The sequence below is a fragment of the Streptomyces sp. NPDC047315 genome (genome assembly GCF_040643215.1).
Lineage (GTDB): Bacteria > Actinomycetota > Actinomycetes > Streptomycetales > Streptomycetaceae > Streptomyces.
In genome coordinates, this window is the sequence record NZ_JBEYTZ010000010.1 from 1 (window position 1) to 55,609 (window position 55,609).

A 55,609-nucleotide genomic window follows, 5' to 3' on the forward strand; every position below is an offset into this window, starting at 1 on the left:
TGCAGGGGGGACCCTGTGGGAGAGTAGGACGCCGCCGAACAATTTTTGAGGAGAGGGCTCCACACTGAGGTGTGGGGCCCTTTCCGCATTTCCGGGCCCTTTCCGGGGCCTTTCTCAGGCCGGGCGGACCAGTTTGGTGTCGTACGCCAGAATGACGGCCTGGACCCGGTCGCGGGCACCCGTCTTCGCCAGGATCCTCGAAACGTGGGTCTTCACGGTGGACTCGGCGAGGTGGAGGCGGGTGGCGATCTCCGTGTTCGTCCAGCCCTGGCCGATGACCGTCAGGATCTCCTTCTCCCGCTCCGTGAGAGTGGCGATGCGCTGGTCGGCGACGGGGGTCTCCGTGGGGTCCCCGGTCGGCAGGTGGTGGGCGAAGGCGTCCAGCAGACGGCGGGTCAGGCTCGGGGCGACCACCGCGTCACCCGTGGCGACCGCGCGGATGCCCGCCAGCAGCTCCTCGGGGTAGGCGTCCTTGACGAGGAAGCCCGAAGCGCCCGCGCGCAGGCCGTCGTAGGCGTACTCGTCCAGGTCGAACGTCGTCAGGATGAGGACCCGGGTGCGGTCGCCGGCCGCGACGATGCGGCGGGTGGCCTCGATCCCGTCCAGGCCGGGCATCCGGATGTCCATCAGCACGACGTCGGGGTGGAGCTGGGAGACGAGGCGTACCGCCTCGGCGCCGTTCGACGCCTCGCCGACGACCGTCATGTCGTCCTGGCTCTCCACGAGCATGCGGAAGCCGAAGCGCTGCATGGGTTGATCGTCGGTGATGAGCACGGTCGTCACGGGGTGGTGTCCTCGGGGATGGGGAGGTGGAGGTGGACGCGCCAGCCGCCCCGGGGGTCCGGGGCGGCTTCGAGGGTGCCTTCGTAGAGTGCGGTGCGTTCGCGCATGCCGGTGATGCCGCGGCCGTCCGCCCGCGGCGGTTCCGTCGGGGGCGGGCCGGTGTTCGTGACCGTGGCGGTGAGCGATCCGGCGGCGTGGGTGAGCTGGACGGTGGCGCTGGCGTCCGGGCCGGCGTGCTTGAGGGTGTTGGTCAGGGCTTCCTGGATGACTCGGTAGACGGTGAGCTGCTGACCGGGCGGCAGCGGCTTCGGGCGGCCGTGGACGACCACCCGGATGGGGAGGCCGGCGGCGCGCACGCCGTCGACGAGTTGGTCGAGGTCGCTCAGCGCGGGCTGCGGCGCGCGGGGCTTGGGCGGCGTGGACTGCGGCTCCCAGGGACCCGTGCCCGTCGTGGGTGCGGCGTCCTCGCGGAGGACGCCCAGCAGTCGACGCAGTTCGTTCAGCGCGGTGCGGCTGGTGGTGGATATCGCGTCCAGGGCTTCCACGGCGCGCTCGGGCGACTTCGTCGCCGCGTAGCGTCCGCCGTCCGCGAGACCGGTGATGACCGAGAGGTTGTGGCCGATGATGTCGTGCATCTCCCGGGCGATCCGGGTGCGTTCGGCCGCCGCGGCGAGCTGGGCCTGCTGGTCGCGTTCGACTTCCAGACGCTTGGCCCGCTCCACCAGGGAGGCGGTGTACTCCTGGCGGGAACGCACGGCGATGCCGAAGAGCGCGACGATCGTGAAGGCGTACAGCATGGGGACGAACTCCATGTCCCAGCTGCCCACGGGGTAGCGGAAGGTGCCGACCACGAGCGGGACGGCTATCGCGCCGAGGACGAGGGCGAGGATCCTCAGCCGGAGCCGGAGGGCGATGCTGAAGACGAAGACCATCTGCAGCAGCGCCGCTTGCAGGTTGGCCCCGGTCCAGGCGCTCAGGAACGCGAACGGGAGGACCATCAGCAAGGCCGCGAGCGGCCGGCGGCGACGCAGGTAGAGCGGGAGGGAGAGACCGAAGGTCATCGCCCACACCAGCCACAGGGGCACTTCGTCGTTGTTGTGCGGGATGCGCTGCCAGCCGCCGCTGGTGACGTCGATCAGGGCGGCCATCAGCCAGAAGCCGGTGACGACGGTGTCCCACATCCAGGGGCGGCGGACGTCGAGGGCCCGGACGCGGCGGGTGAGGACGTTGAGCCGATGGGTGAGCGGGTGGGCATGGGCGGCCCGGGTGCCGGCCGCCGCGGCGGCGGCGAGCCGCGGCTTCGGCCGGGACGTGGCCGCCCGTACCCCCTTCTCGTCGTCCATGCCGTCCCCCCGGGTTCCGTCCGCCTCCTGCTCGCCGCCGTCCATCCTCGTACGCAGGGAGGTCACACGTCACGTCGCTTCAGCAGCAGCGCCGCAAGGGCCAGGGACACAGCCGACCACAGGACGAGGGAGAGCAGGGCCGCGCCGGGGGAAGCCGCGTCCGCGAGGGGCTGGGCGGTGTTGAGCGAGGCGAAGGCTTGCGCGGGGAAGTAGTCGACGACGTCGTCCATGGTGTCGAACGGCAGCATCATCAGGACCTCGGGGAGGATCAGCAGGAGGCCGATGAAGGCGCCTATGGCCCCGGGGACGGAGCGCACGAGGGCGCCGAGGCCGAGGGCGATCACGCCCAGCAGGGTCAGCCCGGCGGCGCTGCCGAGGATGCCGCGCAGGATCCCGGCGTCACCGAGGGCCGCCTCCTGGTCGGTGCCCGAGAAGAAGATCTGGGCGGTGAGGAAGGTGACGAAGGTGGTCGCGAGGGTGATGGCGAAGGTCGCGGCGCCGTAGACCGCCGCTTTGGACCACAACACGGGGGTCCGGCGGGGGACCGCGGTCATGGAGGCGCGGACCATGCCGTTCGCGTACTCCCCGGCGGTGACCAGGACGCCGAGGACGGCGATGGCGATCTGGGCGAACTGGAAGCCGACGAGGGTGAGCGTGAGGACGTCCATGTCGGAGTCGCCGCCGCCGTCCTCATAGGTGGCGCCCATCGTGATGCCGATGCCGAGCGTGAAGGCGACGGCGACCAGCAGGGTGATCCAGGTGGACCGCACGGTCCACAGCTTGTGCCACTCGGAGCGCAGCAGGCCCGTCGTGCTGAGGCGGTACGCGGTGCTCATCCGGCAGCTCCTTGCGGGGATTGCGGGACGGGGGTGGACGCCTGGTACTCGACGGAGCTGTGGGTGAGGTCCATGAACGCCTGTTCCAGGGAGGCGGTCTGGGGCGTGAGCTCGAACAGGGGCAGGGCGTGGGAGGCGGCGATGCGGCCTATGTGCCGGCTGTCGGCGCCCTGGACGTCCAGGGCGCCGGAGGCGTCGGAGGTGATCCGGACGCCGGGGCCGGCCAGCGCCTGCGCGAGCCGGGTGGCCTCGGGGGTGACGACGCGGACGGAGGCGGCGCCGGCGGAGCGGACGAACTCGTCGACCGTGGTGTCCGCCAGGAGCCGGCCGCGGCCGATGATGACGAGGTGGTCCGCGGTCAGCGCCATCTCGCTCATCAGATGGGAGGAGACGAGGACCGTGCGGCCTTCGGCGGCCAGGGACTTCAGAAGGGTGCGGATCCAGAGCACGCCTTCCGGATCGAGGCCGTTCACCGGCTCGTCGAGGATGACGGCGGCGGGGTCGCCGAGGAGGGCGGCGGCGATGCCCAGGCGCTGGCCCATGCCGAGGCTGAAGCCTTTGACACGGCGGTGCGCGACCTCGGTCAGACCGGTGAGGTCGAGGACGTGGGACACCCGGCTGCGCGGGATGCGATGGGTGTGGGCGATGGCCGTCAGGTGCTGATGGGCGGTGCGGCCGGGGTGGACCGAGCGGGCCTCCAGGAGGGCGCCGACCTCGTGCAGCGGGGCGCTGTGCGCGGCGTACGACCGGCCGCCGACCGTGGAATGGCCGCGGGTGGGGGCGTCCAGGCCGAGGATCATGCGCATGGTGGTGGACTTCCCGGCGCCGTTCGGCCCGAGGAAGCCGGTGACGGAGCCGGGCCTGACGGTGAAGCTCAGATCGTCGACGACGGTCTTCCCGCCACTTCTGCGACCTCCTCCGCCACTTCCGTCACCACCACCGCCTCCGCCTCCGCGACGTCCGCTCTTGCGGCCGGGGCCGTACCTCTTCGTGAGTCCGTGTGCTTCGATCATGTACTCGATGGTGGCTCCGGGGCTCCGACCGATCGTCCGCCCACGGATGACACCTGATTCCCCGCGCGTACAACCCGGGTACTACGGGGCGTAATCGCTTTGCTTAAGGGTTCGGGCATCGGACACCATCCGTGGATGGAGCATGTGATTCGGGCCGTGCGGGCCGACGAGTGGGAGAAGGCCAGGGAGCTCAGGTTGGTGGCCCTCCGGGACCCCCTTGCGCACCTGGCCTTCCTGGAGACGTACGACGTGGCGGCGGCGCGGCCGGACTCGCTCTGGCAGGAGCGGACGACGAGGGCGGCGGACGGGGTCGCGGTGCGGCAGTTCGTCGCGGAGGCACCCGACGGGCGGTGGGACGGCACGGTGACCGTGTTGGTGGAACGGCCCGGGCAGGAGCCGATGTTCGGCGAGCCGGCGGAGGTGGACCAGACACAGCTCGTGGGCGTGTTCGTCCGCTCGGAGACCCGGGGCGCCGGCCTCGCGGACGAGTTGTTCCGCGCCGCCCTGGAGTGGTCGTGGGAGCTTGCCGGTCCGCCCGTCCAACGCGTACGACTGCACGTGCACGAGGAGAACGCGCGGGCCGACGCCTTCTACCGGAAGTTCGGCTTCGTGGCGACCGGGCGCCGGGTGGACGACCCGGACCATCCGGGCATACAGGATTTGGAGTACGAGGTGCGGCGCCCCGCGAGCTGACCGGTCGACGCGCCGCCGGCCGCGGCGACATCCGACTGGTCCCTGACCACACCAGGCGGCCGTCGACTCCGTGTCAGGGGCCGCTACTGGGGCAGCGGTTCCTGCCAGCGGGCGCGGGCCTGCTCCATCGAGCGGAGCAGCACGAACGTCGACAGGCCCTGGTCCGGGCCGGTGGTCAGCAACTGGGGCAGACGGGGGAGCGGGGCGACGGCTGCCGCGTCGTCGAGGACGAGCGTCATTGGTGGGTCGAGCCGGCCGGCGGATGACCGTGCGGCCATGCGGCGGCCGTGCTCGACCACGTCTGACGCCAGTGCGGTGAGCAGCGGCATCGCTCCGGGGTGGGCCTTGGGGTCCTCGATGGGCTCGCCCACCAGATAGAGGGTTCCCCCTTCGTTGATGAATGATTCCAGGGCGAGCGCATCATTTCGGTTCGGAGTGCACGCCTCGCGGATGTGGATGGAGGAGAGCGAGGACAGCGCGCGGGCGACCAACTGCTGGGCGATCTCCCGTCGTTCCGGGTGCGCGGTGAGGGCGGCTTCGAGCAGCCCGGCGAGCCCGCTGGTCGCTTTGGTGTGGGTGCGGAGTATCCGTACGGACTCCTGCGCGTTGATGCCCTGGGCCCAGCGGTGCACCTGCTTGAAGGGCCGGCCGGCCACGGCGGCGGCGTGCAGCCAGCAGCGCAGCAGGGTCTCCGCGGTGTCGACCATCGCCGCGTCGATGCGGGCGTGGGGGCGCACCGGGGCGAGGAGGGCGACGGCCCGTTCCTGGGCGCAGGCCACGTCCTCGCAGCGGACCGTCGGATTCCAGTGCAGGCGGGCGGGGGTGTCGCAGAGGTGGCCCGGGTCGTACACCAGCACCGGGCCGAACTTCGCGCGGGCGTCCTTGGTGTCTGCCCACACCGTCGGGTCCGAGGTGACGACGAGGGCGGGGCCGGCGGCGTCCTGGACGGCCTGGAGGGCGGCGGGGCGGCGTGCCGTGGGGTCGCCGAAGAAGACGCGGGGGGTGCGGCGGGGGGACGGCACGGACCAGGCGGAGGAGGCGACATGGGCGTCCACGCCGGCCACGCCGTCCACACTGTCCACGGGGGCGGACAGTGCCTGATCAGCCGTGCTCGGTGCGTCCTGGGGCGGGTACGGGCCCGGGGTGTTCGCGGCGGGTTCGTGGGCGGGCGCGGAGACGGGTTCGTGCGGGTCGCGGGAGGGCTGGATCGGGATGCCGCCGGGGGTGGTCTTGTGGTGCGCCTGCGGTTCCTGCGGTTCCTGCCGTGCCTGAACCTCGTGTTGGTGCTGCGGAACCTCGTGTTCCGGGGAGCCCACCTGCCGCGCCCCCGCCGCCCGCTCCGCCTTCCGCGCCGCGCGCACCGTCTTCCAGCGCGCCAAGGTCCCCACCACGAAGACCGTCAGCACGGCGAGGACCATCAGCAGCCCGATCGCCAGCCCCCAGAAGAGGCCGTACTCCGACAACTGCTCAGCCGGGGTGTTCGGCCAGGCCGCGGCGAGGTCCTGCGGATCGCCCGCGAGCGAGCGCACCGCCTGCGGCGCCCTGCCGAACGTGACGCCGTCGGGCCAGGCCCCCTTGGCGAACAGTCCCGCGAGCCCCGCGGCCGACCAGACCACGAACAGCAGGCAGACGCCGAGCCCGAAGACCCCGACGATCAGCCCGTCCGGTACGCCGCCCGCCCGCCGCGGACCGGGGCGCCCGCCCCCGTCGCCGTGCCCGTACCCCTGCCGCGGCCCGTAACCGTGGTCGTCCCGCACGTCAGGCGACCGTGGACTCGGAGGAGTCGTTGTAGCGCTGTCGCTCGATGAGCGCGGCCCGCTGCTCGGCCTCCCACTCCGCCGCTTCGATCTCCGCCGGGAGCGGATGGGACGATTCCGTCATGGCGCGGTCGGTGAACACCAGGGGCCGCTCGGCCTCCGTGACCAGGTGTTTGACGACCTGTACGTTGCCGTTGACGTCCCAGACGGCGATGCCGGGGGTGAGCGTCGGAATGATCTCCACCGCCCAGCGCGGCAGCCCGAGCACCCGCCCCGTCGCCCGCGCCTCGTCGGCCTTCTGGGCGTAGATCGTGCGGGTGGACGCCATCTTCAGGATCGCCGCGGCCTCCTTCGCCGCCGCCCCGTCCACCACGTCCGACAGGTGGTGGACGACCGCGACGAAGGAGAGGCCCAGCCGTCGGCCGAACTTCAGCAGTCGCTGGAAGAGTTGGGCCACGAACGGGCTGTTGATGATGTGCCACGCCTCTTCGACCAGGAAGATGCGCTTCTTCCGGTCGGGGCGGATCCAGGTGTGCTCCAGCCAGACGCCCACGATCGCCATCAGGATCGGCATGGCGATGGAGTTGCGGTCGATGTGCGAGAGGTCGAAGACGATCAGCGGGGCGTCCAGGTCGATGCCGACGGTCGTCGGCCCGTCGAACATCCCGCGCAGGTCGCCGTCGACGAGCCGGTCGAGCACCAGGGCGACGTCGAGCCCCCAGGCCCGTACGTCGTCTATGTCGACGTTCATCGACTCGGCGGACTCCGCCTCCGGGTGGCGCAGCTGCTCGACGATGTCGGTGAGGACGGGCTGCCGGTCGGTGATGGACTCGTTGACGTACGCGTGGGCGACCTTCAGCGCGAAGCCGGAGCGCTCGTCCAGGCCGTGCCCCATGGCGACTTCGATGATCGTGCGGAGCAGCGCGAGCTGACCGGTGGAGGTGATCGACGGGTCGAGGGGGTTGAGGCGGATTCCGCCGTCGAGCGCGGTCATCGGGTCGAGCCGGATGGGCGTGATGCCCAACTGCTCGGCGACCAGGTTCCACTCGCCGACGCCGTCCTCGCCCTGCGCGTCCAGCACGACGACCTGACGGTCCCGGAACCGGAGCTGGCGCAGGACGTACGTCTTCTCCAGCGCCGACTTGCCGTTGCCGGACTCGCCGAGCACCAGCCAGTGAGGGGCGGGCAGCTGCTGACCGTACAGCTGGAACGGGTCGTAGATGTAGCCCTTCCCGCTGTAGACCTCACGGCCGATGATCACGCCGGAGTCGCCGAGGCCGGGGGCCGCGGTGGGCAGGTAGACGGCCTGCGCCTGGCCCGTGGAGGTGCGCACGGGCAGTCGGGTCGTCTCGACCTTGCCGAAGACGAAGGACGTGAACGCCTCGGTGACGGCGGACAGCGGATCTCGCACGGTGGCCCCTAACGGCGGATGCCGGTCGCGAACGGCAAGGTGTTCACAAAGGCCCGGTGGTGCTCCCGGTCGCACCATTCGAGCTTCAGGTACGACTTGCCGGCCGAGGCCCGGATCGTCCGCTTGTCCCTGGCCAGGGCCTCGGGCGTACGGGACGACACAGTGATGTACCCGACGAGGTTGACGCCGGCCGCACCGCTGGCGAGATCTTCACCCCGCTGGTCGAGGCGGCCGTGGGCGGCGACGTCGCGCGGGTCGACGGTGCGGTTCATCTTGGCGGCGCGGCTGGCGTCGGCCTCGTCGTTGGTCTTCTCGGTCAGCATGCGCTCGATGGCGACCTCGGTGGGTTCGAGGTCCATGGTGACCGCGACGGTGCGGATCACGTCCGGGGTGTGGACGAGGAGCGGGGCGAGGAAGTTGACGCCGACGGGGGTCATCGGCCACTCCTTCACCCAGGCCGTGGCGTGGCACCAGGGCGCGCGGGTGGCGGACTCGCGGGTCTTGGCCTGGAGGTATGTGGGCTCCACGGCGTCGAGCTCCGCGGGCCAGGCGTTGCGCTTGGTCATCGCCTGGATGTGGTCGATGGGGTGGTCCGGGTCGTACATCGAGTGCACGAGGGAGGCGAGCCGCCCCTGGCCCAGCGGCTGGCGGACCCGGATGTCGGCCTCGGCGAGCCGGGCGCAGATGTCGGTGAGTTCGCGGGCCATCACGACGGCGAGCCCGGCGTCCTTGTCGAGGCGGCGGGCCTTGTTGGCCTGCCGGGTGGCGCGGGCCATGGCGTTGGCCTCGGCGGCGAGTTCGCGCGTGTAGTGCATGCAGGCGACGAGGTACGCGCGGTGCTGCTCGCTGGAGGTGGAGACCATGGACTGGAGCTGCTCGTAGGAGTCGCGCAGCCAGACCGGGGAGCGCTCGTCGCCGCGCTGGGCGACGTCCTTGGCGTGCGCGTCGGGGTCCGCGGGCAGGGTGCGGGCGAGCATCTGGATGCGGGTGACGAAGCCGTCGCCGTTGGCGACGTGCTTGAGGAGGGTGCCGAAGCGGTCGACGAGGGCTTCCTGGTCCTCGCTGTCGCGCAGGCCGACGCCGGGGCCCTCGATCTCGATCGCGGCGGTGACGGTGCGCCGGTCGGCGTGGAGCAGCACGGCGATCTCGTCGGGGCCGAAGGGCGCGGCGAGCCAGCTGATCCGGCCGATGCCGGGCGGCGGGCCGATCTCCACCTCGCGCCCGTCGAGCCGGGTGCCGGCCTCGGCGGCGGAGGAGCGGTAGGCGGCGTTGGAGCGCACGGAGCGCTTGAAGCTGCGGTTGATCTCGAACCACCGGTAGAAGGTGCGCTGTTTGTACGGGACGTAGACGGCGGCGAGCGCGAGCATCGGGAAGCCGGCGAGCAGCACGATCCGCGGAACGAGGTAGGGGACCAGGAGTCCGCTCATCATCCCGAAGAACGCGCCGGCGACGATCAGGGCGATCTCGCCGGTCTCGCGGTTCTTGCCGATGATCGCGTTCGGCCGGGCCCGGCCGATGAGGTACGTGCGGCGGGGCGCGATGGGATGGGTCTGGGTGGTCAACGCCCTCCACCTCCTGTGCTCTTGCGGTTGCTGTGCGGGGTGCTGCTGCCGGCCACGCCGGAGGGGCTGCTACGGGGCGGGGGCGCGGCTGCCGGCGCCCCGCCGCCCGTACCGCCGCCGGTGGGGCGGCTGCCGTGGGCGGCGACGCCGGTGCCGACGGGGTTGGCGGGGCGGGGCGTCGAGCTGCCGCCCTCGGCCTGGGCGCCGCCCGCGCCGCCGCGCGCGCTGTGGGTCTTGATGCCCTGGGAGACGAGGGCGGCGGGGGAGCTGATGACCGCGGCGGCGCGGCCTTCGACGGCGCCCTGGATGCGGTTGTTGCGGGAGGCCACGATCTCGTCGCCGAAGCCGGGCACGAAGCGGTAGATCATCGCGGAGGCGACGATCGCCAGGATGATGATGGCGAGTCCGGAGACGACGGCGGAGACGGAGTCGGGCCCGTCCTGGCCCGCGAGCGCGCCGGCGAGTCCGAGCACGATGAGGATGACCGGCTTGACCAGGATGATCGCGATCATCAGGCCGGCCCAGCGGCGTACGTGGCCCCACATGTTCTTGTCGACGAGGCCGGAGTAGACGACGACGCCGAGGAGCGCTCCGACGTACAGCAGCACGGCGCGGATGAACAGCTCCAGGTAGAGCACGCCGGCGGCGATGATCGTGACGAGGGAGACGACGATCAGCATGATCGGGCCGCCGCCGATGCCGGTGCCCTTCTCCAGCGCTTCGGAGAAGGTGCCGAAGAACTGGTCGGTCTGGTCCTTGGTGCCGCCGGCGACGACGTTGGAGATGCTGTCGGTGGCGGAGACCAGGGTGTAGAGGATCAGCGGGGTGAAGGCGGAGGCGAGGACCGTCAGCCAGAGGAAGCCGACGGCTTCGGAGACGGCGGTGAGCAGCGGGACGCCGCGGATGGCCCGCTTGGCGACGGCCAGCAGCCAGATGATCAGCGTCAGGACGGTGGACGCGGCGAACACGACCGCGTACTGGGAGAGGAAGGTCGGGTTGGTGAAGTCGACCGTCGCGGTGGACTTCACGGCCTTCGCGAGGGTGTCGACGGTCCACGCCGCGGCGTCGGCGCAGCCGCGGGCGAGCACGGTCAGCGGGGTGAGTTCGTCGACGGGGTTGTTGGTGGTGCTGCTGCCGCCGCCTTCGGAGCCGTTGTTGCACAGGTCCCTGGCCTGGCCGCTGATGAGGCCGCACTCGTCCTTGCTGGCGCTCGGGCGCGGGCTCGGGGAGTTGCTGGGGGGCGGCGTCGGCTCGGCGGCGGCGGACGGCGCGAGCACGACGGCCGCGACGACGGAGGCGTGCAGGGCCGCGAGGGCGGCCAGGGCGCGCGCGTGGGAGCGGCGGAGCAGTTGGGGGGTGCGGCTACCGGGCATGGGTGAAGCCTCCGTATCCCGCGACGGCGCTGGCGATCTCCTCGGCCGTGGAGGCGCGGTTGTCGCCGTTGACCGGCGTCGGACCTTCCTTCTGGGAGGACGAGGTGATCTTCCAGTCGCCGTCGACCCACTTCAGGTTCTGGGTGAGGGTGAAGTAGGAGGAGGTGACCGGCTTGGTGGACTCCGGCCCTGCGAGTCCGATGAGTCCGGTGCACCAGACCTCGACCGAGGCCGTGTCGCCCTTCTGGTCGGTCACCTTGGTCCCGATGGGGATCGTGCGGGAGACGAAGGAGAGGCCGTCCGGTGCGGTGCCGTCCGCCGTGAGGCCGACGGCGCCGAGGAACTCGGTGGAGTACGCCTTCGCCAGGTCCGCCAGCAGCTGCTCGGCGACGGCCGGGTCGTGCACGGTCCGTACGATGTCGCCGCGGCTCTTCTCCTGGAACATGCCGTCGGACCCCAGGGCCACGGCGTAGTTCGCCGCGGCGCTCTGCGCGCCCTGGGCGTCCTTCGCGTACCCGGTCGGGATCCCCGTCCCCTCCGCCTTGCCCTTCACGGGCTTGACGCCCGTCGGTGCGGTGGGGGCCGCCTCCCGGCCCTTGGCGCTGCCGCCGTCGCCGTCCCCGCCGCCGTCGCCGCCGCCCTGGTTGGCGAAGGCGATCGCGGCGATGAGCAGCACGACGACGCCGACGACGGTGATGAGGGAGCGGGAGGTGCGGACGGGACGGCGGGCGGCGCCGTAGCCGTCGTCCGCCGCGCCGGGCAGGCGGGTGCGGGTCTGGCCCGTCCCGCCGTACGGATCGTCCGGGTCGCTCCCGCCGGTGCGGTACCCGTGATCGTCGCCGTGGTTCATGGCGCGGCCCCTCCCTCGTGTCCCCGGAAGCCCTCGTGTGCCGGGAAGTCCTCGTGCCCGGTGCGTGTTCCGTGCCCGGTGCGTGTTCCGTACCCGAGGTGGGACGTCGTACGGCGCGGATCGGTGCCCGTGCCGCTGTCGTACGACGCCGGTGGTCGTACGACGGTGCGCGCGGACGCGCTGTGGTGACTCGACATCAGGCGCAACTGGGACGTCGGCTGGGACATCGGCTGGGACATCGGGGGGACGCAACCTCTGAGGGTGGGCCGGGCTCGCATCGGGGGAGGAGTGCGGACGGGGGAGATCGGGGGAGTGCGGTCTCGGGCTACGGGCTGATGGGGAGTGAGGTCACACGGCCATCCCGTAGACGATGGTGAACAGGGTCCCCAGGGATCCGATGATGAAGACTCCGGTCAGTCCCGCGACGATCAGGCCCTTGCCCTGCTCCGCGCTGAACGTGTCCCGGAGCGCGGTCGCGCCGATGCGCTGCTTGGCCGCACCCCAGATCGCGATGCCGAGGCAGATCAGGATGGCCACGGCCATCACCACCTCGATCATCACCCGTGCTTCGTTCCCCAGACTCCCGAACGGGCCCCAGTTCGGGGCGATACCGCCGATGATGGTGTTGATGTCGCCCTTTTCGGCTGCCAGGATCATGTGTAACTCACCGCCCCTGTCGGGTCTTTCGCCGCCCGTGCCCCTCGGCATGGGCCATCGCTCTATCTTCGCTGATGAAACCGCCCGCGTATGCCGACTTGGCGGGTCTCTTTACCCGATCTCCGCACGTATGACCGATGATCGCCGTCCTGACCTGCGGCGAAGCGGATCGGAGCGGGTCGGAGTCATGGCGAGGAGCCCGTATTGTCACTCTGTGTATCACGCTGCGTGACTCCGGGCAATGACTGTCGTTGTTCCACCTTTGGGGCGCTCCTCACGTTTCCGGCGTGTGGTGTCCGCTTCGTTGCGCTTGATGCGGTTGGTGCGCTCGTCGTGGGTGGGGCGGGGCGGTGCAGGGGCGGTACGGGTGTTCGGGGGTGCAGCGGTGCCCATGGTCGCGCCGACCCGGTGGCCGGGACAGGGCGCACGGGGAGCGCAGGGTGGGAGGCGGCGGGCAGGTTCCGCCGGGCGGGCGCGGGCGGAGGGGGTCGGCGTGCGAAGGCGCGCGTCCCCGGCCACCTCCTGAAAGCCCGGCAGCCGACCTACACTGGCGCGGAGCGGAATGCCGAGCGGACTCCGGTGGCGGGAAGGGCGGTTGACGGTGCGTAAGGCGTGGGTGATCGCGGGCCTCTCCGTCGGGGTGTGCATGGCCTTCCTCGCGCTGCTCTTTGTCGGGACCTTCACGCTCGCGGGCGGCGCCTTCGGGGCCGGGGCCGGTGCGCAGGGCAAGGCCGTGACCCTCGCGAAGGGCGCGGTTCCGGCGCGGTACCAGCAGCTGGTGCAGAAGTGGGGCAATCTGTGCCCCGCGATCAATCCGGCGCTGCTGGCCGCGCAGCTGTACCAGGAGAGCGGCTGGAACCCGCGGGCGCAGAGCCACGCGGCGGCCCAGGGCATCGCCCAGTTCATCCCGGGCACGTGGGCGGCGCACGGCATGGACGGCGACGGGGACGGCGACCGGGACGTCTGGGACCCGGCCGACGCGATCCCGTCCGCCGCCTCGTACGACTGCAAGCTGGCCGGGTACGTGAAGAAGGCGCCGGGCGACCCGACGGCGAACATGCTCGCCGCGTACAACGCGGGGGCGTACGCCGTCATCAAGTACGGCGGGGTGCCGCCGTACAAGGAGACCCAGCACTACGTGAAGATCATCCGCACCTTGGAGAAGAGCTTCGCGAAGCCGGTCGGGCGGGTGGACCCGTCCCGGCAGGCCGCGGGGGCGATCGACTTCGCGCAGAAGCAGCTCGGCACCAAGTACTTGTGGGGAGGCAACGGCACGCCGGAGCAGGACGGGCGGTTCGACTGCTCCGGGCTGACCCAGGCGGCGTACCGGACCGTGGACATCGAGCTGCCGCGGGTGGCCAACGACCAGTACAACGCGGGTCCGCACCCCACGCGGGAGGAACTGCTCCCGGGCGACCTGGTGTTCTTCTCGGACGACCTGACCAATTCGCGCGCCATCCGGCACGTCGGGATCTACGTCGGTGGCGGATACATGATCAATGCGCCGCGGCCGGGTGCCGTGATCCGCTTCGACAAGATCGACACCCCGGACTACTTCGGTGCCACCCGGGTCACCGAGGAGGGTGCGAAGGCGCTGCCCAAGCACCCGCCGACGGCCTGACGGCCTGACGGCCTGACGGGGTGTTTGGGGGTGGCCGGAAGTCGTCCGCTGGTCACGGCCCTGAGCTGCGGCGATCTATCTCTCTTCGATAACGTCATGGTGATCGTTCGGTGGAGAGTGGAACGCGGGCGGCTCCTTGGTCGTTCCCTTGGAACGGAGGCACCGCACGACATCGGCGCGGGAGCTGCGACGGACGTGCGACCGTCACCACACGCTGATCACGGGGGTGCAGGGCGAGGGGTGCGCGCGGGAGCGCCGCCGTTCGCGACACAGGGCAATTGAAGGCCGGTAGAAGGCCGAGACAAGGCAAGGGGCCGCATCAGATGGCTGGACTCGCCCCGGGGTTCTCCCCGGCGGAGTCGGAGGTGGGTTTCTCCCTCGCGGAGTCGAGTGGGGCCTCGGGGCCCGACGTCGACCTGCTCCACGGCATCAACGACCTCGCGAAGGCCGCCCCGCCGTGGTTCGACCGGATCATGGGCTTCGTCGGCGAGTTCGGCATCATGTTCGGGCTCGTCGCCCTCGGCTTCTGGGCCTGGTGGCTCCTGCGCTCCCGGGGCACGGTCGAGGACTCGATCTCGGGTGCCGCGGCGGTGGTGTGGGCGCCGTTGGCCGCCGCCGTCGCCCTGGTGATCAACATCCCCATCCGCGAGCTGGTGGAGCGGCCACGGCCGTTCGTGAACGACAAGTCCCTGGAGGTCCTCGTCGAGGGCAAGACGGACTTCTCCTTCGTCAGCGACCACTCGACGATGGCGATGGCGATCGCCGTCGGCATCTTCCTCGCCCACCGCAAGCTCGGCTTCGTCGCCCTCGGGCTGGGCTTCCTGGAGGGCTTCCTCCGCATCTACATGGGCGTGCACTACCCGACGGACGTGATCGGCGGCTTCGCGCTCGGCACGGCGGTCACCCTGCTCCTCGCGCCCCTCGCGCAGCTGCTGCTGACGCCGGTGATGCGGGCGATCGCCGGCTCCGGCAAGGCGGGGTGGATGGTGCGCTCGAAGAAGGCGGCGTCCGGTGCGGACGGGCGGCGCCAGGCGGAGCCGCTGGGCATTCCGGAGCCGCGGACGGAGGGCCCGCGGGACAAGGGCCTCGCCGCGTAGCCGCCTGCGGCGGTGCACGGCCGGTGCGGGTCCCACGTGTGGCCGTCGCCCGCCGACTGCGCCTTGCGCCCTGGGGCACTTCCGGGTGCGCGGTGATGGCGTCTGCGGCCCGTCCGTGGCTTGTCGCGCAGTTCCCCGCGCCCCTAAACACCTCCGCCCCAGCCCGCAGACAAGCCACGGGGGCAGCAAAGCAGGTGGCGCTGGGGTTCCCCCACGCCTTTAGGCGTGGGGCGCGGAACTGCGCGAACAGCCACAGACAACCTGCAGGCACGCGACCGGGGCAGCGAAACGGGGGCGTGGGGAACTGCGCGAACAGCCACAGACGGGCCGCGGAGACCGACGCTCCCGCAGGGGAACGGCGGCTACGTCCAGAGGCCAAAAGAATCAGCGGCGGCGGTTGCGGTGGCGGTGGCGGCGGATGATGTAGCGCGCGCCCACCGCGCCGAGGACTCCCGTCGCGCCCACGGAGAGGGAGCTCTCTATCGGGCCCTCCGGTTTGGACGCGAGCAGCGCCGCGGCGTCGCGGTCGGCGGGGCGGCGTTCGACCGCCGCGGCCGTACCGGTCAACAGGGGCAGGGCGAGCGCGGTGGATACGGCGGCGCTGGTTATTCGACCGGCCGTGGCCAAGGAAGTGGGCATGGGGCGTCCTCAGAGTGACGTGGCGTGGTGTGACGGTGCGCGGGGCGAGAGCCCCTCGTAATCCAGAGCACCCGCCCTCGCCCCGCCCGGCCATCCAGCCGCGCCCGTCCGGGCGATGGAACGCCGGCCGCTCCCCCCGGTCAGCGTCACAGCCCCTGGGGGAAGGCGAACACGCCCTCGGGGTCGTACTGCTTGCGCAACCGCCCCAACCGGTCCGCCGACGGACCGAAGTACGCAGTGCGCCAGCCGGTCAGCGCCGCGTCGGCGTAGTTCTGGTACGCCGCACCGGAGACGTGACCGCGCATCGCCGCGTGCGCCTCCCGCAGCCAGGACCGCTCGGCGGAGCCCGCCGTCCCCGGCGCCCACGAGGCGAGGTACTGCACCAGCACGCGCGAACGCCGGTGGACGAAGGCCGTGGCCGACGGGTCCACCCGGTTGATCGCACCGCCGAACGCCGTCAACTGGATCGCCCCCTCGCCGCGCCCCGCCGGGAGCCGGGTGAACCGCTCGGTCCGCGCGACCAGCTCCCGTACCGCCGCTGCCGACACCTCGCGGTCGAAGAAGTCGGAGGCGGCGGCGTACGTCTCGCGCCCGAGCGCCCCCGCCCTGCTGCGGCCCGGCACCGCCCCCGGCAGTGCGCACTCCTCCTCGCTGCGGGTCGAGCAGCCCGCGTAGCCGAGCATGGCGGCGAGGTGCGGGCGGGTGCGCAGCGACACGGATGACGCGCTGGCGCCCGCGACGTCGGCGAGCCGGTCGACCGCGTTGCGCAGGGCGCCCTCCGTACCGAGGGAGCACACGGCCACCGACACCCGCGGCGCCGCTCCGCCCGAGCTGCCCGCGGACAGGTGCGCGGCTGACCACGTCTCGTCCGGCTGGTCGGGCCCCCAGCGCTGCCAGGCCGTCAGCACGGCCCCCGCCGTCCGCCACGGCCAGGTCAGCAGGGCGACGACGAGCGGCGGCGCCGGATGCGTACGGAACCGCAGCTCGGTGACGACGCCGAAGGAGCCGTGGCCCGCGCCGCGCAGCGCCCAGAAGAGGTCCGGGTCCCGCTCGGCGTCGGTCCGCCGCACCTGCCCGTCCGCGGTGACGACCGTCGCCCCGGTGAGGCTGTCGCAGGTCAGCCCGTACGCCCGGGAAGTCACCCCGTGTCCGCCGCCGAGGGCGAGACCGGATATGCCGACGGACGCGCAGGAGCCGGCGGGCAGGGTGCGGCCCCGGGCGCCCAGCGTCCGGTAGACGGAGACCAGCCGGGCGCCGGCGCCGATCGTCGCGGCGTCGGAGCCGTCGGCGGTGATGCGGTCCAGCGGCGAGACGTCGATGACGAGCCGGCCGTCGCCGCTGGAGTGGCCGGCGTAGGAGTGGCCGCCGCTGCGGATGGCGACGGGGACCCGGTGGGCGCGGGCGTAGCGCAGGCACTCCTGGACGTCGGCGGTGCCGGAGACGTACGCGACGGCCGCGGGCCTCAGGGAGTCGAAGCGGGTGTTGTAGAGCTGGCGCGCGGTCGGGTAGTCGGCGTCGTCGGGGAGCACCAGGGTGCCGTCGAGGCCGCGGCCGAGCGCCCGCCAGTCGCGGGCCGGGGACGGGGAGGGGCGGGAGCCCTGCGGCGGTGACGGGCGCGGAGACGGAACGGTGGACGAGGGGGCCGACCCGGACGGGGGCGCGTTCGCGGCGCCCCGCTCCTTGGTGCAGGCGGCGGTCGTCGCGAGGGCGACCGCGGTCGTGAGCAGCGCACGCCGATCCATCGGACCTCCTGGGTGTCCCGGGCGTTCTGGTGGTGCTCTTCGTGACCAGACGCACCGAGGGCGCCGTGGGGTTTCGCGGTCCGGGCGGCGGCCGTCGATTCGGGTCTCAGGCGGTGAGCTCTGCGGCGGCGTGCGCGGTGGCGTCCGTACGGGCCCGGTCCCGCGAGCGGCGGGCCGGTCCGCTCCAGCCGCAGTCGCAACGGGCCAGGGCGAAGGAGCCGCGTTCCGTGGTCGTCGTGTGGTGGGGGGACTTGGTGGCGGCGGGGGTGGGGCCGTCGTTCGTGGGGGCATGCGGGGGCACGTGTCCACCGTACTGGCCGGAGGCCGCGGGTAGACAGGGGAGCGCCGGCGCCGCCGTCGGCGTGACGGCGGCCCCGCGCGGTCGTTAGGGAGGGCGGGTGGAGGTCTCTCGCAAGCGAACGTGTCGAACCGGCGATCGGCGGTTCCGGTGTTGGTTGGGGGTCACAGGCCATGGTCGAGCAGCGGCAGGGGCGCAAGGGCGGGGCGGTCGTCGTCTCCGCGGCCGTCTTGGGAGCGTTCGCCGTCACCGGCTGCGCGGGCGGCGGGGGTGCTTCGGGCCAGGCCGTGGCGGACGACCGGCCCAGCTCGCGCGCGGTCAGCGACGACGCGGTGCTCGGCGCAGCGGACGCCCTGGTCGAGGCCGGTAGCGCCCGGGCGCGCACGTCGATGGAGACGGCGTCCGGCGGCACCCGGGTCACGATCCAGGGCGAGGGCGGCTACGACTTCCGCCGGCCGGTGGGGCAGCTCACGGTCGTGCTCCCGCAGGACCCGGCCGGAGCGGAGGAGCACCGTCCGGTCACCGAGCTGATGACGCCGGACGCGCTCTACATGAAGAACCGCGGTGCGGGGGTGCCCGCCGACAAGTGGGTGCGGATCGACACCTCGACCCTCCAGGACGGGAACCTGGTCACGGGCGGTGCGACGGATCCGCTGGCGGCGGCGGAGCTGCTGCGGGGCGCGCGGGAGCTGACGTACGTGGGCAGCGAACGCGTCGAGGGCGTGCTGGTGCAGCACTTCCGGGGGAGCACGGACATCGGCAGGGCGGCGCGGGAGGCCAGATCGCCGGTGCGCACCGCGCTGGAGGCGGCGGCGAAAGGGTTCACCACGGTGACCGTGCCGTTCGACGCGTACGTGGACGAAGAGGGGCGGTTGCGGAAGGTGAAGCACCGCTTCAGCTTCAGCAACGGCAGGACGACGGTGGCCGTGACGTCGACCACCGTGCTGTTCGACTTCGGGGCGCCGGTGGCCGTTCGGCTGCCGGACCAACGGGATATTTATGCGGGAAGGATCAGGGCCTAAATGGTCCGGACGTGCCATGCGCGGTCTGTGCATCGCTCCCTACGCTAGGAAGTCGACACCGGAGGAAGAGGTGAATGCACGTGGCTCCGCCCAGTACGACGTTGGTCCAGGACCACGTGGCCCTCGCCGAGATCGAGCTGTGTGGTGAGTTGATCATCGCGGCGTCCGCCGCGGACGGGGAGCGGCTGAGCCCGGCCCGTATCGACGAGGTGCTGAAGGTCGTCACCGAGCGGGCGGCGCTCGGCCGGCAGGACTGACGGCGACCAGAGCAAGCGACCGGAGTGAGTAACCGGAGCAAGCGACCGGAACGGCTGATGGGCGGGGCGCGTCTGCGTCCCCGCCCATCGGTGCGTACGGCTCCGCCGGTCTGCGCGGTCCCTGCGTACGGAGGCGTCAGGTGCGCATCATCCGGGCGATCGCCTTCGTCGCCTCCTCGACCTTCGCCTCGATCTCGTCGCCGCCCTTGACCGCGGCGTCGGCGACGCAGTGGCGCAGGTGCTCCTCAAGGAGCTGGAGGGCGAAGGACTGGAGGGCCTTCGTGGACGCCGAGACCTGGGTGAGTATGTCGATGCAGTAGACGTCCTCGTCCACCATGCGCTGGAGGCCGCGGATCTGGCCCTCGATCCGGCGCAGGCGCTTGAGGTGCTCGTCCTTCTGCTTGTGGTAGCCGTGGATGCCGCGGTCGTGGTCGGTGACCGGGGCTTCGGCGGCGAGGGTCTCGGTGACCGGGGGGCCGGCCGCCTCGGTGGTCGTCATCGGGTCCTCCCGTTGTCCTGGCGTGCTGTGCTTGCTCTGCTTGCTGTGCGTGCTGTGCGTGCTGTGCGTGCTGTGCGTACCGAGTGTGCTGCTTGTACTGCTCGTGCTCGGCCTGCGTGGTGTGAGGCGCCCGCATCGGGGTTCGCATACCCCTCATGGGTATATGGTACCGGGTCGTGCGTGATCACGGAGGAAAGCGTTTCACGAGGCGCCCGCCCCGTGCGCAGCTTCGTGACCTGCCCGGGGGAGTGCTTCGGCGACGGGTGGGGAAGGTGCCACGGGGGGCCGTGCCGGTCGTGGCCGCCCATGGGCGACACTGAAGAACACCGGTTGGCCGCGGCCGGATGAATGCGCCTAGCATCAGCCTGTCCGAATCCAGCGCACCACAGGGACCTCACGTGCGATTTCGTCTGACCCCACGGGAGACGAGCTTCTACGACATGTTCGCGGCCTCCGCGGACAACATCGTGACGGGCTCGAAGCTCCTGATGGAACTGCTCGGGGCCGACGCTTCCTCCCGGAGTGAGATCGCGGAGCGGATGCGGGCCGCGGAACACGCGGGTGACGACGCCACCCATGCCATCTTCCACCAGCTCAACTCCTCCTTCATCACGCCGTTCGACCGTGAGGACATCTACGCCCTCGCATCGTCCCTCGACGACATCATGGACTTCATGGAGGAGGCCGTCGACCTGGTCGTCCTCTATCAGGTCGAGGAACTTCCCAAGGGCGTCGAGCAGCAGATCGAGGTGTTGGCCCGGGCCGCCGAGCTGACGGCCGAGGCGATGCCGCACCTGCGGACCATGGAGAACCTCACCGAGTACTGGATCGAGGTCAACCGACTGGAGAACCAGGCGGACCAGATCCACCGCAAGCTCCTGGCCACGCTCTTCAACGGCAAGTACGACGCCATCGAGGTGCTGAAGCTGAAGCAGATCGTGGACGTCCTGGAGGAGGCGGCGGACGCCTTCGAGCACGTCGCGAACACCGTGGAGACCATCGCGGTCAAGGAGTCCTGACCTCCGTGGACACCTTCGCCCTGGTCGTGACGATCGCCGTCGCGCTCGGCTTCACCTACACCAACGGCTTCCACGACTCCGCGAACGCCATCGCGACCTCCGTCTCCACGCGCGCGCTGACCCCGCGCGTCGCGCTGGTGATGGCCGCGCTGATGAACCTCGCGGGGGCGTTCCTCGGGCAGGGCGTGGCCAAGACCGTCAGCGAGGGGCTGATCGAGACCCCGCAGGGCAGCAAGGGGATGGGCATCCTCTTCGCCGCCCTGCTCGGCGCGATCGTCTGGAACCTCGTCACCTGGTACTTCGGGCTGCCGTCGTCGTCCTCGCACGCCCTGTTCGGCGGCATGGTCGGGGCGGCCCTGGCCGGTGGCACGGAGGTCATCTGGTCCGGGGTGCTGGAGAAGATCGTCATCCCGATGTTCGTCTCGCCGCTGGTCGGCCTGGTGGCGGGGTACCTGGTGATGGTCGCCATCCTGTGGATCTTCCGCCGGGCGAACCCGAACAAGGCCAGGCGCGGCTTCCGGATCGCCCAGACGGTCTCGGCCGCGGCGATGGCCCTCGGCCACGGCCTCCAGGACGCCCAGAAGACGATGGGCATCGTGGTGATGGCCCTGGTCATCGCGGACGTCCAGCAGTCCGGCGACGAGATCCCGGTGTGGGTGAAGATCGCCTGTGCGGTGATGCTGTCGCTCGGCACGTACGCCGGCGGGTGGCGGATCATGCGGACGCTGGGGCGCAAGATCATCGAGCTCGACCCCCCGCAGGGCTTCGCCGCGGAGACGACGGGCGCCTCGATCATGTTCGGGTCGGCCTTCCTCTTCCACGCGCCGATCTCCACCACCCACGTCATCACCTCGGCGATCATGGGCGCGGGCGCGACGAAGCGGGTGAACGCGGTGCGCTGGGGCGTCGCCAAGAACATCGTTCTGGGGTGGTTCATCACCATGCCGGCAGCGGCGGCGGTCGCCGCGCTGAGCTACGGCGTGGTGTGGCTGGTGTTCGGCTGAGGCGAAGGCCGGAGGACGACGGCCGGAGCCCGGAGCCCGGAGCCCGGAGCCCGGAGCCCGGAGTCGGGATCCGGCGGGGCGCGTAGGGGGCGCGTATACGGGCGTACGGCGCTCCCCCGAGCGCGTACGGGCGTAGGGATCGCGCCACCCTCGTGCCCTGAAGCGCCCGCACCGAGAGCCTCACGGGTACTACGGGCCGAAGACGCAAGTGGGCCCGCCCCCGGGAAGGAAGTGGGGGCGGGCCCTTCGTCGTGCGGTGGCACCGCCATGCAGCACCGCAGGACGGCTGGAGCGGCTGGCGCGTACGGCCCCACGGGCCCGGAGACCCGTCGGTCCCGGAGGCGCCGGGGCAGCCGGAGCGTGCTCAGCCGAAGCGGCCGGAGATGTAGTCCTCGGTGGCCTGGACGGACGGGTTGGCGAAGATCCGCTCCGTGTCGTCGATCTCGATCAGCTTGCCGGGCTGGCCCACGGCCGCCAGGTTGAAGAAGGCGGTGCGGTCGGAGACCCGGGCCGCCTGCTGCATGTTGTGGGTGACGATGACGATGGTGAAACGCTCCTTCAGCTCCCCGATCAGGTCCTCGATCGCGAGGGTCGAGATCGGGTCGAGCGCCGAACAGGGCTCGTCCATCAGCAGCACCTCGGGCTCGACCGCGATCGCGCGGGCGATGCACAGCCGCTGCTGCTGACCGCCGGAGAGGCCGGAACCCGGCTTGTTGAGCCGGTCCTTGACCTCGTTCCAGAGGTTGGCGCCGCGCAGGGACTTCTCCACCACGTCAGCGAGCTGGTTCTTCTTGTACGAGCCGTTCAGCCGCAGCCCCGCCGCGACGTTGTCGAAGATCGACATCGTCGGGAACGGGTTCGGCCGCTGGAAGACCATGCCGACCGTGCGGCGCACGGCGACCGGGTCCACGGAGGAGGCGTACAGGTTCTCGTCGTCGAGCAGTACCTTGCCCTCCACCCGGCCGCCGGGGGTGACCTCGTGCATCCGGTTGAGGGTGCGCAGGAACGTCGACTTGCCGCAGCCGGAGGGGCCGATGAAGGCCGTCACCGAGCGGGGCTCCACGGTCATCGAGATGTCCTCGATCGCCTTGTGGGAGCCGTAGTAGGCGGTCAGTCCGCTGACGTCGATTCGCTTGGCCATGAGTTCAGTTCACTTCCCAGTTGCCGCGCGTCAGCGGCCGGTCTTCGGGGCCTTCCAGCGGGCGATGCCGCGGGCCACCAGGTTGAGGATCATGACGAAGGCGATCAGGACCAGGGCGGCGGCCCAGGCGCGGTCGTACGACGCCTCGCTGCCGACCCGGTACTGCTCCCAGATGTAGAACGGGAGCGAGGACTGGGCCCCTTCGAACGGGTTGGTGTTGATCAGCTGGCTGCCGAAGACCAGCAGCATGATCGGGGCGGTCTCGCCGGCGATGCGGGCGATCGCGAGCATCACACCGGTGGTGATGCCGCCGAGCGCGGTCGGGATGACCACCTTCACGATGGTGCGCCACTTCGGGACGCCGAGGGCCAGGGACGCCTCGCGCAGCTCGTTCGGTACGAGCTTCAGCATCTCCTCGGTCGAGCGGACGACGACCGGGATCATCAGGATCGCCAGCGCCAGCGCGCCCATCAGGCCGGACGGGCTCAGCTCGAACATCAGCATGATGGAGAGGATGAAGAGGCCGGCGACGATCGACGGGATGCCCGTCATGACGTCGACGAAGAACGTCACGGCCTTGGCGAGCGCGCCCTTGCCGTACTCGACCAGGTAGATCGCGGTCAGCAGGCCGATCGGCACCGAGATGGCGGTGGCGAGGCCGACCTGCTGGAGGGTGCCGACGATGGCGTGGTACACGCCGCCGCCCGGCTCGAAGCCGGGCACGCCGGCCATGGAGTGGGTCAGGAAGTACCCGTCGAGGACCTTCACGCCCCGGCTGACCGTCACCCAGATGAGGGAGAGCAGCGGGATGACGGCGATGATGAAGCAGACCCAGACGACGCTGGTCGCCAGCTTGTCCTTGGCCTGGCGCCGGTTCTCCACGACCGAGGTCGCCACGTACGAGAGGGCCATGAAGAAGAGCGCCGAGAGCAGACCCCACTGGATCTTGCTGTGCCAGCCGGCGACGGCGCCGAGGCCGCAACCCAGCGCGATGCCGGCGGCGGCGAAGCCGACCGGGGCCCAGCGCGGGAGCGACCGGCCGCTGAGGCGGGCCGGGGCGATCGCGCCGGCGGGCGTCGGCGCGCTGTCGTGCAGTGCTGTCTGGCTCATGCGTTGGCCCCCGAGTACTCCTTGCGGCGGGCGATGATCATGCGGGCCCCGCCGTTGACCAGCAGGGTGAGGATGAAGAGCACGAGGCCGGAGGCGATCAGCGCGTCCCGGCCGAGCTCGTTGGCCTCGTCGAACTTCGCGGCGATGTTCTGGGCGAAGGTGCCGCCACCGGGGTTGAGCAGGTGCCCGGAGATGATGAAGCTCGGCGACAGCACGGTCGCCACCGCCATCGTCTCGCCGAGCGCCCGGCCGAGGCCCAGCATCGACGCCGAGATGACGCCGGAGCGGCCGAAGGGCAGCACCGACATCCGGATGACTTCCCAGCGGGTGGCGCCGAGCGCCAGCGCGGCCTCTTCGTGCATCTTCGGGACCTGGAGGAAGACCTCGCGGCTGACGCTGGTCACGATCGGCAGGATCATGATCGCGAGCAGGATGCCCACGGTGAACAGCGAGCGGGCGACGCCGATCTCGGTCTTCTCGAAGATGTACGTCCAGCCGAAGTAGTCGTCCAGCCAGAGGTTGAGCCCCTCCAGGTACGGAACGAGGAAGAGCGCGCCCCAGATGCCGTAGATGATCGACGGCACGGCGGCGAGCAGGTCGACGACGTACGCGATGGGCGCGGCGAGCTTGCGGGGCGCGTAGTGCGAGATGAAGAGCGCGATGCCGACGGCGATCGGGACCGCGATCGCCATCGCGATGATCGAGCTGACGACCGTGCCGAAGAGCAGCACCGCGATGCCGAACACCGGCGGGTTGCCCGCGGGGTTCCAGTCGAACGTGGTGAGGAAGTTGCCCTCGTTCTCGGAGAGCGCGATGGCGGCGCGGTAGGTGAGGAACGCCGCGATCGACGCCATGATCACCAGGAGCAGGATGCCCGAGCCGCGGGACAGGCCGAGGAACACCTTGTCGCCGGCGCGCCCGGTCGAGGAGCTCTTGGCGGCGAGGGAGGCGGTCGGGCCGCCTCCCCGGCGGCCGGGGTCGCCGGCGCCGGACGGGCTCTGACGGCCGGGCGGCGGGGAGTCATGGGGTTCTATGGGTGTCGTGGAAGCCATGGTCTTTCCGGTCTGTGTGGGGGAGCGGTGGCTCCCCTGGCGGCGGTGCACCGGATGGGCGGACGGGTGCGGTTGCGGACACGGAGCGGGTCGGTGGGGGTGGGGGGCTTCGTGGGGCCGGTGGGCCGGGCGGGCGCGGACAGGCGGAGGGTGGTCGATCCCTCCCCCCGCCTGTCCTCATTACGTTGTGGCCCTGCGGGGCCCGGTGCGCCCGGTGGGTCCGCGGCCCTATGGCCTACGGCCTCCGGGTCCGGGTCAGTTCAGGCCGGCGACGGTCTCGCGGACCTTCGCGTTGATCTCGGCCGGGATGGGGGCGTAGCCCGCGTTCGACAGGACCTTCTGGCCCTCCTCGCTCGCGGTGTACGTCAGGAAGGACTTGACCGTGTCGAGGGTCTCGGGCTTGTTGCCGGTGTCGCAGACGACCTCGTACGTCACCAGGATGATCGGGTAGGCGCCGTCGGCCTTGGTGGCGTAGTCCAGCTCCAGGGCGAGGTCCTTGCCGGTGCCCTTGACCTTGGCGGCGGCGATGGCCTTGGAGGCGTTCTCCGAGGTGGCCTTGACGGGGGCCGCGGCGCCCGTCGCGATGTCGACCGTCGGGATGGACTGCGAGGTGGCGTACGAGAGCTCGAAGTAGCCGATCGCGCCGTCGACCTGCTTGACCTGGGCGGCGACGCCGGAGGAGCCGGAGGCGGCCTGGCCGCCGGGCGCGGGCCACTTCTTCTCGGCCTCGTAAGGCCAGTCGGCCTTGGCGGTGGCGCCCAGGTACTTGCCGAGGTTCTGGGTGGTGCCGGAGTCCTCGGAGCGGTGGAACGCCTGGATCGCCTTGTCCGGCAGGTTCTTGCCCTCGTTGAGCTTGGCGATCGCCGGGTCGTTCCACTTGGTGATCTTGCCGTTGAAGATCTTGGCGACGGCGGAGGCGTCCAGGGTCAGGTCGTCGACGCCGGGCAGGTTGTAGCCGATCGCGATCGGGCCGCCGACCATGGGCAGGTTGATGCCCTGGCCGCCCTTGCACATCTTCTTGGACTCGGCGACCTCTTCGGGCTTGAGCGCCGAGTCGGAGCCGGCGAAGCCGACGGTGCCCTGGTTGAAGGCGACGATGCCCTCGCCGGAGGAGGAGGACTTGTAGTTGATCTCCACGCCGGAGCAGGCCGCCATGTAGTTCTTCACCCACAGGTCCATGGCGTTCTTCTGAGCGCTGGAACCGGAAGCGAGGAGCTTGCCCTTGGCGCCGTCGCAGGAGATGTTCGACGCCGCGTTGCTCTTGCTGCCGCCGCCGGTGCTGCTCGCGTTGTCGTCCGAACCACACGCCGTGAGGACCAGGGCACCGGTCACAGCGAGGGCACCGAGCGCGGTGGCGCGAAGCCCGTTCTTGCGCTGAAGCTTCACTTTCGGGTGTTTCCTTCCAGGAGCCGCCTGGACGCTGGCCGTTGTCGGGACGTTGGGCGGCGTGTGTCGGGGGATGGGGGTACCGGCCCTGTGCCGGTCACCTCGTAAGGCCGAAATTAAGCAGATCAGGTGAAGTGCCCCAAGGTGGAGAGTGAACGGGAGGTGAACCGTGCTGGGCGGCTGGGTAATCGCGCCGAGCCGCCTCAAAAAGGGGCCGGCTCGCGCCTGTGGCCTGCGGTGTTGTCGGGCTACGGGTGAGTGCATGGTTCACGCGGTTCGTACGGGGAGAGGGGCGTCGGAGGTGCCGCCGAGCGCAACCTAGCGCGGGACGAGGGGTGTCGTGACGGCCGTTACCCGTACGAGTGGCGGGCGTTCGGGTGACGCGCTCGTATTGGTTGACGCGTGGTTTTGACGGCGTCGGCGCGGGTGGTAATGCGGGGTGGCGGGGGCGTACGTCAGACGCGTCCGTCAGACGTATACGGGGCGGAGGGGCGTAGGTCGGACGCGTACGGGGACGGGGGGCGTGCGTCGGACGCGGCGGGTGGCGGGGGCGTGCGTCAGACGCGTACGGCGGACAGCAGGGCCGCCACCAGTTCCCGGTCCCGCTCCTGGGTGAGCCGAGCCCGGGCCTCGTCCGGGGGGAGCCAGACCAGCCGGTCCACCTCGCGGTTGGGCGCGAAGGCGCCGCCCGTCGCCTCGGCAGCCCAGTAGCGCACCTCCTTGGGGCGTCCCTCGACCGGGTAGTACGCGGTCGGCAGTGCGGGGCCGAGTGCGCACGTCATCCCGGTCTCCTCCAGTACCTCCCGGCGCGCGCCGGAGTGCGGTGGCTCGCCGCGTTTGAGCTTGCCCTTGGGGTGCGACCAGTCGTCGTACCTGGGGCGGTGGACGAGGCAGATCTCCAGGTGGTGGGCGGTGTCGTGGGGCGCGCGGCGCCAGAGGACGCAGCCCGCGGCGAGGATGGGCGCGGGGCGGTCGGCGCCTGGCTGGTCGGGCGCGGCCTGGTCAGGCCCTGGCCGGTCGGGGGTGCCCCGGTCGGGGTCGTCGGCGGTGGTCACGGGACCCGGGTCCGTAGCGCGATGGTTCCCGGCCAGATCTCCTGGAAGGCGAACCGCGCCGCTTCGACCTCGTGGCGCTGGTCGGCGTGGAGCACTCCGAGGGCGTACGCCGTGGCCGGGGAGATGCGCGGGGTGCGCGCCGCAACGGCGGCGGCTTCGGCGGCCTCCGCCGCGTCGCGGTGGCGGTCGAGCAGCCGGCCGGCGCGGGCGAGGACGTCAGCGGTGGGGTTCGGGTGCAGCGGCGCCAGCACCTCCAGCGCGTAACGGTGCAGCCGCAGGAGTCGGCGGACCTGGTGCCAGGGGGCGTCCTGGGCCTCCTCGGCGGGCGCCGGTGCCAGCCCGTACACCAGGGCGTCCGCGTTGTACGGGTGGCCGGCGCGGCTGAGGGGGAGCGAGGCCACCGACTCCAGGAGCACGCGTTCGGTCGTCTCGGCGGCGGGGAACAGGGAGTCCTCGACGCGGGCGGTGGCGACCGGTCCGAGGGGGACTTCGGAGGCGAGTACGGCGACGGCGTCGGCGACGGCGTGGAAGCGGGCGGAGCCGAGGGCGTGCAGGGCGGCGGAGTGGGCCCGGGTCCGGGCCAGCGTCAACTGGCGGTCCAGGAGCGCGCCGGCGCGGGTGGCGCCGACGGTGAGGGAGCCGGCGGCGCGGGACGCGGTGGCGGTGACGGTCGCGGTCGCGGTCGCCGGGGGTTCGCCGTGGGTCGGGGGCGCGTCGTGGGGCGCGGACTCGTTGCGGGCGGCGGGGAGCGGGGCCGGGGCGGCGCCGGACAGCCGGGTGAGGGCGTCGAGGAGGCGGGTCAGCCGGGAGGTGCAGGCGTGTTCCTGGGCGAGCGTGGTGGACAGCCAGGCCAGCTCCGTGCGCAGCCCGTCCGCCCAGGTCGGTTCGAGGAGGGGCCGGAAGGTGTGCAGCGTGCCGCTGATGCGGCGGGCCGCCGTCCGCAGCGAACGGGCCGCTTCGGCGACCGCCGCGGTGTCGGCGCCGCTCTCCTCGTACTGCCGCAGGCTGCGCAGGAAGTCACCGGCGCGGGCGTGCAGATAGACCGCGAGCACCTCGCCGGTGCCGGTGCCGGTGCCGGTGCCGGTCGGCGCGGTCGGGTCCGGGGGCGCCGTCGGTCCGTACGCCTCCGGCACCGGCACCGGCCCGGGCTGTTCCGGCTCCGCGCTCGCGAGGGGATCCGTGGTCGTCACGGATCCCGTGGTCGTGATGCGCGCCGGACCGCCGCGGGCCGACAGTTCAGGGTTGTGCACGCCTGCGCCTCCGGGCGTCGATCAGCATCTCCTGGACGTTCTGCAACGGCTGTCCGTCCGCGTCCGTCGAGTGCCGGGTCCAGGCGCCGTCCGGGCCCAGGTGCCAGGACGACGTGGTGTCGGACATCCCCGTCTCCAGCAGACGGGTCAGGGCGGCGCGGTGCGCCGGGTCGGTGACCCGGACCAGCGCCTCGATGCGGCGGTCGAGGTTGCGGTGCATCATGTCGGCGCTACCCAGCCAGACCTCCGGCTCGCCGCCGTTGCCGAAGGCGAAGACCCGGGAGTGCTCCAGGAAGCGCCCCAGGATGGAACGCACTCGGACGTTCTCCGACAGACCGGGCACTCCGGGGCGCAGCGCGCAGATGCCGCGCACCCAGATGTCCACCGGCACGCCCGCCATCGCCGCGCGGTAGCAGGCGTCGATGATCGCCTCGTCGACCATCGAGTTGACCTTGATGCGTACGTACGCGGGCCGCCCGGCCCGGTGGTGCGCGGCTTCCTTGTTGATCCGCGAGACCAGCCCGTCGCGCAGCGACTTGGGGGCGACCAGCAGCCGGCGGTAGGTCTCGCGGCGGGAGTAGCCGGAGAGGCGGTTGAAGAGGTCGGAGAGGTCCGCGCCGACCTGCGGGTCGGCGGTGAGCAGGCCCAGGTCCTCGTACAGCCGCGCGGTCTTGGGGTGGTAGTTGCCCGTGCCGACGTGCGAGTAGCGCCGCAGGATCTCGCCCTCCTGGCGGACCACGAGCGAGAGCTTGCAGTGGGTCTTGAGCCCGACGAGCCCGTACACGACGTGGCAGCCGGCCTCCTCCAGCTTCCGCGCCCACTTGATGTTGGCCTGCTCGTCGAAGCGGGCCTTGATCTCGACGAGGACGAGCACCTGCTTGCCCGACTCCGCCGCGTCGATCAGCGCGTCCACTATCGGCGAGTCGCCGGAGGTCCGGTACAGCGTCTGCTTGATGGCGAGCACGTCCGGGTCGGCGGCGGCCTGCTCCAGGAACGCCTGCACGGAGGTGGAGAAGCTGTCGTACGGGTGGTGCAGCAGCACGTCGCGCTCGCGCAGCGCCATGAAGATGTCCGGTGCGGACGCCGACTCGACCTCGGCGAGGTCACGGTGCGTGCCCGCGATGAACTTGGGGTACTTGAGCTCCGGCCGGTCCAGGGCCGCTATCCCGAACAGACCGGTGAGGTCCAGCGGGCCGGGGAGCGGATAGACCTCGGCGTCCGTGATCTTCAGCTCGCGTACGAGCAGGTCGAGCACGTACGGATCGATGGACTCCTCGACCTCCAGCCGCACCGGCGGCCCGAAGCGCCGCCGCATCAACTCCTTCTCCAGCGCCTGGAGCAGGTTCTCGGCGTCGTCCTCCTCGACTTCCAGGTCCTCGTTCCTGGTGACCCGGAACATGTGGTGCGCCAGCACCTCCATCCCCGGGAACAGCTCCTCCAGATGGGCCGCTATCACGTCTTCGAGGGGGACGTAGCGCTGCGGCGAGGCTTCGAGGAAGCGGGAGAGCAGCGGCGGGACCTTCACGCGGGCGAAGTGGCGGTGGCCGCTGACCGGGTTGCGCACGACGACGGCGAGGTTGAGGGAGAGGCCGGAGATGTACGGGAAGGGGTGCGCCGGGTCCACGGCCAGCGGCGTCAGCACAGGGAAGATCTGCTGGCGGAAGAGGGTGAAGAGGCGGGCCTGCTCCTTCTCGGTCAGATCGGGCCAGCGGATGAGGTGGATGCCCTCTTCGGCGAGCGCGGGGGAGACGTCCTGCTGGTAGCAGGCGGCGTGCCGGGCCATGAGCTCGCGCGAACGGGTCCAGATCAGGTCCAGCACCTCGCGCGGCTGGAGGCCGGAGGCGGAGCGGGTGGCGACCCCGGTGGCGATCCGGCGCTTGAGGCCGGCGACGCGCACCATGAAGAACTCGTCGAGGTTGGAGGCGAAAATGGCCAGGAAGTTAGCCCGTTCGAGTAGGGGCGTGGCCGGGTCCTCGGCCAGCTCCAGCACCCGCTCGTTGAACGCGAGCCAGCTGCGCTCCCGGTCCAGGAAACGGCCCTGGGGGAGCTCGGCGCCGTTGCCGGCGTGGTCCTCCTCGTAGCCGTCGAGATCCGCGTCGAGGTCGGGCTCCAGATCGGACACCGTGGCGGCCACGGTGTGCGGCCGGTGCGCCGCGATGGAACCGACGGACGGCTGGGGGTGCTGGACCGATGCCTCGGCAGGCTGCTGACTCATGAACCCATTCTTCCGCGTCTGGGGCGCGATGGGCGCGTCGGAGTGGGGTACGAGGGTTCGTACGGAATCCGCTCCTGAGCCCGATACGGGATCGGGTACGGCTGACTGCATTGAGTGAGCGTCGCAGTGCAGTCTGAATGGCCGGTAACGACGACATGACGTCCGGGAATCGGCGGCGGGACCGTGCGGGGCCCCACCCTCGACTCATCGCTCTTCGTGATCGCCCCCCGCCCCCCGCCCCCCGGATCCCGGATCCCGGATCCCGGATCCCCGAGGCGCGGCCCCCGCGGGCCCCGCAGACCGTGCGGGGCGGGTGAGGCGCGTTCCGCCCCCGGGGTCAGGACTCGGTGCGGTACATCAGGTCGACCTCGTGGGTCTTGAAGCCCAGCCGCTCGTACACCGTGACCGCGGCGGTGTTGTCTGCGTCCACATAGAGCATCCCCGTGGGCAGCCCCTGCGCGGCGAGGTGGCGCAGCCCGATGGCGGTGAGGGCCTTGCCCAGGCCGCCGCCCTGCGCGTCGGGGCGCACCCCGACGACGTAGACCTCCCCCAACTGCTCGGTGGCGTGCACCTTCGTCCAGTGGAAGCCCACGACGACGCCCTCGCGCTCGGCCAGGAAGAAGCCCTTGGGGTCGAACCAGGGCTCGGCCTTGCGGTCGTCGAGGTCCCGCTGCGTGAGGGAGCCCTGCTCGGGGTGGTGGGCGAACGCGGCGGCGTTCACCGCGAGCCACGCTGCGTCGTCCTCGTCGGGGACGAAGGTGCGCACGGTGACGCCGGGCGGGAACACGGGCTCGGGGATGTCGAGCGGTGCCAGCGGGCGCCGCATCTGCCGCAACTCCCGGAACAGCGTCAACCCGAGCACCTGCGCCAGATGTCTGGCGGCGGACTTCCCGCCGTGCGCCCACACGCGCAGCCGCTTTCCCGACGCGGCGAGCAGCGCGCTGCCGAGCGCCCTGCCGTGCCCGCGCCCGCGGTGGGCGGGGTGGACGACCAGCTCCGCCGCGGGGGCCTCGACGGGGTCGGTGTCCTCCAGCTGTGCGTAGCCGACCAGCTCCCCGCCGACGGTGAGCAGGAAGTGCCGGACGCCTTCTCGCGGTCCGCCGCGCAGCTGTAGCCGGCCCTGCTCCGAGACGGCCTGCGTCCCGTCCGCGGCTGCCGCCTCGGTGAGCACGGCGAGAACGGCGTCCGCCTGGTCGGGAGCCAGTGCATCGAGGCTCTCGATCTGCCGGCCGGGCTCCGGAATCACTGCGTCAGTCGTCATGGTGGAAGCCTACGGCGGGGGCGTGGTCGTACGGCAGGACGGGCGGGCGTGCGCCCAGGACCGGCGGGGCGGCCGGGGGCGTCACCATCCGGTGCCCGCACGGCGGCGCGGTGATTTGCCGATATGGCAAAGGAGGCTCGCGTGCCCGGGCGCCCGGTCGCATCATCGAGCCGCAGGCACCGCATCCGGAGCCGGTAGGCACCGCACCCGTGAACGGAACCCGAGGAGTACTCATGGCGCAGCTCACCGCGGCATCCACGACCGGGGGGACGCACCGTCTGGTCCCGTCCCCGGCAGGCCGCACCCACGTCGTCGAGCAGGGTTCGGGCCCGCTCGTCCTGCTGGTGCACGGCTTCCCCGAGTCCTGGTACTCGTGGCGCCACCAACTGCCGGCGCTCGCCGCTGCCGGTTACCGCGCGGTGGCGATGGACGTCCGCGGCTACGGCCGCTCGTCCCGCCCGACCGAGATCGGCGCCTACCGTTTGCACGAACTCATCGAGGACACCCTCGCCGTGGTCGAGGGCCTCGGCGAGTCCTCGGCGGTGATCGTGGGCCACGACTGGGGCGCGACCATTGCCGCCAACTCGGCGCTGCTGCACCCGGAGGTCTTCCGCGCGGTGGGCCTGTTGAGCGTGCCCTACGCTCCGTGGACCGGGCCCCGACCCTCCGAGATCTTTGCCCAGATGGGCGGTGACGGCGAGTTCTACGTGTCCTACTTCCAGGAGCCGGGCCGTGCCGAGGGCGAGGTCGAACCGGACATCCGGGGCTGGCTCGCCGGCTTCTACGCCGGGCTCTCGGCTGACACCATGTCGTCCGACGACAAGTCCTCCTTCTACTTCGTGCGACCGGGCGGAAAGCTCTCCGACGGCTTTCCGGTGGGGCGGCGACCGTCGTGGCTGACGGACGGCGTCCTGGATGCCTACGCTGCGGAGTTCGAGCGGACCGGGCTGACCGGCGGGCTGAACCGCTACCGCAACATGGACCGGGACTGGGAGGAGTTCGCCGACTGGCGGGGTGCTCCGCTGCCGCAGCCCTCCCTCTTCATCGGGGGCTCCGAGGACGCGTCCATCGGCTGGCTGTCGGATGTGATCGCCGCCTTCCCCACCACCCTGCCGGGGCTGGTCGGCTCGCACATCCTGCCGGGTAGCGGCCACTGGATCCAGCAGGAGGCGAGCGACGAGGTCAACACCCTGCTCCTGGACTGGCTCGCGGGGCTCTGACGACCGACCCGCCGCTGCCGCGACGACAGCGCCGACCAGCCGACACCGTTCCCGGAACGGCGTGCGCCCCCGAGTGCGCCGTTCCGTTGGCCCTGTCGTCGGGGCTTTCGCATTCGCTCTCGTCGATGCGGAGTCCATCGTCGACCTCTGCGGCTGAGGTCCTTTCCTCTCCTGCGACGGCCCTGGAATCGCGTAACCCAGACAGTGCCGAGTCCGCTCTGGTAGGAACGGGGGATGACCGCACAGGACGAGGAAGCTCCCTCGATGGAAGACCTTGTGTGCTGTGTCCAACTCGGCCCCGGATGGGTCGACTTGACGCTGGCCACAGGAGCGAGATCCGAGGCGGAGGCGCTGGCCGCGACGACCGTGGAACTCTACGGACCCCGCGGACTGGCCATTGAGAAGAAGGCGCTCTTCGAGGACGTGGCCGCCCGCGCCACCGCCCTCAACGCGGACGGGCCGATCATGGCCGCTGCCTTCTACTCGGGCACCGGCGAAGCAGTCGTCGACTTCGTCATCGACTCCTATCTGGACGACGTGGACGAGGACGGCGAGGGCCTGCCGCGACCCGACCTCGACGAGGCGCGCTCGCTGCTGCTGGACTGGATGGGCAGCGACACCACGGGCGAGCCCGAGGTGACCTACCCGGACCTGGAGGCAGGCCCGACGGTGCGTCTTCGATCTCAGGTCAGGACCAAGCAACTCCTCGGCCTCTGGCGTCAGGACACCGGCTCCCTCACCTACGCGGTGCTTCCGCCGGGAGTCAGGAGCGTCGTCCTCGCGTCCTTCACCTGGCGCAACATGGCCCAGACCGAGAAGGTCGCCGAGCTCGCCGGTGAGCTGATGGCCACCCTGCAGGTCACCCCTACCGAATCCGGTTGACCTCCGCCCGAACGGCCAGCGGGCTAAAAACCGTGTGATCCGCTGCACCTCTCCTCCAATCCGAGCAGTTCGTTCAGGGGATCGTTCAGGCGCCGACACTCCGCATGCGGCGCAGGACCATCGCGAGCGCACCGCATATCGCGCCCCAGAGAGCGTTCATGAGCAGCATCGGAACGATGGCGTAGGGCCGGGCGAGGGGGCCTTCGAGCTGCCCGGAAAGAATGGGGGAGAGAACGGCGCTGAGGACCACGGCCGTCAAGGCGTAAGCCACGCCCGTGGCGACCAGGGTCAGCAGGGGGTCGTGCACCCTGCCAAGTCCTACGGCCAATATCCACACCAGGGAGATGGCGGCCGTGAGGATCAGCGGTGTGGCCGGCTTCCCCAGGGCCTCGCTCAGGCCCGCGATGGAGAACAGCGGGCGGATGAGCGCGACGAGCGTGAGGACGCCGATCAGCGGCCAGGCCAGGGCGCGCAGCCGCTGGGCGAACGGGAGATCGGAGTGCGTTGCGTTCATGTGCATCAGAGTCGGCGTAGGTCGACCGCCGCCGCGTCCCCCCACGGCTGACACCTCACGTACTCCATCAGTTGCGGGTGGGACAGCCAGCCCTACCCCAGCGGTTGCGGTAGGGCGGAGAACACTTCCATCGCTGGGGTGAAGGCGCGGGTGGCGGCCTCGACCTACGCTGGCTTCATGCCTGCAGCTGCTGTTGTTTCCCGGCTGCGCCGCCGGCTGTCGCGCAGCCCCCGCGCGGACGTCGCGGTCAGTATCGGGGTCGTCGTGCTGGTGGCGATCGGCGCGCTGAGACCGCTCATGGGCGCGCGCTTGGAGCCGTGGCCGCTGACCGCCGTCGGCTGGCTGGTGGCCGCAGCCGTGTGCGCCGCGTTGTTCTTCCGCCGCCGCCATCCGGTCGCGGTCGCCGGTGTCGCCCTCGTTGGCACCGGTGCGTTCTATCTACTGAGCGAGTACGACGGCCCGCTGCTGATCGCGTTCGTGGTGGCGCTGTACCAAGTCGCCGCCGACGGACGCCTCCAGGCCGCGGTCGGCCTCGCCTCACTGGCGCTGGTCTCCACCGCGATCGGCACCGTCGCGGGAAACGGCGACGTGAACGGTGTCGCGCTGTTCATGTTCACCGGCTGGCTGATCGGCGTCGTCGCACTCGGCTGGGCCCGCCACAGCCGCATGGCGTACGTGCGGGAGGTGGAGCAGCGTGCGGCGGGCGATGAGCGGATGCGGATCGCCCGCGAGTTGCACGACGTCATCGGGCACCACATCTCCCTCGTCCACGTGCAGTCGTCGGCCGCCCTGCGCCGGTTGAAGAAGGACCAGGTGGCCGGCGCGGTCCTGGCCGAAGAAGCCCTGGCGGCGATCAAGGACTCCAGCCGGGAGGCGCTGCGCGAGCTGCGGACCACCCTGGGCGTGCTGCGGCAGGGGGACGAGGCGGCCCCCACGGCGCCCCTCCCCGGCCTGGACCGCATCGACGACCTCGTCGGCGCCGCCAGACTCTCCGGTCTCGACGTGCGGACCTTGATCCAAGGGGAGCGGCGGGAGCTGCCGACCGAGGTCGAGCTCGCGGCGTACCGGATCGTGCAGGAGTCCCTGACGAACGTCACCCGGCACGCCGTGCGCGTCACGGAAGCCACCGTGAGCGTCGAGTACGGAGTGCAGGAGCTGACCATCGAGATCGCGGACGACGGTCACGGCGCGGCGTCCCACGGCTTCAAGGGCGCCGGCAGTGGCGTCGCCGGCATGCGCGAACGCGCCCGGGCGCTGGGTGGAGAGCTGTCGGCGGGCCCTTGTCCACAGGGCTTCGCAGTGCGGGCCAGTCTGCCCTACGGTTCCGATCACGGCTCCCAGCGGACCCGCTCGTAGCCCTCTCCACCCTTCTAGCCCTGTAGTCCTCCAGGAGAACGGAGCGACCTGCGTCGTGATCAAAGTCTTGCTCGTTGACGACCAGCGCCTGGTGCGCGCCGGGTTCCGCTCGATCTTGGAAGACGAGGACGACATCCAAGTCGTGGGTGAGGCCGGTGACGGGGCCGAGGCGCTGGCCGCCTGCCGTGAACTCGGCCCGGACGTCGTCCTGATGGACATCCGCATGCCCGGTGTGGACGGCCTGGAAGCCTCACGCCGCATCGCCGCGGACAGTCGGCTCGCCGAGGTCAAGGTCATCATCCTCACCACGTTCGACGTGGACGACTACGTCTACGGAGCCCTGCGCGCCGGGGCGAGCGGCTTCCTCGTGAAGGACACCGAGACAGAGGAGTTGCTCAAGGCGATCCGAGTGGTGGCCCAGGGTGACGCCCTGATGAGTCCGGGCGTCACCCGTCGGTTGATCAAGGAGTTCGCGGCCAGGGTGAAGGCGCCCGAGCCCGATCCCCGGCTCAACGCCCTCACCGAACGCGAGCGTGAGGTCATGCTGTTGGTGGCCGAGGGTCTGACGAACGACGAGATCGCCAAGCGGTTGGTTCTCAGCCCCGCGACCGCGAAGACGCACGTCAGTCACATCATGAGCAAGTTGCACATCCGCGACCGGGCCCAACTGGTGATCCTCGCGTACGAGTCGGGCATGGTCCGACCTGGTTGGCTGAGCGCCTGACGCCCGCTGTGGCCCGGTGGCTGCTCTCGCCTCGGCCGGCGGGCGGTCGGGGTGAGCGGTGAGCCCTGGAGTACCGGGGCCGTGGGCAACCGCAACTCCGGTTGTATGTCCGGCCCTCGGACCGCAACTGGCGATGTAGGACAGGTGCCCGCCACGGGCTGATGTCCTGGGGCACACTTCAGCCGGACGCTCATGCCATGAGCACACATACGCACTTCCCACCAGGCACGGCGGGTCGAGCCGTCGTCGGGTTGCTGGCAGGCGGGGCCTCGGGGTTTCTCCTGGCAGCGACTGTGGCGGCGTTCTGGGACTTCCTCATCGGCCGTGACTCCGGCGACGGCCTCTTCGCACCGACCCTGCTGTTCGTCGTGCCCGCGGTGTTCGCGGCCGTGGGTGCGTTCGTCGGTTCCCGGTGGAGGATGGGCGGTCGGTCGTCATGACGCAGCACAGCTCTCCCCTTCCTGCGCGCCGCGCGTGTTCGGGCAAGGGTGTCTTCGCGGGGCTCGCCACCTGGTCGCAGCGCAGGCGCTGGCTCGCGCTGTTGCTGTGGGTGGTGGCCGTCGCGGCGATCACGGTCGGCTCCCAAGCCCTCGGCAGCCGCTATCAGAACGACTTCTCCCTCCCCGGTACGGACTCGCAGGCCGCGACGGACCTGTTGGAGGAGCACGGATCGCCGCAGGCCGGCGCCAGCGTGGAGATCGTCTTCAAGGGCGAGCGGGCCCTGGCCGGTGATCGCGGGGCCATCGAGAAGACGCTCCGCGAGGTCCGGGGGCTCCCCGGGGTGGCGGACGTCCGCAGTCCTTACGAGGACAGCTCGGCCCTCTCCAAGGACGGGACCATCGGATACGCGACGGTCATCCTCGACGGCAAGGCGGAGGAGGTGCCGAAGGAGGACGTCACCGGCATCATCGACGTCGCGAAGGCCGCCGGGACGGACCAGTTGGAGGTGCAGCTCGGCGGAGACGCGGTGCGCGGGGCCGAGGAGGAGTCGGGCGGCGGCGCCGAGGGCGCAGGAATGCTCGCCGCCCTCGTCATCCTGGTCCTGCTGTTCGGATCGCTACTGGCGGCGGCCGTTCCGCTGGTGACCGCACTGTTCGCAGTGGGCGGTGCGATCGGGCTGATCACCCTGGCGTCGAGGGTCTTCACCGTCGCGGACTTCACCCCGCCGATCATGATGCTGGTCGGTCTCGGAGTGGGGGTGGACTACGCCCTGTTGATCTTCTACCGCTACCGCCACGAGTTGATCGGCGGCAGCGATCGGGAGAGCGCCGTGGCGACCGCGCTCGCAGTTGCGGGGCGCACGGTCTTCTTCGCCGGCTGCACGGTCATCGTCGCCCTGCTGGGGCTGGTGGTCCTGGGCCTGGGGTCGCTCCAGGGAGTGGCGCTGGCGGTGGCGCTCACCGTGCTCGTCACCATGGCCGCCTCGCTGACGCTGCTGCCCGCGCTGCTGGCCGTGTTCGGGGTCCGGATCCAGAAAGCGGTGCTGAAGCGGGCGGCCACGGATCGGAGTAAGGGACGTGAGGACGGCCGTCGTTGGCGGGCGCTCGCCGGCGCCGTCCAGCGCCGACCGCTGCCCGCGCTGCTGGCCGCCGTGGTGGCGCTGCTGGCGCTGTCCGCCCCCGCGTTGGGGCTGCGGCTGGGCTTCGCCGACGCCGGCAACGATGCGCCGTCGACGACCACACGGAAGGCGTACGACCTGATGGCCGAGGGCTTCGGGCCGGGGTTCAGCGGCCCGCTCGTCGTCGTCAGCCAGGGGGACCGGGCGGCGGCCGAGGAGATGCGGTCCGCCCTGGGGCGTACGGACGGGATCGCGGCCGTCACGCCGCCGCTGCCCACCAAGGACGGCGCCGTGTCCACGGTGATCGCCTATCCGACGACCGCGCCACAGGACGCGAAGACCACCGACCTGGTCCATGCCCTACGTGACGACGTGCTGCCGCCGCTCGCGGAGAAGACTGGTGCGGAGTACTTGGTCGGGGGATCGACCGCGGCGACGCAGGACTTCGCGGACGCGGTGTCCTCCCGGATGCCGCTGTTCGTCGCCATCGTGGTGGGGTTGTCCACGCTGTTGCTGATGGCGGTGTTCCGGTCGCTGCTGATCCCGCTGAAGGCCGCGCTGTTGAATCTGCTCTCCGTCTCGGCTGCCTTGGGTGCGATCACGCTGGTCTTCCAACACGGTTGGTTCGGTGTGCAGCCCGGGCCCGTGGAGGCGTTCATCCCCGTGATGATCTTCGCGATCGTCTTCGGGCTGTCGATGGACTACGAGGTGTTCCTCATATCCCGGATCCAGGAGGAGTGGGAGAGGGCGCGGGATCCCTCGCGGGCGGTGCGGGAGGGACTGGCCGCTACGGGCAAGGTGATCACGGCGGCTGCGGCCATCATGATCGTGGTGTTCGCCGCGTTCATCCTCAGCCCGGACCGGATGCTCCAGCAGTTCGGGCTCGGTCTGGCCGTGGCCATCTTGTTGGACGCCGTCGTCATCCGGTGTCTGATCGTGCCGGCCGTGATGCAACTGCTCGGGGCGCGGGCGTGGTGGCTGCCGGGTCCGCTTGCGAAGGTGCTGCCGAAGGTGGCTCTGGAGCGGTCCGACGCAGGGTGAGCGGACCCCGGCGCCCGGCGGGAGGTCGTCCCGCCGGGCCGGGGCCCCGCTTCCCCGTGGTCGGGCCGGCGGCTCGGTCAGGAGGTGCGCTCGGCCGCGCTGCAGTACTCCGCTTCGACGACGGGAACCAGGCCCTCTTCCCACCAGTCGCCGTTGGTGTTGAATGCGAGCGAGTGGCTGCCGTTCTCGGTGGTCACCGCGACGGAGAGCGAGCCGATCCAGCCGCCGGTGTGACCCCACAGCGTGGTGCCGCACCGGGTGGTGAAGCGCCCGATGCCGAGGCCGTAGCCCTCGGGGGTGGTGGTCTTCATCGCCTTGAGCTGTTGGGGTGGCAGGAGCTGGCCGCGCAGCAGGGCGCTGAAGAAGCGGTTCAGATCGGCGGCGCTGGAGATGATGTCGCCCTCCGCCCAGGTCTGGGAGGCGTTCTGGAGGGTGACGTCGTAGGTCTTGGTGGCGGCCGGGTCCGTCGAGAGCCGCGAGTAGGCACGGCTGCTGGGGCGGGGCATGTGGCTGCTGTTGCCGGGCATCGTGGTCGCGCGCAGGCCGAGCGGTTTGATGATGCGCTTGCGCACCTCGTGCTCGTAGGTGTTCCCACTGACCTTCTCGATGATCAGGCCGGCCAGGACGTAGTTGGTGTTCGAGTAGGAGTGCTGGGTGCCGGGCGGGGAGAAGACGGGCGCGTGCTGCATCGCGACGCGTACGGCGGCCTGCGGTGTGCGGTCGTCGAAGCGGTGGATCAGGAAGCCCGGGGCGAGGACGTAGGTGTTCCGGTACGCGGTGTCGTCGAGGAAGTCGTAGACGCCGCTGGTGTGGTTGAGGAGTTGGCGGACGGTGATCGTGCGGCCGTCGTGACCGTTGCCGCGGACCAGGCCCGGGAGCCACTTGTCCACGGTGTCGTCGAGGTCGAGTGCGCCTTCGGCCTCCAGTTGGAGGAGGACGGTGGCAACGAAGGTCTTGGTGATGCTGGCGATGCGGAACTGGTCGTCGGCGCCGCGGGGGGCGCCCGTCTTGAGGTTGCCGACGCCCGCGGTGCCCTTCCAGTCGCCGTGCCCGTCCGTGGCGGTCGCCGTCACTCCGGGAAGGCCGCCGGCGACGATGCCGTCCAGGGCCCGCTGGGTGGCCTGGTGATGCCCGCTGGAGGCAGAGGCGGTGGCCCCAGGAGCGGTGGCCCCAGCAATGCTGGAGCCGGTGGTCGTGGTGTGGATGGTGGGGGCCGTGGGATCGGCCTGGGCGGTGGGGGCGACGAGGGCGGTGAGGGCCACCGCGCCCGCGATCAGACCCACCGCGCCCGTACGTCTCAGTCGTCGTGCCGTCATGCCTGCGCTCCTCGCTGCCGACTGGCCATCGGTGGGATGGACCCAGAAGGGGCGGAGACGGTTGAGCGCAGACGGTGGAGGGAGGGCGATGGCTGAGTTGTGACCCGTGACCCCCTGTCGTGCTACGCGCGTTGACCCTAGGCTGCCGGGGCAGCCTCCGTCGTTCGTTGAAAGATCAAGGGGAGAGATGTCAGCCAGCTCGCACGCGACGAGTTCGCCGGGGCCCGAGGGCCCGAGCGTCCACAGAGCGACGCGCCCCCGCAAGGACCGCAAGTACCGTCGGGTCCTCGGTGCCGTCGCCGGCCTCACCACCGTCGGCGCGCTGTTCGCCGCGCTGCCCGCAGGGACCGCCGGCGCCCATGAGCGCGACCAGGCGGAGAAGGGGAGCAAGGGCGACCGGGGCCACGGTCACGGGCGCACCGTCGACGTCCAGTTGCTCTCGTTCAACGACTTCCACGGCAATCTCCAGCCCCCGTCCGGCTCCGGCGGTCGGGTCACCCACACCAACCCCGACGGCAGCACCAAGACCATCGACGCGGGCGGCGCCGAGTACCTGGCGACCCATCTGCGCGAGGCCCGCAAGGGCAAGCGCTACTCCGTGACCGCCGCGGCCGGCGACCTCATCGGCGCCACGCCCATGCTCTCCGGCCTCTTCCACGACGAGCCGTCCATCGAGGCGCTGAACAAGCTGGAGCTCGACGTCTCCTCCGTCGGCAACCACGAGTTCGACGAGGGCGCCCGCGAGCTGGCCCGGATCCAGAACGGCGGGTGCCACCCCACCGAGGGCTGCTACGAGCAGGGCAAGAAGTTCAAGGGCGCGGACTTCCCCTATCTCACCGCCAACGTGACCCACGAGAAGTCCGGCAAGCCGCTGCTCGACCCGTACTTCATCTGGGAGCGCGGCGGGGTGCGCATCGGCTTCATCGGGGTGACCCTGGAGGGCACGCCCGACATCGTCAACGCGGAGGGCATCAAGGGCCTGAAGTTCGGCGATGAGATCGAGGCGATCAACAAGTACGCCAAGGTCCTGGAGCGCAAGGGCGTCAATTCCATCGTGGCGCTGCTGCACGAGGGCGGGTCCCCGGCCTCCTCCTCGTACAACTACAACTGCGACAGCCCCGGTCCCGGTGACGGGATCTCCGGGCCGATCGTGGACATCGCCAAGAAGGTCAGCCCGCAGGTCGACGCGCTGGTCACGGGCCACACCCACCAGGCGTACGCGTGCACGATCCCCGACCCCGCGGGCAATCCGCGCACGGTGACGTCCGCGGCTTCGGCCGGCCGGCTCTACACGGACACGACGCTGACGTACGACCGGCGCACGAAGGACATCGTCCGCACCTCGGTGGCCGCCGCCAACCACGTCGTCACGCGTGACGTGCCGAAGGCGCCGGACATGACCCGGCTGATCGACCGTTGGAACGCGCTCGCCGCGCCGATCGCCAACCGGCCCGTCGGGTACGTCTCTGCGGACATCGACAATCCGCTGGCGGAAGAGCGTCCGTTGGGGAACCTGATCGCGGACGCGCAGCTGGCGGCGCTCGCGCCGGCCGACAAGGGCGGTGCGCAGCTCGCGCTGATGAACCCGGGCGGCATCCGGGCGCCCCTGGTGCACGCGCCGTCCGGGAGCGAGGCGCCGGGGCTGGTGACGTACGGCGAGGCGTTCACGGTCCAGCCGTTCACCAACATGATGAACGTGGTCGACCTCACCGGAGCGCAGCTGGTCACCGCGCTCCAGCAGCAGGTCAGCGGGTCCAACCAGGCGTCCCCGAAGATCCTCCAGGTCTCGAAGGGCTTCACCTACACCCTGGACATGACCAAGACGGGCGCGGACCGCGTGGTGGTGGACTCGATCCGGCTCAACGGAGAGCCCATCGACCCGGCGAAGACCTACCGGGTGGCGATGAACGAGTTCCTGACGGGCGGCGGTGACGGCTTCGCCGTGTTCAAGGAGCACAAGAACAAGCTCGTGGGCGCGTCCGACCTGGACGTGCTGATCGCGTACCTCGGTGCGCACTCCAGCCCGACGGCCCCCCTGGCTCCGCCGGCGCTGGGCCGGATCACCGTGGTGAAGTGACGCCGACGGCAGTGACGCCGACGGCAGTGACGCCGAAGGCAGTTGTGCCGTCGGCAGCAACACCACCCGCCCGGGCCTGGTCACGCCCCTGACCAGGCCCGGGCGGGCCCGCCCGTACCCGGCGGGCCGGGTCCGGGCGGGTTACGACAGGCTCGTCGGCGGGGGCGTCACCGCGCCCGGGAGCTTGATGACCACCGCGGTGCCGCCGCCCACCGCGGGCTCCAACCGCACCTGACCGCCCGCCTGCTGGACCGTGCGCGCCACGATCGACAGCCCGAGGCCGGAGCCGGGCAGGGCCCGGGCCGAGGGGGAGCGCCAGAACCGTTCGAAGACGTGCGGCAGTTCCTCGGCGGGGATGCCGGGCCCGTGGTCGCGCACCGTCAATTCGCCGTTCCGTAGCCGGACCTCGACGGTGGCGCCCGGCGGCGAGAACTTCACCGCGTTGTCCATGACGTTCACCAGGGCCCGCTCCAGGGCCGCCGGTTCGGCCCGTACGTACCAGGGGGCCAAGTCCTCGACGAAGGTCAGTTCCGGCCCCCGCAGTCGGGCGCGTCCCAGCGCCGTCGCCGTGACCTCGTGCAATCCGACGATCGACAGTTGCTGGCCGCCGTGCGCCGCGTCGGGCCGGGACAGCTCCTGGAGGTCGCCGATGAGCGACGCCAACTCCGCCATCTGCGCCCGTACGCTCTCCAGCAGCGCGCGTCGGTCGGCGGGCGGGATGGCCCGACCCGTGCGCTCGCTGCGGACGAGCAGGTCGATGTTGGTGCGCAGCGAGGTCAGCGGGGTGCGCAGCTCGTGGCCGGCGTCCGCGATCAGCCGGGCCTGTCGGTCGCGGGAGGAGGCGAGCGCCGCGGTCATCGCGTTGAACGAACGCGAGAGGCGGGCGATCTCGTCGTCCCCGTCTGACGGGATCCGTACGGTCAGGTCCTCCGTGCGGGCCACGTGCTCCACCGCCTCCGTCAACCGGTCCACGGGCTGCAGGCCCGCCCGGGCGACCCACAGTCCGGCCGCGCCGGCGCCGAGCACGCCGAGCCCGGCGAGGGCGGTGAGCAGCAGTGCGAGCCGGTTGAGGGAGGTGTCGATCTCGTCGAGGGGCCGGGACACCGACACCGCGACCGAGGGGCCGTCCGGGGTGACCTTCTGGGTGGTGGTGTGCACCCGTACGGGCTGGCCGTTGTCCGTCACGCTGTCGTGGAGCGCGCTCTCGCGCTGGCCGTTGGCGACGGCCACGTCCAGTGACGTGACCTTCACCGGGACGTTGAACCGGGCCACGCAGCGCGAGCCGTCCGGCCCGACGATCTGGGTGTACGCGAACGACTGCTTCTCGGTGACGTGGATCTGGGGGCCGGACTCGCACTGCCTCAGGGCGTCGGAGATGGCCTGCGCCGGTGCGCTGACGTTCTTCAGGGAGGTGTTCAGCTCGTCGTTGAGCTGGGCCCGCACCAGCACCCAGGCGACGACGGCGACGGCGGCGACGGCGACGGCCACGGCGGTCGCCACCAGCAGCGCGAGGCGCGAGCGCAACGGCAGCCGGCGGAACCGGCGCACCAGACGCCGGCCCAGGCCCAGGCCCGTATCCGGGCTCGTGCCCGGTCCGGCTGCCGGCCCGGCCGGCTGCCGGGGCGCCCAGCCCGTACCGTCAGGACCAGGACCAGGACTACCAGGGCCGGTACCACCAGGGCCGGTACCGTCAGGCCCGGTGGGCGTCACGTCTCACCGCCGCCCGTACGCAGCACGTATCCGACGCCCCGCACCGTGTGGACGAGGCGCGGCTCGCCGCCCGCCTCCGTCTTGCGGCGCAGGTACATCACGTACACGTCCAGGGAGTTCGAACTGGGCTCGAAGTCGAAGCCCCAGACCGACTTGAGGATCTGTTCGCGGGTGAGCACCTGGCGCGGATGCGCCAGCAACAGTTCCAGCAGGGTGAACTCGGTGCGCGTCAGCTCGACGGGGCGGCTGCCGCGGTGCACCTCGCGGGTGCCCAGGTTCATCGTCAGATCGCCGAAGGACAGGACGTCGCCGGCGCCCTCGGCGTCCCCGACGGCCTCCGCGAGCTGCGCCGCGGCGTAGGAACTGCGGCGCAGCAGCGCACGGATCCGGGCGAACAGCTCGTCCAGCTCGAACGGCTTGACCAGGTAGTCGTCCGCGCCCGCGTCCAGGCCGGTGACCCGGTCGCCGACGGTGTCGCGGGCGGTCAGCATCAGGATCGGCACGGTCGAGCCGCCGGCGCGGATGCGGCGGGCCGCGGTGAGGCCGTCCATCCTCGGCATCTGGATGTCGAGCACCACCAGTTCCGGACGGTACGACTCCATCTTGTCGAGCGCGTCGAGACCGTCGACGGCGACCTCCGTCGCGTACCCCTCGAAGGCGAGGCTGCGCTGGAGTGCCTCCCGGACTGCCGGTTCGTCGTCGACGATGAGGATGCGCTCGTCAGTCATGGGCACAGCCTCGCACGTCCCGTCCGGGGCCGGCCGACGATCCGGGGCCGGACGACCGTCCGCGGTCGGCCGACCCGCGGACGGCGCGTCAGCCGCCGGCACGGAGGTCATCGAGGCTGGCCTTCAGGGTGTCGACGGGGATGGCGAAGCCGAGGCCGACGCTGCCCGCCGTCGATCCGCTCGCCGCGCTGGGGGAGTACATGGCGGAGTTGATCCCGACGATCTCCCCGTTCATGTTGATCAGGGCGCCGCCGGAGTTGCCCGGGTTCAGCGAGGCGTCCGTCTGGATGGCCTTGTACGTGGTCGTGGACTCGCCCGTGTCGCCGTTGAACTGCCGGCCGCCGTACTCGAAGGGCCAGCCCGTGTCCGGCCGCCGCTGGCCCGGGTCCTTCGCGACGGTCACGTCCCGGTCGAGCGCGGAGACGATGCCGCTGGTCACCGTGCCGGTCAGCCCCTCGGGCGAGCCGATGGCCACGACCTCCTCGCCGACCTTCAGCGCGCCGGAGTCGCCGAGGGGGGCGGCCTTGAGGCCGCTCGCGCCCCGCACCTTCACCAGGGCGAGGTCCTTGTCGGGCGCGGTGCCGACGACGTCCGCGGTGTACGTCTTGCCGTTGTCGAGGCGCACCTGCACGGTGTCCGCGCCCGACACGACGTGGTTGTTGGTGACGATCTCGCCGTTCGACGTGATGATCACGCCGGAACCGGTGCTGTTGGCGCCGTTGATGCCGGCCGCCTTGATCTCCACGATGCTCGGGGACACGGCCTCCGCGACGCCCGCCACGGTGCCCTTGCTGCTGGTGGAGACGTTCGTACCGCTGATGCCCGAGCCGCTGCTGGCGCCGGTGCTGCCGCCGTCGCCGGTGAACCGGTCCACCAGGGCGGACGCACCGCCGCCGACGGCCGCGGCGGCGATCGCCACGGCCACGAGCAGCGCGATGGGCCGCTTGGCGCGGGCCGCCCGCGGCGCGGCACCGACCGGGCCGGTGGCGGCGGCCTCCGGGGGCCAGGCGGGCGGGGACGGTGGGGGCGGCGGCGCCTGGTACGCGTACGGCTCGGTCGCGTCGTGGCCGGCGTCGTACCCCGTTGCGTACGTCGGCGTCGACGGCGACGCCGATGGCTGCGGCTGTGCATCCGACTGAGGCTGTGCATACGGCTGCGGCTGCGGTTGCGGCTCGGGCTGCGGCTGGGCGTCGTTGCGGTGGCGCGAGAAGTCCGTCATGGGAATGACTGTCGCCGCGCGAGATGAGAAGAGTCTGAGGCGGCACTGAGAAGCCGCGCAGAGTTTCGTACGCGCCGCATAAAGCCGGGCTGCGGCGCCCGGCTCGGGAATGCGGCGCGTAGGACAGCCCTTAGCGGAAGCGCGTCAGCCGCAGCCGCACGAGCGTCGGATCACCAGCCCCGAGGGGAACTGCCGCACCCGCTCCCGGCGCGACCCGGCGACCCGCAGGCTGTCGTCGAGGACCAGGTCCACCGCCGCCCGCGCCATCGCCGGCCGGTCGGACGCGACCGTGGTCAGCGGCGGATCGGTCAGGTGCGCTTCCTTGACGTCGTCGAAGCCGGCGACCGCCAGCTCCCCGGGTACGTCGATCCGCAGCTCCCGCGCCGCCCGCAGCACCCCGATGGCCTGGTCGTCCGTGGCGCAGAAGATCGCCGGCGGGCGGTCCGGCCCCGACAGCAGCTTCAGCGCGACCTGGTACGCGTCGTAGCGGTTGAACGGTGCCTGGAAGAGCCGGCCCTCGACGGACCTGCCGGACTCCAGCATGGCCCGCCGCCACCCCTCGACGTGGTCGGTGACCGGGTCGCCGACGGGCGGGGTGTCGTCCGGCCCGCCGAGGCAGGCGACGTACTCGTGTCCGTGCTCCAGCAGGTGGCGGGTGGCGAGCTGGGCGCCGCCGATGTCGTCGGTGACCACGGCCACGTCGTCGATCGCCTCGGGCCGCTCGTGCAGCAGCACGACCCGCGCCTCCCACGCCTCGATCTCCGCCGCCGCGCTCTCGGTCAGCCCCTGGCTGACGAGGATCAGCCCGGAGACCCGCATGCCGAGGAAGGCGCGCAGATAGTGGACCTCGCGCTCGCGCCGGTAGTCGGAGTTCCCGACGAGGACCATCTTTCCGCGCTCGGCAGCGGCCTGTTCCACGGCGTGCGCCATCTCCGCGAAGAAGGGCTGCCGGGCGTCGGGCACGACCATCCCTATGAGGTCGGTGCGCCGGGAGGCCATCGCCTGGGCGACCCGGTCGGGCCGGTAGCCCAACTCCTTGATCGCGGCGAGCACGCGCTCCCGCGTCGCCGGGGCGACCGGCCGGGGTCCGTTGTTGATGACATAGCTCACGACGGCGGTGGAAGTCCCCGCCAGTCGCGCAACGTCGTCCCGCGTCACCTTGGCCACGGGCGGCAGTCTACGCGTGGTGACCTCGCTCTGGGCAGGTCGTACGAGGGATCCCAACAGGTGGACAGGGCGGGCCCGTCACCGTCCCCGGCGGGGCGCTCACAACCGTCTCTGACGGCTGGCTCGCACCCGTGTCCGGCGGCGGGCCCGCGCCCGCCTTCGGGCGCTGTCCCGTACCGCCTCGTGGCCCGTTCCTAAGCGCGGGCGCCCGCGCCCGGAAGCGCCGTCTCGGGCTTCCCGGAGGCGCTCGTCCCTGCCGCCCTCGCCGCGGACTCGTTCCGTCCGGGCTTTTCGAGTTTCTCCGGCTTCTCCAGCTTCTCGGGCAGCTTCTCGGACCTCTCCGGCCTCTCCGGCTTCTCGGGCGAGACGAAGCGGTATCCCACGTTCCGTACGGTCCCGATCAGCGACTCGTGCTCCGGGCCGAGCTTGGCGCGCAGCCGCCGCACGTGGACGTCGACCGTCCGCGTGCCACCGAAGTAGTCGTACCCCCAGACCTCTTGGAGGAGCTGGGCGCGGGTGAAGACCCGGCCGGGGTGCTGCGCCAGGTACTTCAGCAGCTCGAACTCCTTGAAGGTCAGGTCGAGTACCCGGCCCTTCAGTTTCGCGCTGTACGTGGCCTCGTCGACGGACAGGTCGCCGTTGCGGATCTCCATGGGGGAGTCGTCCGTGCCGAGCTGCTGCCGGCCGGTGGCCAGCCGCAGCCGCGCCTCGACCTCGGCCGGCCCCGCGGTGTCCAGCAGGACGTCGTCGACGCCCCAGTCCGCGGTGACGGCCGCGAGGCCGCCCTCGGTGACCACCAGGATCAGCGGACAGCCGGGGCCGGTGGAGCGCAGCAGCTGGCACAGCGACCGCACCTGCGGCAGGTCGCGGCGCCCGTCGACGAGGATCACGTCGGCGCCGGGGGTGTCCACCAGCGCCGGGCCCTCGGCGGGGGCCACGCGCACGTTGTGCAGCAGCAGCCCGAGGGCGGGTAGCACCTCCGTCGACGGCTGGAGGGCGTTGGTGAGCAGGAGCAGTGAGCTCATCGGGGGTCACCTGCCCCCGCTGCTCCCGCCCTGGCTGTTCGCCGGTGGTGCACGGTTCGCTCACCCATGACGTCGGTTCCTCCTCGGTCCCTGCGAGGACGTGGTGGTGCTGCGGCCCTGCGGTCGGCCGCATTCCCGGGGTTCCGTTCCCGGAATGCGGAAATGCATCCTGCTCGCGCGTCCGTCCCGTTCACGTGCCTGTAACAACGGGCCGGAAACGCAAAAGGACCCGGGGGCTGCATCGCCCGGATCCTCTTCCCAGCACAATAGCCCACATGCGTTCTGAGCCAGAGGGCGAATTTCACACTGTGGACGTATCCAGGATCACGTTCCCAGCCCGGCGCACATGGCTCCGGACTTCCGATGGTGTCCGTATTGAGGCGAATTATCAACCGTGTACGGCCGTACCGGGGACGGCTGCCCCGGGCGGCGGAGCCGTGGTCGTCGCGCACGGTTTCACCGGCTCCGTCGACCGGCCCGCGGTGCGCCGCGCAGCCGCGGTCCTGGCCCGTCGCGCGGCCGTGATCAGCTTCTCCTTCCGAGGTCACGGCAGGTCCGGCGGGCGCTCGACGGTCGGCGACCGGGAGGTGCTGGACCTGGCCGCTGCGGTCGAGTGGGCCCGGGCGCTGGGGCACGAGCGGGTGGCCACGGTGGGGTTCTCGATGGGGGGCTCGGTCGCGCTCCGGCACGCCGCCCTGTACGCCTCAGGGCGCGGGGGGCGCACGGAGGCACGATCGGACGCGGTGGCCGCCGTGAGCGCTCCCGCGCGCTGGTACTACCGGGGTACGCCGTCCATGCGCCGGGTGCACTGGGTGGTGACGCGCCCCCTCGGGCGGGCCGTCGGTCGTTACGGACTGGGGACCCGGATCCACGACCGGAGCTGGGACCCCGTCCCGCTCTCCCCGGTCGAGGCGGTGCCGCTGATCGCTCCCACGCCGCTGCTGATCGTGCATGGCGACCGCGACCCGTACTTCCCGCTCGACCATCCGCGGATGCTGGCCGCGGCCGGACCTGCGCAGCTGTGGTTGGAGCGGGGGATGGGGCACGCGGAGAACGCGGCCGACGAGCCGCTCCTCGCACGCCTGGCGGACTGGCTCACGGACCCGCGGGCCGCCGCCGATGGCTCATGATGGTCCCCGACGGAACCACGGAAGGACGAGGGGAGCGGCGCATGCCGGCGGGGACGATCCGCTACTGGGCGGCGGCGAAGGCGGCGGCCGGGGTCGCGGAGGAGCGGTACGCGGCGGGCACGCTCGCCGAGGCGCTCGCCGCCGTGCGCCGGAGCCACCCCGGTGAGCTGACGCGCGTGCTGGAGCGGTGCTCCTTCCTCGTCGACGGCGCTCCCGTCGGGACCCGTGACCATGAGACCGTACGGCTTGCGGAGGGCGGCACGGTCGAGGTGCTGCCGCCGTTCGCAGGAGGGTGATCCGGACAGCATGAGCAGCGACCAGCAGTATCCGTACGACCCGTACGCGTCGCAGTCCCCGTCGCCGTACGGGCGGGACCAGGAGCAGGAGCAGGAGCGGGGGCGGGGACCGGCGCAGCCGCAGCCCCAGCCGTACGCCCAGCCCCAGCCGTACGCCCAGCAGCCGCCGCAGCCCTACGCGCAGCAGCAGCCGTACGCCCAGCAGCCGCCGCAGCCGGGTGCGTACAACCCGTACGCCGGCGCGGGGTACGGGCAGCAGGGCCACCACCCCGGACACCCCCAGGCGTACCCGCCGCAGCAGCCACAACCACAGCCGCCGCAGCAGCAGCAGTCGTACCAGCAGCCCCAGGGGTACGGGTACCCGCAGCAGGCCGGGTACCAGGACGCCGGGCGGTCGGGGCAGGCCGCGCAGACCTGGCAGGGCGAGACGTGGGACACCCAGTACCAGCCGGGCCTCACCCCGCTCGGGGACACCCGGCAGCCCGCGGGGCCGCCCGCTGAGCAGACGGCGTACCTGCCTCCGGTGCCGCCCGCGCCGGCGGGTGCTGCGGAGCAGACGGCGTATCTGCCGCCCGTACCGTCTGCGCCGGCCGCGCCCGCGAGTGCTGCGGAGCAGACCGCGTACCTGCCGCCCGTACCGTCCGCCTCTGCCGCCCCGGCCGGTGCGGCTGAGGAGACGGCGTACCTGCCTCCGGTCCCGCCCGGGCCCGTTGCGCCAGCTGGTGCGGCTGAGGAGACGGCGTACCTGCCTCCGGTGCCGGCCGGGCCGCAGGGTTCGTACCCGCTGCCGCCCGAGGCGCCGAGCGCCGCGGCGATGCCGCCGGCCGTCCGGCCCGGCGCTCCGTCCGCCGCACCGCCCGCCGCTGCGGCGCCCGCGGGCCCCGACACCGGCTACAGCTCCCCCACGACCAGCGGCAACATGCGCATCACCGACGCCCAGCGCGCCCGCGCCGAGGGCCGGTCGCCGATCATCGCCCCCGGCATCCAGCCGGCCGGGCTCACCGCAGCGCTCGGCCTGCTGATCGCGGCGGGTGCGGCGATCGGGTCGTACGCGCTGGTCGTGCCGCTCGTACTGCTCCAGGCGGTGACCGCCGCCGGCTGGTTCCGGCTGAACGGCATGTGGCCCGCCCGCCAGGGCATCGCCCTCGCCTTCGCCGGCGGGCTCGTGGCCGACGTGGTGCTGCTCGGCGTCGGCCGGGAGCACGGGCCGGCCGCGATCATCGGCACGCTGGGCGTGTGGGTGCTGCTCACCGTGGTGCTCCAACTGCGCAGCCACGCGGGTTCCGACGAGCGGATGTACGGCCTGACGGCGACGGTCGCGTCCGCCGCGCTGGCCATCGTCGCGGCCGGGTACCTGGCGGCGTCGGCGGACGCGGCCGTCGTCGGCGGGGTCGCGGTCGCGGTGGCCGTCGTCGCCCGGGCGCTGCCCGTGCCGGGCCCCGCGTCCGTGGTGCTCAGCCTGTTGGGCGCGGCCGGCGCCGGCGCGCTCGCGGGCGGACTGACGGACCTGGGCGCCGGGGGCGCGCTGCTGGGGCTCGCGGCGGGGGCGCTCGCGCTGGTGGGCCTGCGCACCGCGAGCTACGACTATCCGTCGCGGTTCGTGCACTTCACGGCGGGGGTGGCACTGCCGTTGGCGGTGGCGGCGCCTGCGGTGTATTTGGTGGGCCGCGTCTTGGCGTAGGGCGCGCCCTGGTAGCGCGGGTGGCCCCGCAGGCCTCTTGACGTAGCCGCCGTAGCCCTGCGGGCGAGTTCGTTCTCCGCGGCCCGGTGGGTGGCTTGTCGCGCAGTTCCGCCCCCTACGCCCAGAGGGCGTGGGGGACCCCAGCGCCCCTGTTTCGCTTGCCCCGTCACTTGTCTGCGGGTGAAGCCGATCATTTAGGGGCGCGGAGAACCGCGCGAACGCCCCCCGCCGGGCCGCGGGTGCCGTCACCGCGTGCCCACTCGCGGCGTCGCGGCGTCACCGCGGGGATCACGCAATGGCGGGGGGTGAGGCTTGCCACCCGGGGGTTCGGAACCATCGTCATCAGCCGTACGTCAGCTCTATTCGATGGGTCTCGACGGGATGTCGTCGACGACTTCCGGCCGGACGACTTGGGGGCCCTGGGCCATGCGCGCGTTGCGAATACTTCTGATCACCGCGGTCATACTCGGCGGCCTGTTCATCGCCGCCGACCGCATCGCGGTGAACATGGCCGAGTCGGAGACGGCGGACAAGATCCGGACCAGCCAGGGCCTGTCCCAGACGCCGGACGTCTCCATCAAGGGGTTCCCCTTCCTCACCCAGGTCCTGGGCAAGCAGCTCGACGAGGTCGACGTCAGCGTCGAGGGCGTCACCGCGGCGGCCGACGGCCGTACGGTGAACGTCACCGAGGTGAAGGCCGACCTGCGGGACGTAAAGATCGGCAGCGACTTCTCGTCCGCGGTCGCGGGCCGCGCCGACGGCTCCGCCCGCATCTCGTACGAGGACCTCGCGAAGGCGGCGCCCGAGGGCGCGACCGTGGGCTACGCCGGCCCGGAGCGCGCGGCGAAGGGGCAGGTGAAGGTGACCGGGACCCCGAAGGACCTGCTGAAGAGCGCCGGCAGGAGCATGGGCGACAGCCGTTTCGCGTCCCTGCTGGAGCGCGAGGTCACCGTCTTCAGCTCGGTCGAGCTGATCGACGGCAAGACGGTCCGCTTCAAGGCGGAGTCCCTGCCCGGGGGCATTCCGCTGCCGGGCTTCGACCGGTTGATGCGCGATGCCATCGACTACGACCTGACGATCGAGGGCGTTCCGTCCCGCATCACGCTGGACCGCGTGGAGGCGACGGAGGGCGGACTGCGCTTCTCCGGCCGGGCGCAGGACGTCGCCGTCGGCTGACGACGGATCCGTCCCACGCCCGTCCCGCACCTGTCCGCTGACGACGGGTCGGGCGCGTCAACTGACGCCGGGCCCGGCGCGCGTCGGACGGTCGCGGAGTCAGCCGACGTAGGAGGCGATGAGCCGCGCCAGGTGCGTGCCCGCCAGCCGCAGCGGCTTGTCGTCCCGGGCGACCTGGGCCGCGAGTTCGGCGCCCTCCAGGGTGCTGATCACCGTGCAGGCGAGGTCGGCCGCGTCCTGCTCCGGGACGCCCGCCGACCGGAGCTTGTCGAAGACCACCGCCTGCCAGCGCTCGAACGCGACGGCCGCCGCCTGCTGGATGTCGGGGAGCCGGCCGGCCGTCCCCAGCGCGGTGGCGGTGACGGGGCAGCCGTCGATCCAGTCGGACTCCCGCAGGCCGTCCGCGAGGGAGCGGGTGAGGGCGAGGACCGCCTCGGCCGGGTCGGGTTCGCCGTCGAGGATCTCGCGCAGGATGTCGACGAACTCCTCGTCGCCCCGCTGGACGGCGGCGACGGCCAGCTCCTGCTTGCCGCCGGGGAAGAAGTGGTACACCGAGCCCAAGGTGGCGTCGGCCTCCTGGGAGATCTGCTTGATGGGGGTGGCGTCGTAGCCCTGGCGCTGCATCAGCAGGGAAGCGGCGCGGACGATCCGTTCGCGGGTGCCGGGGGCGTCGGCGGCCTTCTCGGCCTTGCCGCCCTTCCCGGCCGCCCCAGCTTTCCCAACCATCTCTGCCGTCCCAACCACCCCCGCCGTCCCGGCCTTCGTCGTGGCGCTCGTCGCGTGGTGCAGTGCCCTGGTCTTCATCCGACCCAATGTACCGCCACTGGATAGAACGTCCACTACAGAGATGGCTGCCATGGGCACTCGATCGCGGTCACGGCCGCGATCGCGGCCTCCGCCCCCCGATTCCCCCTGGTTACGGGCCTCCGGCGGCATCCGGCCGCATGGTGAGACGGACCTGTCCGGTGGGTAGAAAGCGGGCCCGGGCGGGGCGTCGCGAGGCCGGGCGAGGCGCCCCGGGGCCGGTGAACGTATCGCATGCCGGTCGATCTCGTCTCAATATCCGACACACCGGTGACATCCCGCCCGCCGCGTCCCTACGATCGGACGCATGAAGCAGCGACAGGCGGATCTCACGAAGCGGCGGGCAGTCGACCTGTGCCGCGTGGCCGCCATGCTCTGTCGCGCCGTCTGAGCGGGAGCACCGCTCCCGTCCTCGCCCCGGCCCCGGCAGGAGATCGGGGCCCGTGCCGCTGTGCGGTACCGCGCGCCTCCCGTCCGCCGCCCGTCGTCGTCCGTGACCGTCAGTAACAGACCGGGTACGTACGCACAACGCCCGCGAACCGAACGCACCGCATCGCACCACGCACCACCGCACCAGCACAGCAGGCACCCTTCCGCAGCACCGCTTCCACCGCGCACAGCGCTCTGGCGTCAAACCGCCGCAACTGCCCCGGAGGAGAAACAACATGAGCCGCAGCGACGTCCTGGTAGACGCCGACTGGGTCGAGGCCCGCATCGACGACCCCAAGGTCGCGATCGTCGAGGTCGACGAGGACACGTCCGCCTACGACAAGAACCACATCAAGAACGCGATCCGGATCGACTGGACGAAGGACCTCCAGGACCCGGTCCGCCGCGACTTCATCGACCAGGAGGGCTTCGAGAAGCTCCTGTCGGCCAAGGGCATCGCGAACGACACCACCGTGGTCCTCTACGGCGGCAACAACAACTGGTTCGCGTCCTACGCCTACTGGTACTTCAAGCTCTACGGCCACGGCGACGTCAAGCTCCTCGACGGCGGTCGCAAGAAGTGGGAGCTGGACTCCCGCGACCTGGTCGACGGCGCCCAGGTGCCCGAGCGCCCCGCCACCGAGTACAAGGCCAAGGCGCAGGACGCCGCCATCCGCGCCTTCCGCGACGACGTCGTCGCCGCGATCGGCACGCAGAACCTGGTCGACGTGCGTTCGCCCGACGAGTTCAGCGGCAAGCTCCTCGCGCCGGCGCACCTCCCGCAGGAGCAGTCACAGCGCCCCGGCCACGTGCCGAGCGCCCGCAACATCCCGTGGTCCAAGAACGCCAACGACGACGGCACGTTCAAGTCGGACGACGAGCTCAAGGCGCTGTACGAGGCCGAGCAGGTGGACCTGGCGAAGGACACCATTGCCTACTGCCGCATCGGCGAGCGCTCCGCGCTGACGTGGTTCGTCCTGCACGAGCTGCTGGGCGTGGAGAACGTCAAGAACTACGACGGCTCCTGGACCGAGTACGGCTCCCTCGTGGGCGTGCCGATCGAGCTCGGCGCCGCGAAGTAACCCCCGACCCGGAAGCAGTAGGAGAGCTGTATGTGTGGAGCGAAGGCCGGTGGCCCCGACGCCTCGACGATCAAGCCCGGTGAGACGACCATCCAGGGGCAGGTGACCCGCGACGGCGAGCCCGTGACGGGCTACGTCCGCCTGCTGGACTCGACCGGAGAGTTCACCGCCGAGGTGCCGACCTCGGCGACGGGACAGTTCCGCTTCTACGCGGCCGAGGGCACGTGGACCGTGCGCGCCCTGGTGCCGGGGGGCACCGCGGACCGCACCGTCGTCGCGCAGACCGGTGGTCTGTCGGAGGTCGCGATCGCGGTCTGACCGCGGAGCCCGTCAGTCCTCTGACGGCAGGCGTGCGCCCCGGGCGCACGCGAACGAACGGGCCGGAGGGCCGCACCCCAGGGGTTGGACGCCACTGGCCTGGGTGCGGCCCTCCGGTCGTCGTTCTCGCGCCGTCCGCGCCGTCCGCGCCGTCCGCGCCGTCCGCGCCGTCCGCACGGACGCGCGCGGCCGGCGCGGGGCGGTGTCGGC

At 71.6% G+C, this 55,609-nt stretch carries 51 protein-coding genes; 21 read left to right on the forward strand and 30 right to left on the reverse strand.

The annotated features are described in order from the left end of the window. Nucleotides 1–114 precede the first annotated feature (114 nt). The 4 genes from ABZ842_RS13515 to ABZ842_RS13530 form a co-directional block, all read right to left on the reverse strand. Complete coding sequence (locus ABZ842_RS13515) at nucleotides 115–783, reverse strand: response regulator transcription factor (RefSeq protein ID WP_361536424.1); 669 nt, start codon at nucleotides 781–783, stop codon at nucleotides 115–117. After that, the gene (locus ABZ842_RS13520; RefSeq protein WP_361536426.1) at nucleotides 780–2,126 is read right to left on the reverse strand and encodes a histidine kinase; all 1,347 of its coding nucleotides are present in this window, start codon (nucleotides 2,124–2,126) and stop codon (nucleotides 780–782) included. Before ABZ842_RS13520 ends, ABZ842_RS13515 begins: the two co-directional genes overlap by 4 nt. 62 nt (nucleotides 2,127–2,188) lie before the next feature. Next, complete coding sequence (locus tag ABZ842_RS13525; RefSeq protein ID WP_361536428.1) at nucleotides 2,189–2,962, reverse strand: ABC transporter permease; 774 nt, start codon at nucleotides 2,960–2,962, stop codon at nucleotides 2,189–2,191. Continuing rightward, nucleotides 2,959–3,975 (reverse strand): ATP-binding cassette domain-containing protein, encoded by a 1,017-nt coding sequence (locus ABZ842_RS13530; protein ID WP_361536430.1) that lies wholly within the window; start codon nucleotides 3,973–3,975, stop codon nucleotides 2,959–2,961. The genes ABZ842_RS13525 and ABZ842_RS13530 overlap by 4 nt, the downstream gene beginning before the upstream one ends. 135 nt (nucleotides 3,976–4,110) lie before the next feature. Here ABZ842_RS13530 and ABZ842_RS13535 point away from each other — a divergent pair, with 135 nt between their 5' ends. Further along, on the forward strand, nucleotides 4,111–4,668 hold the full coding sequence (locus ABZ842_RS13535) for a GNAT family N-acetyltransferase (RefSeq protein WP_361536432.1): 558 nt from the start codon (nucleotides 4,111–4,113) through the stop codon (nucleotides 4,666–4,668). A gap of 83 nt (nucleotides 4,669–4,751) precedes the next feature. Here the strand turns inward: ABZ842_RS13535 and ABZ842_RS13540 are convergent, their stop codons facing one another. The 6 genes from ABZ842_RS13540 to ABZ842_RS13565 form a co-directional block, all read right to left on the reverse strand. Further along, nucleotides 4,752–6,326 carry a type VI secretion protein gene (locus ABZ842_RS13540; protein ID WP_361536886.1) on the reverse strand — a complete coding sequence of 525 codons (1,575 nt, stop codon included), beginning with the start codon at nucleotides 6,324–6,326 and terminating at the stop codon, nucleotides 4,752–4,754. Nucleotides 6,327–6,426: 100 nt separating this feature from the next. Next, a complete protein-coding gene (locus ABZ842_RS13545) occupies nucleotides 6,427–7,836 on the reverse strand; it encodes an ATP-binding protein (protein WP_361536434.1) in 1,410 nt (469 codons plus the stop codon). 8 nt (nucleotides 7,837–7,844) lie between these two features. Beyond that, nucleotides 7,845–9,398 (reverse strand): SCO6880 family protein, encoded by a 1,554-nt coding sequence (locus ABZ842_RS13550; protein ID WP_361536436.1) that lies wholly within the window; start codon nucleotides 9,396–9,398, stop codon nucleotides 7,845–7,847. Next, on the reverse strand, nucleotides 9,395–10,771 hold the full coding sequence (locus tag ABZ842_RS13555; RefSeq protein ID WP_361536438.1) for a hypothetical protein: 1,377 nt from the start codon (nucleotides 10,769–10,771) through the stop codon (nucleotides 9,395–9,397). The genes ABZ842_RS13550 and ABZ842_RS13555 overlap by 4 nt, the downstream gene beginning before the upstream one ends. Then, a complete protein-coding gene (locus ABZ842_RS13560) occupies nucleotides 10,761–11,621 on the reverse strand; it encodes a hypothetical protein (protein ID WP_361536440.1) in 861 nt (286 codons plus the stop codon). Before ABZ842_RS13560 ends, ABZ842_RS13555 begins: the two co-directional genes overlap by 11 nt. A 348-nt stretch (nucleotides 11,622–11,969) precedes the next feature. Then, a complete protein-coding gene (locus ABZ842_RS13565; RefSeq protein ID WP_361536442.1) occupies nucleotides 11,970–12,278 on the reverse strand; it encodes a hypothetical protein in 309 nt (102 codons plus the stop codon). Between the two features lie 601 nt (nucleotides 12,279–12,879). Here ABZ842_RS13565 and ABZ842_RS13570 point away from each other — a divergent pair. Together ABZ842_RS13570 and ABZ842_RS13575 are read left to right on the forward strand one after the other, a co-directional pair. After that, nucleotides 12,880–13,899 carry a bifunctional lytic transglycosylase/C40 family peptidase gene (locus ABZ842_RS13570; RefSeq protein ID WP_361536888.1) on the forward strand — a complete coding sequence of 340 codons (1,020 nt, stop codon included), beginning with the start codon at nucleotides 12,880–12,882 and terminating at the stop codon, nucleotides 13,897–13,899. A gap of 323 nt (nucleotides 13,900–14,222) precedes the next feature. Continuing rightward, nucleotides 14,223–14,996, forward strand: coding sequence for a phosphatase PAP2 family protein (locus ABZ842_RS13575; RefSeq protein ID WP_361536444.1), 774 nt, complete (start codon nucleotides 14,223–14,225; stop codon nucleotides 14,994–14,996). A 384-nt stretch (nucleotides 14,997–15,380) separates the two neighbouring features. Here the strand turns inward: ABZ842_RS13575 and ABZ842_RS13580 are convergent, their stop codons facing one another. From ABZ842_RS13580 to ABZ842_RS13590, 3 genes are all read right to left on the reverse strand, one after another. Continuing rightward, a complete protein-coding gene (locus ABZ842_RS13580) occupies nucleotides 15,381–15,635 on the reverse strand; it encodes a hypothetical protein (RefSeq protein ID WP_361536446.1) in 255 nt (84 codons plus the stop codon). Nucleotides 15,636–15,781: 146 nt separating this feature from the next. Continuing rightward, nucleotides 15,782–17,377 (reverse strand): FAD-binding oxidoreductase, encoded by a 1,596-nt coding sequence (locus tag ABZ842_RS13585; RefSeq protein WP_361536448.1) that lies wholly within the window; start codon nucleotides 17,375–17,377, stop codon nucleotides 15,782–15,784. Nucleotides 17,378–17,483: 106 nt separating this feature from the next. Then, complete coding sequence (locus ABZ842_RS13590; RefSeq protein ID WP_361536450.1) at nucleotides 17,484–17,678, reverse strand: hypothetical protein; 195 nt, start codon at nucleotides 17,676–17,678, stop codon at nucleotides 17,484–17,486. Between the two features lie 170 nt (nucleotides 17,679–17,848). Here ABZ842_RS13590 and ABZ842_RS13595 point away from each other — a divergent pair, with 170 nt between their 5' ends. Both ABZ842_RS13595 and ABZ842_RS13600 read left to right on the forward strand, forming a co-directional pair. Next, on the forward strand, nucleotides 17,849–18,697 hold the full coding sequence (locus ABZ842_RS13595; protein ID WP_361536452.1) for a hypothetical protein: 849 nt from the start codon (nucleotides 17,849–17,851) through the stop codon (nucleotides 18,695–18,697). A 74-nt stretch (nucleotides 18,698–18,771) separates the two neighbouring features. Beyond that, on the forward strand, nucleotides 18,772–18,954 hold the full coding sequence (locus ABZ842_RS13600; protein ID WP_361536454.1) for a hypothetical protein: 183 nt from the start codon (nucleotides 18,772–18,774) through the stop codon (nucleotides 18,952–18,954). Nucleotides 18,955–19,090: 136 nt separating this feature from the next. Here ABZ842_RS13600 and ABZ842_RS13605 read toward each other — a convergent pair whose 3' ends face one another. Then, nucleotides 19,091–19,453 (reverse strand): metal-sensitive transcriptional regulator, encoded by a 363-nt coding sequence (locus ABZ842_RS13605; protein ID WP_361536456.1) that lies wholly within the window; start codon nucleotides 19,451–19,453, stop codon nucleotides 19,091–19,093. A gap of 398 nt (nucleotides 19,454–19,851) precedes the next feature. Between ABZ842_RS13605 and ABZ842_RS13610 the strand changes: the two genes are divergently transcribed. Then, nucleotides 19,852–20,472, forward strand: coding sequence for a DUF47 family protein (locus tag ABZ842_RS13610; protein ID WP_361536458.1), 621 nt, complete (start codon nucleotides 19,852–19,854; stop codon nucleotides 20,470–20,472). Between the two features lie 5 nt (nucleotides 20,473–20,477). Then, nucleotides 20,478–21,476, forward strand: coding sequence for an inorganic phosphate transporter (locus ABZ842_RS13615; RefSeq protein WP_361536460.1), 999 nt, complete (start codon nucleotides 20,478–20,480; stop codon nucleotides 21,474–21,476). A gap of 364 nt (nucleotides 21,477–21,840) precedes the next feature. Here ABZ842_RS13615 and pstB read toward each other — a convergent pair whose 3' ends face one another. The 8 genes from pstB to mshD form a co-directional block, all read right to left on the reverse strand. Beyond that, entirely contained in the window at nucleotides 21,841–22,617 is a 777-nt protein-coding gene (gene pstB / locus ABZ842_RS13620; protein WP_361536462.1) for a phosphate ABC transporter ATP-binding protein PstB, read from the reverse strand. A 30-nt stretch (nucleotides 22,618–22,647) separates the two neighbouring features. After that, a complete protein-coding gene (gene pstA, locus ABZ842_RS13625) occupies nucleotides 22,648–23,727 on the reverse strand; it encodes a phosphate ABC transporter permease PstA (RefSeq protein WP_361536464.1) in 1,080 nt (359 codons plus the stop codon). After that, nucleotides 23,724–24,779: a phosphate ABC transporter permease subunit PstC gene (gene pstC / locus ABZ842_RS13630; RefSeq protein ID WP_361536466.1), complete on the reverse strand. Its 1,056-nt coding sequence runs from the start codon at nucleotides 24,777–24,779 to the stop codon at nucleotides 23,724–23,726. Before pstC ends, pstA begins: the two co-directional genes overlap by 4 nt. Before the next feature lie 255 nt (nucleotides 24,780–25,034). Further along, nucleotides 25,035–26,165: a phosphate ABC transporter substrate-binding protein PstS gene (gene pstS / locus ABZ842_RS13635; protein ID WP_361536468.1), complete on the reverse strand. Its 1,131-nt coding sequence runs from the start codon at nucleotides 26,163–26,165 to the stop codon at nucleotides 25,035–25,037. A 557-nt stretch (nucleotides 26,166–26,722) separates the two neighbouring features. Beyond that, entirely contained in the window at nucleotides 26,723–27,124 is a 402-nt protein-coding gene (locus tag ABZ842_RS13640) for an NUDIX hydrolase (RefSeq protein ID WP_361536890.1), read from the reverse strand. 92 nt (nucleotides 27,125–27,216) lie between these two features. Continuing rightward, nucleotides 27,217–28,272: a CHAD domain-containing protein gene (locus tag ABZ842_RS13645; protein WP_361536892.1), complete on the reverse strand. Its 1,056-nt coding sequence runs from the start codon at nucleotides 28,270–28,272 to the stop codon at nucleotides 27,217–27,219. 184 nt (nucleotides 28,273–28,456) lie between these two features. Next, the gene (locus tag ABZ842_RS13650; RefSeq protein WP_361536470.1) at nucleotides 28,457–30,685 is read right to left on the reverse strand and encodes an RNA degradosome polyphosphate kinase; all 2,229 of its coding nucleotides are present in this window, start codon (nucleotides 30,683–30,685) and stop codon (nucleotides 28,457–28,459) included. 337 nt (nucleotides 30,686–31,022) lie between these two features. Further along, nucleotides 31,023–31,946, reverse strand: coding sequence for a mycothiol synthase (gene mshD, locus ABZ842_RS13655; RefSeq protein ID WP_361536472.1), 924 nt, complete (start codon nucleotides 31,944–31,946; stop codon nucleotides 31,023–31,025). 233 nt (nucleotides 31,947–32,179) lie between these two features. Between mshD and ABZ842_RS13660 the strand changes: the two genes are divergently transcribed. Together ABZ842_RS13660 and ABZ842_RS13665 are read left to right on the forward strand one after the other, a co-directional pair. Continuing rightward, the gene (locus ABZ842_RS13660) at nucleotides 32,180–33,166 is read left to right on the forward strand and encodes an alpha/beta hydrolase (RefSeq protein ID WP_361536474.1); all 987 of its coding nucleotides are present in this window, start codon (nucleotides 32,180–32,182) and stop codon (nucleotides 33,164–33,166) included. 264 nt (nucleotides 33,167–33,430) lie between these two features. Continuing rightward, nucleotides 33,431–34,048 carry a hypothetical protein gene (locus ABZ842_RS13665; RefSeq protein WP_361536476.1) on the forward strand — a complete coding sequence of 206 codons (618 nt, stop codon included), beginning with the start codon at nucleotides 33,431–33,433 and terminating at the stop codon, nucleotides 34,046–34,048. An 85-nt stretch (nucleotides 34,049–34,133) separates the two neighbouring features. On the opposite strand, the gene ABZ842_RS13670 is transcribed toward ABZ842_RS13665, so the two are convergent. After that, nucleotides 34,134–34,562, reverse strand: a complete 429-nt coding sequence (locus ABZ842_RS13670; protein WP_361536478.1) for a hypothetical protein — start codon at nucleotides 34,560–34,562, stop codon at nucleotides 34,134–34,136. A 177-nt stretch (nucleotides 34,563–34,739) separates the two neighbouring features. Between ABZ842_RS13670 and ABZ842_RS13675 the strand changes: the two genes are divergently transcribed. From ABZ842_RS13675 to ABZ842_RS13690, 4 genes are all read left to right on the forward strand, one after another. Further along, nucleotides 34,740–35,918: a histidine kinase gene (locus tag ABZ842_RS13675; RefSeq protein ID WP_361536480.1), complete on the forward strand. Its 1,179-nt coding sequence runs from the start codon at nucleotides 34,740–34,742 to the stop codon at nucleotides 35,916–35,918. Between the two features lie 55 nt (nucleotides 35,919–35,973). Further along, nucleotides 35,974–36,642 (forward strand): response regulator transcription factor, encoded by a 669-nt coding sequence (locus tag ABZ842_RS13680; protein ID WP_361536482.1) that lies wholly within the window; start codon nucleotides 35,974–35,976, stop codon nucleotides 36,640–36,642. Between the two features lie 197 nt (nucleotides 36,643–36,839). Further along, nucleotides 36,840–37,082 carry a hypothetical protein gene (locus tag ABZ842_RS13685; RefSeq protein ID WP_361536484.1) on the forward strand — a complete coding sequence of 81 codons (243 nt, stop codon included), beginning with the start codon at nucleotides 36,840–36,842 and terminating at the stop codon, nucleotides 37,080–37,082. Further along, nucleotides 37,079–39,241 carry an MMPL family transporter gene (locus ABZ842_RS13690; protein WP_361536486.1) on the forward strand — a complete coding sequence of 721 codons (2,163 nt, stop codon included), beginning with the start codon at nucleotides 37,079–37,081 and terminating at the stop codon, nucleotides 39,239–39,241. The genes ABZ842_RS13685 and ABZ842_RS13690 overlap by 4 nt, the downstream gene beginning before the upstream one ends. A gap of 77 nt (nucleotides 39,242–39,318) precedes the next feature. On the opposite strand, the gene ABZ842_RS13695 is transcribed toward ABZ842_RS13690, so the two are convergent. Next, nucleotides 39,319–40,557, reverse strand: coding sequence for a serine hydrolase domain-containing protein (locus ABZ842_RS13695; protein ID WP_361536488.1), 1,239 nt, complete (start codon nucleotides 40,555–40,557; stop codon nucleotides 39,319–39,321). Nucleotides 40,558–40,744: 187 nt separating this feature from the next. Here ABZ842_RS13695 and ABZ842_RS13700 point away from each other — a divergent pair, with 187 nt between their 5' ends. Further along, entirely contained in the window at nucleotides 40,745–42,634 is a 1,890-nt protein-coding gene (locus ABZ842_RS13700; protein ID WP_361536490.1) for a bifunctional metallophosphatase/5'-nucleotidase, read from the forward strand. A gap of 141 nt (nucleotides 42,635–42,775) precedes the next feature. On the opposite strand, the gene ABZ842_RS13705 is transcribed toward ABZ842_RS13700, so the two are convergent. The 5 genes from ABZ842_RS13705 to ABZ842_RS13725 all read right to left on the reverse strand — a co-directional run bounded on the left by ABZ842_RS13705 (nucleotide 42,776) and on the right by ABZ842_RS13725 (nucleotide 48,483). Next, nucleotides 42,776–44,185, reverse strand: a complete 1,410-nt coding sequence (locus ABZ842_RS13705; protein WP_361536894.1) for a HAMP domain-containing sensor histidine kinase — start codon at nucleotides 44,183–44,185, stop codon at nucleotides 42,776–42,778. Between the two features lie 155 nt (nucleotides 44,186–44,340). Then, nucleotides 44,341–45,072 carry a response regulator transcription factor gene (locus ABZ842_RS13710; protein WP_361536492.1) on the reverse strand — a complete coding sequence of 244 codons (732 nt, stop codon included), beginning with the start codon at nucleotides 45,070–45,072 and terminating at the stop codon, nucleotides 44,341–44,343. Nucleotides 45,073–45,160: 88 nt separating this feature from the next. Continuing rightward, the gene (locus ABZ842_RS13715) at nucleotides 45,161–46,291 is read right to left on the reverse strand and encodes a trypsin-like peptidase domain-containing protein (protein WP_361536494.1); all 1,131 of its coding nucleotides are present in this window, start codon (nucleotides 46,289–46,291) and stop codon (nucleotides 45,161–45,163) included. 144 nt (nucleotides 46,292–46,435) lie between these two features. Next, entirely contained in the window at nucleotides 46,436–47,458 is a 1,023-nt protein-coding gene (locus ABZ842_RS13720) for a LacI family DNA-binding transcriptional regulator (RefSeq protein WP_361536496.1), read from the reverse strand. Between the two features lie 194 nt (nucleotides 47,459–47,652). Further along, nucleotides 47,653–48,483 (reverse strand): response regulator transcription factor, encoded by an 831-nt coding sequence (locus ABZ842_RS13725; protein WP_361536498.1) that lies wholly within the window; start codon nucleotides 48,481–48,483, stop codon nucleotides 47,653–47,655. Between the two features lie 275 nt (nucleotides 48,484–48,758). Here ABZ842_RS13725 and ABZ842_RS13730 point away from each other — a divergent pair, with 275 nt between their 5' ends. The 4 genes from ABZ842_RS13730 to ABZ842_RS13745 all read left to right on the forward strand — a co-directional run bounded on the left by ABZ842_RS13730 (nucleotide 48,759) and on the right by ABZ842_RS13745 (nucleotide 52,766). Further along, on the forward strand, nucleotides 48,759–49,613 hold the full coding sequence (locus ABZ842_RS13730; protein WP_361536500.1) for an alpha/beta fold hydrolase: 855 nt from the start codon (nucleotides 48,759–48,761) through the stop codon (nucleotides 49,611–49,613). A 41-nt stretch (nucleotides 49,614–49,654) separates the two neighbouring features. Further along, nucleotides 49,655–49,909, forward strand: coding sequence for a MoaD/ThiS family protein (locus tag ABZ842_RS13735; RefSeq protein WP_361536502.1), 255 nt, complete (start codon nucleotides 49,655–49,657; stop codon nucleotides 49,907–49,909). 10 nt (nucleotides 49,910–49,919) lie between these two features. Then, nucleotides 49,920–51,590, forward strand: a complete 1,671-nt coding sequence (locus ABZ842_RS13740; protein ID WP_361536504.1) for a hypothetical protein — start codon at nucleotides 49,920–49,922, stop codon at nucleotides 51,588–51,590. 426 nt (nucleotides 51,591–52,016) lie between these two features. Continuing rightward, nucleotides 52,017–52,766, forward strand: coding sequence for a DUF2993 domain-containing protein (locus ABZ842_RS13745; RefSeq protein WP_361536506.1), 750 nt, complete (start codon nucleotides 52,017–52,019; stop codon nucleotides 52,764–52,766). Between the two features lie 99 nt (nucleotides 52,767–52,865). On the opposite strand, the gene ABZ842_RS13750 is transcribed toward ABZ842_RS13745, so the two are convergent. Then, entirely contained in the window at nucleotides 52,866–53,570 is a 705-nt protein-coding gene (locus ABZ842_RS13750) for a TetR/AcrR family transcriptional regulator (protein ID WP_361536508.1), read from the reverse strand. Between the two features lie 307 nt (nucleotides 53,571–53,877). Here ABZ842_RS13750 and ABZ842_RS13755 point away from each other — a divergent pair, with 307 nt between their 5' ends. From ABZ842_RS13755 to ABZ842_RS13765, 3 genes are all read left to right on the forward strand, one after another. Beyond that, nucleotides 53,878–53,961 (forward strand): putative leader peptide, encoded by an 84-nt coding sequence (locus tag ABZ842_RS13755; protein WP_350807544.1) that lies wholly within the window; start codon nucleotides 53,878–53,880, stop codon nucleotides 53,959–53,961. A gap of 274 nt (nucleotides 53,962–54,235) precedes the next feature. After that, complete coding sequence (locus ABZ842_RS13760) at nucleotides 54,236–55,081, forward strand: sulfurtransferase (protein WP_361536510.1); 846 nt, start codon at nucleotides 54,236–54,238, stop codon at nucleotides 55,079–55,081. Nucleotides 55,082–55,111: 30 nt separating this feature from the next. Next, a complete protein-coding gene (locus ABZ842_RS13765; RefSeq protein WP_003953525.1) occupies nucleotides 55,112–55,399 on the forward strand; it encodes a DUF1416 domain-containing protein in 288 nt (95 codons plus the stop codon). Nucleotides 55,400–55,609: the final 210 nt, after the last annotated feature.

Bases quoted from the DNA above. Each gene is read 5' to 3' on its own strand.
- ABZ842_RS13520 (WP_361536426.1), bottom strand. From the start codon at position 2,126: ATGGACGACGAGAAGGGGGTACGGGCGGCCACGTCCCGGCCGAAGCCG.
- ABZ842_RS13525 (WP_361536428.1), bottom strand. From the start codon at position 2,962: ATGAGCACCGCGTACCGCCTCAGCACGACGGGCCTGCTGCGCTCCGAG.
- ABZ842_RS13530 (WP_361536430.1), bottom strand. From the start codon at position 3,975: ATGATCGAAGCACACGGACTCACGAAGAGGTACGGCCCCGGCCGCAAG.
- ABZ842_RS13535 (WP_361536432.1), top strand. From the start codon at position 4,111: ATGGAGCATGTGATTCGGGCCGTGCGGGCCGACGAGTGGGAGAAGGCC.
- ABZ842_RS13555 (WP_361536438.1), bottom strand. From the start codon at position 10,771: ATGCCCGGTAGCCGCACCCCCCAACTGCTCCGCCGCTCCCACGCGCGC.
- ABZ842_RS13560 (WP_361536440.1), bottom strand. From the start codon at position 11,621: ATGAACCACGGCGACGATCACGGGTACCGCACCGGCGGGAGCGACCCG.
- ABZ842_RS13565 (WP_361536442.1), bottom strand. From the start codon at position 12,278: ATGATCCTGGCAGCCGAAAAGGGCGACATCAACACCATCATCGGCGGT.
- ABZ842_RS13575 (WP_361536444.1), top strand. From the start codon at position 14,223: ATGGCTGGACTCGCCCCGGGGTTCTCCCCGGCGGAGTCGGAGGTGGGT.
- ABZ842_RS13580 (WP_361536446.1), bottom strand. From the start codon at position 15,635: ATGCCCACTTCCTTGGCCACGGCCGGTCGAATAACCAGCGCCGCCGTA.
- ABZ842_RS13585 (WP_361536448.1), bottom strand. From the start codon at position 17,377: ATGGATCGGCGTGCGCTGCTCACGACCGCGGTCGCCCTCGCGACGACC.
- ABZ842_RS13595 (WP_361536452.1), top strand. From the start codon at position 17,849: ATGGTCGAGCAGCGGCAGGGGCGCAAGGGCGGGGCGGTCGTCGTCTCC.
- ABZ842_RS13600 (WP_361536454.1), top strand. From the start codon at position 18,772: ATGCACGTGGCTCCGCCCAGTACGACGTTGGTCCAGGACCACGTGGCC.
- ABZ842_RS13605 (WP_361536456.1), bottom strand. From the start codon at position 19,453: ATGACGACCACCGAGGCGGCCGGCCCCCCGGTCACCGAGACCCTCGCC.
- pstB (WP_361536462.1), bottom strand. From the start codon at position 22,617: ATGGCCAAGCGAATCGACGTCAGCGGACTGACCGCCTACTACGGCTCC.
- pstA (WP_361536464.1), bottom strand. From the start codon at position 23,727: ATGAGCCAGACAGCACTGCACGACAGCGCGCCGACGCCCGCCGGCGCG.
- pstC (WP_361536466.1), bottom strand. From the start codon at position 24,779: ATGGCTTCCACGACACCCATAGAACCCCATGACTCCCCGCCGCCCGGC.
- ABZ842_RS13650 (WP_361536470.1), bottom strand. From the start codon at position 30,685: ATGAGTCAGCAGCCTGCCGAGGCATCGGTCCAGCACCCCCAGCCGTCC.
- mshD (WP_361536472.1), bottom strand. From the start codon at position 31,946: ATGACGACTGACGCAGTGATTCCGGAGCCCGGCCGGCAGATCGAGAGC.
- ABZ842_RS13660 (WP_361536474.1), top strand. From the start codon at position 32,180: ATGGCGCAGCTCACCGCGGCATCCACGACCGGGGGGACGCACCGTCTG.
- ABZ842_RS13665 (WP_361536476.1), top strand. From the start codon at position 33,431: ATGGAAGACCTTGTGTGCTGTGTCCAACTCGGCCCCGGATGGGTCGAC.
- ABZ842_RS13670 (WP_361536478.1), bottom strand. From the start codon at position 34,562: ATGAACGCAACGCACTCCGATCTCCCGTTCGCCCAGCGGCTGCGCGCC.
- ABZ842_RS13675 (WP_361536480.1), top strand. From the start codon at position 34,740: ATGCCTGCAGCTGCTGTTGTTTCCCGGCTGCGCCGCCGGCTGTCGCGC.
- ABZ842_RS13685 (WP_361536484.1), top strand. From the start codon at position 36,840: ATGAGCACACATACGCACTTCCCACCAGGCACGGCGGGTCGAGCCGTC.
- ABZ842_RS13690 (WP_361536486.1), top strand. From the start codon at position 37,079: ATGACGCAGCACAGCTCTCCCCTTCCTGCGCGCCGCGCGTGTTCGGGC.
- ABZ842_RS13695 (WP_361536488.1), bottom strand. From the start codon at position 40,557: ATGACGGCACGACGACTGAGACGTACGGGCGCGGTGGGTCTGATCGCG.
- ABZ842_RS13700 (WP_361536490.1), top strand. From the start codon at position 40,745: ATGTCAGCCAGCTCGCACGCGACGAGTTCGCCGGGGCCCGAGGGCCCG.
- ABZ842_RS13710 (WP_361536492.1), bottom strand. From the start codon at position 45,072: ATGACTGACGAGCGCATCCTCATCGTCGACGACGAACCGGCAGTCCGG.
- ABZ842_RS13715 (WP_361536494.1), bottom strand. From the start codon at position 46,291: ATGACGGACTTCTCGCGCCACCGCAACGACGCCCAGCCGCAGCCCGAG.
- ABZ842_RS13725 (WP_361536498.1), bottom strand. From the start codon at position 48,483: ATGAGCTCACTGCTCCTGCTCACCAACGCCCTCCAGCCGTCGACGGAG.
- ABZ842_RS13730 (WP_361536500.1), top strand. From the start codon at position 48,759: ATGCGTTCTGAGCCAGAGGGCGAATTTCACACTGTGGACGTATCCAGG.
- ABZ842_RS13735 (WP_361536502.1), top strand. From the start codon at position 49,655: ATGCCGGCGGGGACGATCCGCTACTGGGCGGCGGCGAAGGCGGCGGCC.
- ABZ842_RS13740 (WP_361536504.1), top strand. From the start codon at position 49,920: ATGAGCAGCGACCAGCAGTATCCGTACGACCCGTACGCGTCGCAGTCC.
- ABZ842_RS13745 (WP_361536506.1), top strand. From the start codon at position 52,017: ATGCGCGCGTTGCGAATACTTCTGATCACCGCGGTCATACTCGGCGGC.
- ABZ842_RS13750 (WP_361536508.1), bottom strand. From the start codon at position 53,570: ATGAAGACCAGGGCACTGCACCACGCGACGAGCGCCACGACGAAGGCC.
- ABZ842_RS13755 (WP_350807544.1), top strand. From the start codon at position 53,878: ATGAAGCAGCGACAGGCGGATCTCACGAAGCGGCGGGCAGTCGACCTG.
- ABZ842_RS13760 (WP_361536510.1), top strand. From the start codon at position 54,236: ATGAGCCGCAGCGACGTCCTGGTAGACGCCGACTGGGTCGAGGCCCGC.
- ABZ842_RS13765 (WP_003953525.1), top strand. From the start codon at position 55,112: ATGTGTGGAGCGAAGGCCGGTGGCCCCGACGCCTCGACGATCAAGCCC.